At 41.2% G+C, this 42627-nt stretch carries 43 protein-coding genes, 1 tRNA gene and 1 other RNA gene; 11 read left to right on the top strand and 34 right to left on the bottom strand.

Going from position 1 to position 42627, the window contains the following annotated elements; genetic code table 11:
- On the top strand, positions 1-287 hold a 287-nt coding region (locus ODU55_RS07255; protein WP_398582203.1), incomplete at its 5' end, for a transposase.
- An 83-nt stretch (positions 288-370) separates the two neighbouring features.
- Here ODU55_RS07255 and ODU55_RS07250 read toward each other — a convergent pair.
- Together ODU55_RS07250 and ODU55_RS07245 are read right to left on the bottom strand one after the other, a co-directional pair.
- A complete protein-coding gene (locus ODU55_RS07250; protein WP_029172151.1) occupies positions 371-730 on the bottom strand; it encodes a DUF1304 domain-containing protein in 360 nt (119 codons plus the stop codon).
- Positions 731-748: 18 nt separating this feature from the next.
- Complete coding sequence (locus ODU55_RS07245; protein ID WP_253217130.1) at positions 749-1174, bottom strand: MarR family winged helix-turn-helix transcriptional regulator; 426 nt, start codon at positions 1172-1174, stop codon at positions 749-751.
- 161 nt (positions 1175-1335) lie between these two features.
- Here ODU55_RS07245 and ODU55_RS07240 point away from each other — a divergent pair, with 161 nt between their 5' ends.
- From ODU55_RS07240 to ODU55_RS07230, 3 genes are read left to right on the top strand one after another with little or no spacing between them, the layout of a single operon-like run.
- The gene (locus tag ODU55_RS07240) at positions 1336-2094 is read left to right on the top strand and encodes a threonine/serine exporter family protein (RefSeq protein WP_253212831.1); all 759 of its coding nucleotides are present in this window, start codon (positions 1336-1338) and stop codon (positions 2092-2094) included.
- A gap of 3 nt (positions 2095-2097) precedes the next feature.
- Positions 2098-2550: a threonine/serine exporter family protein gene (locus tag ODU55_RS07235; RefSeq protein ID WP_024400719.1), complete on the top strand. Its 453-nt coding sequence runs from the start codon at positions 2098-2100 to the stop codon at positions 2548-2550.
- Positions 2551-2606: 56 nt separating this feature from the next.
- On the top strand, positions 2607-3800 hold the full coding sequence (locus ODU55_RS07230) for a cation diffusion facilitator family transporter (RefSeq protein ID WP_398582396.1): 1194 nt from the start codon (positions 2607-2609) through the stop codon (positions 3798-3800).
- 64 nt (positions 3801-3864) lie between these two features.
- Here ODU55_RS07230 and ODU55_RS07225 read toward each other — a convergent pair whose 3' ends face one another.
- The 6 genes from ODU55_RS07225 to ODU55_RS07200 all read right to left on the bottom strand — a co-directional run bounded on the left by ODU55_RS07225 (position 3865) and on the right by ODU55_RS07200 (position 9478).
- Complete coding sequence (locus tag ODU55_RS07225; RefSeq protein ID WP_398582397.1) at positions 3865-4695, bottom strand: transporter substrate-binding domain-containing protein; 831 nt, start codon at positions 4693-4695, stop codon at positions 3865-3867.
- A 26-nt stretch (positions 4696-4721) separates the two neighbouring features.
- Entirely contained in the window at positions 4722-5354 is a 633-nt protein-coding gene (locus ODU55_RS07220; RefSeq protein WP_398582395.1) for an amino acid ABC transporter ATP-binding protein, read from the bottom strand.
- Between the two features lie 9 nt (positions 5355-5363).
- Positions 5364-6005, bottom strand: coding sequence for an amino acid ABC transporter permease (locus ODU55_RS07215; protein WP_105097209.1), 642 nt, complete (start codon positions 6003-6005; stop codon positions 5364-5366).
- A gap of 164 nt (positions 6006-6169) precedes the next feature.
- On the bottom strand, positions 6170-7981 hold the full coding sequence (gene glmS, locus ODU55_RS07210; RefSeq protein WP_398582394.1) for a glutamine--fructose-6-phosphate transaminase (isomerizing): 1812 nt from the start codon (positions 7979-7981) through the stop codon (positions 6170-6172).
- Positions 7982-8275: 294 nt separating this feature from the next.
- On the bottom strand, positions 8276-8818 hold the full coding sequence (gene lepB, locus ODU55_RS07205; protein ID WP_024401810.1) for a signal peptidase I: 543 nt from the start codon (positions 8816-8818) through the stop codon (positions 8276-8278).
- Positions 8819-8860: 42 nt separating this feature from the next.
- Positions 8861-9478 (bottom strand): GDSL-type esterase/lipase family protein, encoded by a 618-nt coding sequence (locus ODU55_RS07200; RefSeq protein ID WP_074391101.1) that lies wholly within the window; start codon positions 9476-9478, stop codon positions 8861-8863.
- Positions 9479-9562: 84 nt separating this feature from the next.
- Here ODU55_RS07200 and ODU55_RS07195 point away from each other — a divergent pair, with 84 nt between their 5' ends.
- Positions 9563-10672 carry an NAD(P)/FAD-dependent oxidoreductase gene (locus tag ODU55_RS07195; protein ID WP_398582393.1) on the top strand — a complete coding sequence of 370 codons (1110 nt, stop codon included), beginning with the start codon at positions 9563-9565 and terminating at the stop codon, positions 10670-10672.
- Positions 10673-10867: 195 nt separating this feature from the next.
- On the opposite strand, the gene ODU55_RS07190 is transcribed toward ODU55_RS07195, so the two are convergent.
- The 7 genes from ODU55_RS07190 to ODU55_RS07160 form a co-directional block, all read right to left on the bottom strand.
- Positions 10868-11191, bottom strand: a complete 324-nt coding sequence (locus ODU55_RS07190) for a hypothetical protein (protein WP_044674958.1) — start codon at positions 11189-11191, stop codon at positions 10868-10870.
- Positions 11192-11195: 4 nt separating this feature from the next.
- On the bottom strand, positions 11196-11459 hold the full coding sequence (locus ODU55_RS07185) for a hypothetical protein (protein ID WP_024408994.1): 264 nt from the start codon (positions 11457-11459) through the stop codon (positions 11196-11198).
- A 212-nt stretch (positions 11460-11671) separates the two neighbouring features.
- Positions 11672-11998, bottom strand: a complete 327-nt coding sequence (locus ODU55_RS07180; RefSeq protein ID WP_398582392.1) for a hypothetical protein — start codon at positions 11996-11998, stop codon at positions 11672-11674.
- A gap of 278 nt (positions 11999-12276) precedes the next feature.
- Complete coding sequence (locus tag ODU55_RS07175) at positions 12277-15042, bottom strand: IdeS/Mac family cysteine endopeptidase (RefSeq protein ID WP_398582391.1); 2766 nt, start codon at positions 15040-15042, stop codon at positions 12277-12279.
- A gap of 164 nt (positions 15043-15206) precedes the next feature.
- A complete protein-coding gene (gene pyk / locus ODU55_RS07170) occupies positions 15207-16712 on the bottom strand; it encodes a pyruvate kinase (RefSeq protein WP_398582390.1) in 1506 nt (501 codons plus the stop codon).
- A 66-nt stretch (positions 16713-16778) separates the two neighbouring features.
- The gene (gene pfkA, locus ODU55_RS07165; RefSeq protein WP_002940961.1) at positions 16779-17789 is read right to left on the bottom strand and encodes a 6-phosphofructokinase; all 1011 of its coding nucleotides are present in this window, start codon (positions 17787-17789) and stop codon (positions 16779-16781) included.
- 84 nt (positions 17790-17873) lie between these two features.
- On the bottom strand, positions 17874-20984 hold the full coding sequence (locus ODU55_RS07160; RefSeq protein ID WP_398582389.1) for a DNA polymerase III subunit alpha: 3111 nt from the start codon (positions 20982-20984) through the stop codon (positions 17874-17876).
- Between the two features lie 155 nt (positions 20985-21139).
- Here ODU55_RS07160 and ODU55_RS07155 point away from each other — a divergent pair, with 155 nt between their 5' ends.
- Genes ODU55_RS07155 through ODU55_RS07145 form a run of 3 tightly spaced genes read left to right on the top strand, consistent with a single transcriptional unit; the run spans position 21140 to position 23013 of the window.
- Positions 21140-21514: a GntR family transcriptional regulator gene (locus ODU55_RS07155; protein WP_044689247.1), complete on the top strand. Its 375-nt coding sequence runs from the start codon at positions 21140-21142 to the stop codon at positions 21512-21514.
- Complete coding sequence (locus ODU55_RS07150; RefSeq protein ID WP_318824227.1) at positions 21507-22214, top strand: ABC transporter ATP-binding protein; 708 nt, start codon at positions 21507-21509, stop codon at positions 22212-22214. The genes ODU55_RS07155 and ODU55_RS07150 overlap by 8 nt, the downstream gene beginning before the upstream one ends.
- A gap of 16 nt (positions 22215-22230) precedes the next feature.
- Positions 22231-23013 (top strand): ABC transporter permease, encoded by a 783-nt coding sequence (locus ODU55_RS07145; RefSeq protein WP_398582388.1) that lies wholly within the window; start codon positions 22231-22233, stop codon positions 23011-23013.
- A gap of 48 nt (positions 23014-23061) precedes the next feature.
- Here ODU55_RS07145 and add read toward each other — a convergent pair whose 3' ends face one another.
- The 3 genes from add to ssrA form a co-directional block, all read right to left on the bottom strand.
- On the bottom strand, positions 23062-24108 hold the full coding sequence (gene add, locus ODU55_RS07140; protein ID WP_398582387.1) for an adenosine deaminase: 1047 nt from the start codon (positions 24106-24108) through the stop codon (positions 23062-23064).
- Between the two features lie 111 nt (positions 24109-24219).
- Positions 24220-24307 (bottom strand) — tRNA-Ser (locus ODU55_RS07135).
- Between the two features lie 2 nt (positions 24308-24309).
- Positions 24310-24658: a transfer-messenger RNA gene (ssrA, locus tag ODU55_RS07130) on the bottom strand.
- Between the two features lie 111 nt (positions 24659-24769).
- Between ssrA and ODU55_RS07125 the strand changes: the two genes are divergently transcribed.
- Positions 24770-25363, top strand: coding sequence for a TVP38/TMEM64 family protein (locus tag ODU55_RS07125; RefSeq protein ID WP_398582386.1), 594 nt, complete (start codon positions 24770-24772; stop codon positions 25361-25363).
- Between the two features lie 39 nt (positions 25364-25402).
- Here the strand turns inward: ODU55_RS07125 and aguB are convergent, their stop codons facing one another.
- The 9 genes from aguB to dnaG form a co-directional block, all read right to left on the bottom strand.
- Entirely contained in the window at positions 25403-26278 is an 876-nt protein-coding gene (aguB, locus tag ODU55_RS07120) for an N-carbamoylputrescine amidase (protein ID WP_398582385.1), read from the bottom strand.
- Positions 26275-27378, bottom strand: coding sequence for an agmatine deiminase (gene aguA, locus ODU55_RS07115; protein WP_398582384.1), 1104 nt, complete (start codon positions 27376-27378; stop codon positions 26275-26277). The genes aguB and aguA overlap by 4 nt, the downstream gene beginning before the upstream one ends.
- On the bottom strand, positions 27375-28502 hold the full coding sequence (gene nspC, locus ODU55_RS07110) for a carboxynorspermidine decarboxylase (protein ID WP_398582383.1): 1128 nt from the start codon (positions 28500-28502) through the stop codon (positions 27375-27377). Before nspC ends, aguA begins: the two co-directional genes overlap by 4 nt.
- Positions 28503-29762: a saccharopine dehydrogenase family protein gene (locus ODU55_RS07105; protein ID WP_398582382.1), complete on the bottom strand. Its 1260-nt coding sequence runs from the start codon at positions 29760-29762 to the stop codon at positions 28503-28505.
- Positions 29762-30619, bottom strand: coding sequence for a polyamine aminopropyltransferase (gene speE, locus ODU55_RS07100; protein ID WP_044687998.1), 858 nt, complete (start codon positions 30617-30619; stop codon positions 29762-29764). The genes ODU55_RS07105 and speE overlap by 1 nt, the downstream gene beginning before the upstream one ends.
- Before the next feature lie 2 nt (positions 30620-30621).
- Positions 30622-32070 carry an aminotransferase class I/II-fold pyridoxal phosphate-dependent enzyme gene (locus ODU55_RS07095; protein WP_230332983.1) on the bottom strand — a complete coding sequence of 483 codons (1449 nt, stop codon included), beginning with the start codon at positions 32068-32070 and terminating at the stop codon, positions 30622-30624.
- A gap of 518 nt (positions 32071-32588) precedes the next feature.
- Complete coding sequence (locus ODU55_RS07090) at positions 32589-32912, bottom strand: metal-sulfur cluster assembly factor (protein ID WP_002935553.1); 324 nt, start codon at positions 32910-32912, stop codon at positions 32589-32591.
- 276 nt (positions 32913-33188) lie between these two features.
- A complete protein-coding gene (gene rpoD, locus ODU55_RS07085; protein WP_029186737.1) occupies positions 33189-34307 on the bottom strand; it encodes an RNA polymerase sigma factor RpoD in 1119 nt (372 codons plus the stop codon).
- A gap of 2 nt (positions 34308-34309) precedes the next feature.
- Positions 34310-36100: a DNA primase gene (gene dnaG / locus ODU55_RS07080; RefSeq protein ID WP_398582381.1), complete on the bottom strand. Its 1791-nt coding sequence runs from the start codon at positions 36098-36100 to the stop codon at positions 34310-34312.
- A gap of 181 nt (positions 36101-36281) precedes the next feature.
- Between dnaG and mscL the strand changes: the two genes are divergently transcribed.
- Complete coding sequence (gene mscL / locus ODU55_RS07075) at positions 36282-36665, top strand: large conductance mechanosensitive channel protein MscL (RefSeq protein ID WP_024378005.1); 384 nt, start codon at positions 36282-36284, stop codon at positions 36663-36665.
- An 81-nt stretch (positions 36666-36746) separates the two neighbouring features.
- Here the strand turns inward: mscL and galE are convergent, their stop codons facing one another.
- The 6 genes from galE to ODU55_RS07045 all read right to left on the bottom strand — a co-directional run bounded on the left by galE (position 36747) and on the right by ODU55_RS07045 (position 40863).
- Positions 36747-37760, bottom strand: a complete 1014-nt coding sequence (gene galE / locus ODU55_RS07070; RefSeq protein ID WP_398582380.1) for a UDP-glucose 4-epimerase GalE — start codon at positions 37758-37760, stop codon at positions 36747-36749.
- A gap of 101 nt (positions 37761-37861) precedes the next feature.
- Positions 37862-38038: a 30S ribosomal protein S21 gene (gene rpsU, locus ODU55_RS07065; RefSeq protein ID WP_000048054.1), complete on the bottom strand. Its 177-nt coding sequence runs from the start codon at positions 38036-38038 to the stop codon at positions 37862-37864.
- Positions 38039-38119: 81 nt separating this feature from the next.
- The gene (locus ODU55_RS07060) at positions 38120-38746 is read right to left on the bottom strand and encodes a TIGR01906 family membrane protein (protein ID WP_398582379.1); all 627 of its coding nucleotides are present in this window, start codon (positions 38744-38746) and stop codon (positions 38120-38122) included.
- Entirely contained in the window at positions 38736-39509 is a 774-nt protein-coding gene (locus tag ODU55_RS07055) for a TIGR01457 family HAD-type hydrolase (RefSeq protein WP_398582378.1), read from the bottom strand. The genes ODU55_RS07060 and ODU55_RS07055 overlap by 11 nt, the downstream gene beginning before the upstream one ends.
- Before the next feature lie 9 nt (positions 39510-39518).
- Positions 39519-40136 carry an NUDIX hydrolase N-terminal domain-containing protein gene (locus ODU55_RS07050; RefSeq protein ID WP_398582377.1) on the bottom strand — a complete coding sequence of 206 codons (618 nt, stop codon included), beginning with the start codon at positions 40134-40136 and terminating at the stop codon, positions 39519-39521.
- Positions 40123-40863 (bottom strand): acyl-ACP thioesterase domain-containing protein, encoded by a 741-nt coding sequence (locus ODU55_RS07045; RefSeq protein WP_398582376.1) that lies wholly within the window; start codon positions 40861-40863, stop codon positions 40123-40125. The genes ODU55_RS07050 and ODU55_RS07045 overlap by 14 nt, the downstream gene beginning before the upstream one ends.
- Positions 40864-40952: 89 nt before the next feature.
- Between ODU55_RS07045 and ODU55_RS07040 the strand changes: the two genes are divergently transcribed.
- Positions 40953-41081, top strand: a complete 129-nt coding sequence (locus tag ODU55_RS07040) for a hypothetical protein (protein ID WP_398582375.1) — start codon at positions 40953-40955, stop codon at positions 41079-41081.
- 437 nt (positions 41082-41518) lie between these two features.
- Here ODU55_RS07040 and ODU55_RS07035 read toward each other — a convergent pair.
- Positions 41519-42627, bottom strand: a 1109-nt coding sequence (locus tag ODU55_RS07035; RefSeq protein ID WP_398582374.1) for an IS110 family transposase, incomplete at its 5' end; no start/stop codon positions are given.

Below are 42627 nucleotides of genomic sequence, written 5' to 3'. Positions count from 1 at the left end.
GAACGATGACAGCGGAATTATTTATCAAGTGGTATCAGGAGCAGCTATTGCCATCCTTGACAGAACCCCATGTCATCATTATGGATAATGCAGCTTTTCATCCCAAGAAACAACTAGATGAGCTTGCAGTGGCTAAGGGACACTATTTTCTTCCGCTTCCACCTTATTCCCCTGAACTTAACCCAATTGAACGATTCTGGGCTGGCTTGAAAAGAAAAGTAGCTGAGTTATTGAGGAGATTTCAATCGGTTGAGTATTCTTTGGAATACTATTTTAAAACTAAATGACTATAAATACTTGGGAGTAGACAGTGTAGATGTACTGCCGAATGTTAACTTAATGACATTGTCCTCACGGAAGGCTTTTTAACTTATTTAAACAACAAAATAGAGATCAGGGCCAAGATGGCTGGTCCACCTTGGGTCAAGATAATTTTTGGACTAGATGTCACAGCTCCATAACCTGCTGCTCCAATAACAAACAAGACAAAAATAGTTGTAATTTCAAGGTTTCCTGTGAAAATTCCATACAAGAGAAAGACAGCCAACAAACCATTGTAAATACCTTGGTTTTTGAAAAGTGTCGTCACAGACTTACGTTGCAATTCATCCTTTGTCATATTAAAGACACGACTAGTAGAATCTGAATGGGTCGCAAAGGTTTCCAAGTACATGATATATAGGTGCTCAATAGCTACGATACTAGCTAGAATAGTGGTAAAAATAGACATAATGTCTCCTCTCAAAAATTATATAGGTAGATTTTGCAAGCCAATCAACAGTTTATCAAGAGTGGCTAGGAATTGCTCGCTCTCCTCAACAGTTAGAATCTGATTCATCGAAGCTTTGATAGCTTGGTGGTGAGCAGAAGAACTCGTGACTAGCGCTTCCCTAGCCTGCTCAGTTGGCCAGACAAGTACTTCTCTCTGATTGTCAGGATTTCGCTTGCGAATGATATAGCCGCTCTCTTCCAACAATTTGAGATGACGTGTAACCGCTGCGCGGTCTATCTGAAGCTTCTCCTGCAAAGCCAACTGATGCAGGGGTGCATCTTTTAATAATGCTTGCAATATTGAATAACGTGTCAAACTAATTCCCAACTGCTTTTCAAAAAGATTGGAAATCGTCTCATCTGCCACTTTCAGTCTGTATAACAAATCTTCCATTTCTTGCATTATCTACCTCTTTTGATTGATTAATCAATCATTGATAAGTCAATTATACTACAATCCGAACAATTTTCAACTATTTTGCCTATCTATTAAAAAAATATGTTGTCTACACCTATATTTTGTTATAATTAAGAAAATAACTAGTAGAGGGATGGGACTTACTTATGGAAAACACTCCTAGACTAAACTTGGTCATAGATGTGCTCATGCTCGCTGGTGCCATTTTGGCACAAAGCGGTGCAGAAATTCACCGAGTTGAAGATACCATGATTCGGATTGCACATTCACAAGGAATTGAACAGGCCAATGTCCTTGCCATCCCTGCTGCTATCTTTTTCTCCATCGACCATACGAATATTTCGCGTATGAAACGCATCGTAAATTCAAATTACGACATGCAGAAAGTTTGTGACGTCAACCAAATCTCCCGTTCCCTAGCCAATAAAGAAATCAGCCTAGAAGACGCTTGGAGCCAATTAAATGCAATCAAACAACAAAAGCCACCTTATAACAATATCCAAATAACCTTAGCTGCCGTAGTAGCCGCACCATTTTTTACCATTATGTTCGGAGGTTCTCTTTTAGATGCAGCAGGTGCTGTCCTCGCAACGGCTTTGGCTTTCCCTATCTCACTGATTGTCGAGCGCTACGTTGGAATTGATTTTGTTACCACCTTCGTTGGCGCCTTTGTCTTCTCACTTACCTCCTACTTATTAAGCGCAACCACTACTCTCCCCATCAATCCCAACTTAATTAACGCAGGGGCAGTCATGCCTTTTGTACCAGGGATCGCTTTTACAAATGCTGTAAGAGACCTTATGACCAATCATATCAATACAGGGATGACCAAATTTTTCCAAACTGCGCTTATTATCTTATCGCTCGGTGCAGGTACAACTGTGGCCTTTATGCTTGTGAGGTAATCTATGACACCAGTTAACTTCTTATTACAGGCACTCGCCTCTTATATCGCTATCGCAGCCTTCTTAATTGTTCTCAATGTTCAAAGAAAAATGCTGGTCCCTGGTGGACTCCTAGGCATGCTAGTCTGGCTCATCTATCTTTCATTATTAGGACCAACTAATGTACTGATTGCAACCTTCCTTGCAGCAATTATCGGATCTTGCATTAGTCAAATCATGAGTATTTTGCTTAAAACACCATCTGTTATTTTTTCACTTGCTATCCTAGCACCGCTTGTTCCAGGCTATCGAGCCTACATGACCACGACTTATTTCGTTTCTGGTGACCACGCTCAAGCCCTAACCAATATCACTACCGTCTTAACTTTAGCCTTAGTCATTCCCATCGGTATGGCCAGCGGAACAATATTATTACGCCTTTATAAGGTTCTTCGAACAGGCAAAAAAACAGCCTAACCCCTTGAAAATAAGGGGCCTTTTTGTTAAAATGAAAACTTATCAAAGGAGATGCTATGAACCAAAACGTAACCAATCTAAAACTTGCTGAACGTGGTGCCTTGCTATCTATCGGTGCCTATATTATCTTATCAGGTATCAAACTCGTTGCAGGACAGCTCTTTCATTCAGATGCCTTACGAGCAGATGCCTTCAATAATATTTCTGATATTATCGGTAATATCGCTGTACTTATTGGACTAAAAATGGCACAGAAACCAGCTGATACCGATCATAAATTTGGACACTGGAAAATGGAAGATTTAGCAAGCTTGATTACATCCTTCATCATGTTTGTCGTTGGTTTCCAAGTACTCTATGATACCCTCCAAAAACTAATCAGCAATTCTTCTATCGAAGTAGACATTATGGGGGCCATTGTCGGAATTTTTTCTGCACTAGTTATGTTAGCTGTTTATTTATATAATAACCGCTTGGCAAAAAAAGTACGTTCCAAGGCCTTAGAAGCAGCTGCCAAGGATAATCTATCCGATGCAGTCACTTCCATGGGAACTTCTATCGCAATCTTTGCTGCGGCTTTCAACTTCCCTATTGTCGATAAAATTGCAGCCATCATCATTACCTTCTTTATCCTAAAAACAGCCTACGATATTTTTATGGAAAGCTTCTTTACCTTATCTGATGGATTTGATGAAAATTTATTGAAAAAGTACGAGGAAGATATTCTCAAACTCCCAAAAATCGTTTCTGTCAAATCACAACGTGGTCGGACTTATGGAGCCAATATCTATCTTGATGTTGTTTTAGAAATGAACCCAGACTTATCCGTTTATGAAAGTCATGAAGTGACTGAGCAGGTTGAGCAACTCCTAACACTCAAACATGGAGTTTTTGATGTGGATATTCACGTAGAACCATCTGAAATTCCACACGATGAGATGTATGAGCATGTGTACGATAAACTCTTCCGTTTTGAAACAGAGATACAAGCACATGCTAATGGGTATGAAGAATTGATTGACGACCAATATCGCTTAATTGATGCCAAAGGCCGCTACCGAAATAAAACTCAGATGCTTGCCGACCACCCCATCCAAACGACGTATTTATCCAATTACCAAATGACCTCCATAAGCCAAAAATCAAAATTAGTTACGTTTGAAATTGGTGATTATGTTCATACGTCACTTTGGCGCCGTCATGAAAATTGGACTGTTATTTTCCACCAGATCTCAAAAAAACAAGCCTAGTCAGCTAGACCAGACTTTTCATTTGAACATAGAAAAAGAGCACATGGCTCTTTTTCTTATATTATTAGTTTTTTACTGCATCGGTTGCAACATCTTCACCAAACCATTTTTGGGAGATTTCTTGGAATTTACCTTCTTTATATAATTCAGCAAATGCCTTATTAATGTTTTCTACGAGTGTAGTATCTGATTTACGAGCACCGACTGCGAAGGCTTCATTTTCAAAACCTGCATCAATGATGTTGTAATCTGCGATAATTCCCTCTTGTTGCAAGTAATAATTTGCATATACACGGTCAATCAAGAGGCCATCAATACGATCGTTTTTCAAGTCAATCAAGGCTTCATTGAAGGTCGCATACTGACTTGCATCGTTATTTTGAACAATATCTTTCAAAATAGCTGGTTGTGATTCAAATACTGAATAACCAGATGAACCTGCTTGCGCACCCAAAATCTTATCCTTCATATCAGATACTTGGCTAATATTGGAAGATTTTTTAGTTACAAGAACTTGTTGGTTATCCATGTAGGGATTTGTGAAGAGAACTTTTTCCTTACGCTCATCTGTAATAGAATAACCATTCCAAATTAAATCAATATTCCCGTTATTCAATTCGGTTTCTTTCAAGTCCCAGTCAATTGGCTGCCATTTTACAGTAATCCCATATTTTTCAAAGACTGCATTAGCCAAGTCAATATCGAAACCTGTGTAAGAACCATCTGTCTGTTCAAATCCCATTGGAACAAAGGTCTTATCAAAGCCAATCGTAACGGACTTTTCAGATTCGTAAGTTGACCAATTATCTGACTTGGTCGTTGACTCACTTGATCCACATGCAGCAAGTGCAAAACTAGTTACAAGAGCCGCAGCTCCAAGCATCATTTTCTTCATATTCATCATCATATTTGTTCCTTTTCTTAGTGTTTCGGTTCAATTTTGATGATTTCATCTGCGATATTTTCAGCAAACTGCATATCGTGGGTGACCACAATTTGCGTGATTCCAGTAGCCCTATTTTCAAGAATGAGTTTTTCTACTTCTTTTCTTAATTCAGGATCTAGGGCAGAGGTTGGTTCGTCATAGCCGATAATCTCAGGATCAATCATCATAGCACGCGCCAAGGCCACACGTTGCTTTTGTCCACCCGATAGTGAAAACGGATAGGCAGTAGCGTGGTTAGCTAGGCCAAGAGTATCCAAGAGTTTAAGGGCCTTGTCTTCCGCCTCTGAACGCGTCATATTCTGCGTTTTCATAGGAGAGAGAACCAAGTTTTCCAAAACGGATAGGTGTGGGAAAAGCTGGAAGTCTTGGAAGACAAAGCCCAGCAGATGTCGTTTTCCCAACTCCTCAAGTGGCAGTTCCTGACCATTGTAAATCAGGGTACCTGAATCAATGGATTCCAAACCAGCCAACATCCGTAAAAGAGTTGTCTTACCACCACCAGATTGACCAACGATGGCAACGATTTTCCCCTCTGGAATGACCAAATCATAGTCGGAGAAAATCTGTTTATTATCAAATCGTTTGGATAGATTGCGTAGTTCTAACATGACTTCCTCCTATCTATAATAGTCAAATTTCTTTTCTACCTGCTTAGAAACAAGGGTTACAGCACCAATCATCAAGAGATAAATAGCTCCAGCGATAAACATAGGTGCTAAGCTAGCATCACGGTTGGCTGCTGTACGGCTGGCAAGCAATAGATCGCTGACACCCAAGGCATAGACCAAGGATGTATCTTTGACTAAGGTCATGACTTCATTGAAAACACTTGGTAGGACAATTTTCACGACCTGGGGCAATACGATATAGCGAATAGTCTGAACGGGGGTAAATTTCAAGACCTTTGCGGCTTCATACTGACCTTTTGGAATCGCCTCAATACCACCACGGAAAATCTCAGAGAAATAGGCCGCATAGTTGAGCGTAAAGGCCAGAATAACAGCAGGCATACGGTCAAAGGTAATACCCACACTTGGTAAAACGTAATAAACAAAAATTAATTGTAAAAGCAAGGGGGTTCCTCGCATAATTAATACATAGAAATGCAATAACCATTGTAAGGGTTTAAATTTAATCTGCATTAAAAAAGCGAAAACAGCTCCTAATGGCAAGGATAATATCAATACTAGAAAAAATACTTGCAAGGAGACTGCTGCACCATTTAGTAGACTGGGCAGAACTTCCAAAACATAATCCATAGAGCTCTCCTAAAAGAATGATTAGGTTCTAGTATATCAAAAAATATCCTTAATTTCAAAGGATTTTTCAGAATTTTTAATAAATTTAACAAAATTTTGTATATTTTTTCAATATTTTTTCAATAATACAAAAAGAAGGCTGGAAATCCATGCCTCCCTTCTTCTTATTCAACAGTAACAGACTTAGCCAAGTTACGTGGTTTATCAACATCCAAACCGCGTTGCAATGTTGCATAGTAAGCAATCAACTGTGTCGGAACGACCATAGCAATCGCTGACAAGAATGGATGAACAGTTGTAACAGTGATGTCATCTTCTTCCTTAGCTACTGCTTCATCAACAATTGTCAAGACATTGGCACCACGCGCCACTACTTCCTGAATATTGCCTCGAGTATGACTAGCTAGGTGTGGATGATTTGAAATCAGAGCCAAGACTGGAACACCATCTTCAATCAAGGAAATGGTACCGTGTTTCAATTCACCAGCCGCAAAGCCTTCACATTGGATGTATGAAATTTCTTTCAATTTCAAGCTGGCTTCCATCGAAACGTAGTAGTCACTACCACGACCGATATAGAATGCGTTGCGAGTGGTTGATAAGAGTTTTTCAACTTTTTCAGCAATCACATCTTTTTCTGACAAGCTGGCCTCGATAGATTGAGCTACGATGGACAATTCATGCACCAAGTCAAATTCTTTTGCGTAGGCATTGCCATTTGCATCACCGACAGCCTTAGCCAAGATTGCCAAAGTCGCAATCTGTGCAGTGTAGGCTTTTGTAGAAGCTACCGCAATTTCTGGTCCTGCATGGAGCAACATGGTGTAAGTTGCCTCACGTGATAGGGTAGAACCAGGAACGTTGGTTACAGTCAAACTTGGAATGCCCATTTCATTAGCTTTAACCAATACCTGACGGCTATCAGCAGTTTCACCTGACTGGCTAATCATGACAAAGAGTGGCTTCTTGCTCAAAAGCGGCATATTGTAGCCCCACTCAGATGAAATTCCCAACTCTACTTGTGTATCTGTCAATTTTTCCAAGAAGTCTTTTGCGGCAAATCCTGCGTGATAGGAAGTTCCAGCAGCCAAGATATAGATACGGTCAGCTTCTTGTACTGCCTTAATAATATCCGTATCAACTGTTACCTGACCAGCTTCATTTGTATAGGCGCTAATCAACTTACGCATAACAGTTGGTTGCTCATCAATTTCCTTGAGCATGTAGTATGGATAAGTTCCCTTACCAATATCTGACAAGTCAAGTTCTGCTGTATAGCTACCACGTTCAATCGCATTGCCATCATAGTCCATGACTTCAACACTATCTTTTTTCACGATAACCAATTCCTTATCGTGAATTTCCATGTATTCACTTGTCTCACGAATCATAGCCATGGCATCTGAGCAGACCATGTTGTAGCCATCACCCAAACCAATCAAAAGTGGAGATTTATTTTTGGCAACGTAGATAGTGTCTGCATCCCTAGCATCAATCAAGGCAAAGGCGTATGAACCTTGAATAATCTTCAATGCTTTTTTGAAGGCTTCTAGAGTTGACAAACCTTCTTCAGCAAATTGACCAATCAAGTGTACAGCAATCTCTGTATCAGTTTGTCCTTTCAAGTCATGACCTGCAAGATACTCTTCCTTGATTTCTGCATAGTTTTCAATCACACCGTTGTGAACAAGGATATGTCCAGCGGTTTGAGAAGTGTGAGGGTGAGCGTTGTTCTCAGTTGGTTTCCCGTGAGTTGCCCAACGAGTATGACCGATCCCTGTTGTCCCTTCGGTCTTATCGCCAACTTTTGCAGACAATTCTGCAATGCGACCAACAGCTTTGACAAGATGAGCTTGCTCACCACCCGTCACAAAAATACCCGCTGAATCATAACCACGGTATTCTAATTTTTCAAGTCCTTGAATCAAAATATCAGTTGCGTTTGTATTTCCTACAACACCAACGATTCCACACATACATATCACCTACGATGTTTGTTAACATCGGCTTTCATTTCTTTAAAAATTGGTCTAGTCTAATTTATATCTAAAAAGACCAGTGAAATCAGTATATAACAAGATTTCATCCTTGTCAACATTTTAATTGGTCTAGTCTAATTTCAAAATACAGATCCAGTCATCTCATACTCAATAAAAATCAAAAGTAGCCTAGGAAACGAAGCCGAAGATAGAACTGGAGTTCATCAAGGCAAGTTGACAACGGATAATTTTGATTTTCGAAGAGTATCAACACAATAAAAAAAGCTGATTCTACTGAACCAGCCCTGTCTTAATAAAACCAAATTCTGAAAGTGGACTAATCCGAAAAGTCAGTCTACCAACAATATCCTCACTAGAAATCAAACCAAAACTACGACTATCCTGTTGATTCGTTCGTACATCATTCAACACCAAATAGTGCCCCTCTGGAATGACGTTGTACTTTCCATTTGTCAAGGTTTCCAATGTAAAGTCATCTGTATAACTTTCTTGTGAATGAGGCGTTTTTAAATAGTTCTCTGTAACAATAATATCATTACGATAGAGAACATCGTCCATATAGGTAACCGTCTCATTTTCCAATGCAATCACACGACTCACATACTCTTTTCCCTCATGGTTATACAAAATAAAATCTCCATGAATCGGGCGGACATTTCGCACCGTCATGATAAAGTCGTTTTCCTTCAAATAGCTATTTGCCATCTCAGGGGTAATCGTGACTGGCTCAAGTAACCAAAATCGTAGGCCAATGATTCCAAAAATCAATAAGACCAATAAACTGATTTGTTTTATTAAATCTCTTTTTACCATAATCTCTCCATTTCACTAGTATTATACCACAATTTAGAGCTATTAGTGTCTGAGATGCTGGTAAATCTCTTCAGCAATAACTTGATTTCCTAGCGGTGTCAAATGAAGACCATCGCTATAGTATTCAAGATGTCCCTCCGTCACAGTGTAAAGGTTAATAACTGGTAAACCAAGTTCATTTCCGATAGCTGGGATAATCTTTTGTAATTCATCTTCAATAATTTGATTATTCAATCCAAAACGACTGGTTGGTACGTAAGGCGGGATAACTAAATAAACATCCGGCTGGCTTGCTAAAGCCATATACTGCTCGGCCATTTCCCTATACTCTCGAATAAATCTCTCCCTATTCCAATATGGTCCTCGGCTGTCGTTACTACCAATCATGATGATGACAATATCTGCTTCACTCTCAAGTGAAAGTTGGGCATTCTTCTCTTTAAAGTAAGGAAAATCTGCAGTTGACTGAAGTGAACGCCCACTCAATCCGTAATTTGAAACTTGATAGTGATGCCCAAGTTTCTCAGCTAGAATACAAGGATAGGCATCTTTTTCGCGATTCTCCAAGCCATATCCATAAGTCAAACTATCTCCGACTGTTGCAACTTTTACGGCCCCACTTCCAACGGTTAGGACCTCAGGATACATTATATCTGACACACGAACTCCTCAATTTTTCTTATTTTCTATTGTATCATGTTGAAAAAAATAAATAAACTTCTGAATTTGTGATATAATTAACTTATGAAAAAACAAGTTATTATTATAGGCGGAGGAATTGTCGGCTCTACTGCAGCCTTTTATCTCTCCCAAGAAGAACAAGTCAATCTTACTCTCATTGATTCAGGTATTGGAACAGCCACACGAGCTGCCGCAGGTATCATCTGCCCATGGATGGCTCAGAAAAAAAATAAAGACTGGTACAAGCTGACTTCCGATGGTGCTGTTTTCTACCGTCAATTGGTAGCCGATTTGGAAAAATCAGGTGCTACTGAAATTCCATTCAAACAGACTGGAACCATCGGCCTAAAAAGCAAGCCTGAACTACTTGATAAAATCCAAAAAATTGCCGAGGAACGTCGCATAGATACTCCGACTATTGGCGAAATTACTCCACTTATAGGCTCGGAAATTAACCAGTACCTGCCACTACTTAAACCAGACTATTTTGGTATCCATTTAGAAGGTGGCGGTCGTATTGATGGTGGGCGTTTGATTGATATTCTTCAGGAACAATTTTTGAAAAATGGTGGTACACGTATCTACGGACAAGCAAAACTGCTTGACAACCATACTGTCAAAGTAGATAATCAAGTGCTTACTGCTGACCATATTATCTTAGCCACAGGGGCCTGGTTGCCACATATTCTTGAACCTCTTGGTTATCAAGTGGATGTTCGACCACAAAAAGGACAATTGTTAGAATTAGATACAGAATTCGATACTGATAATTGGCCAGTTTGTATGCCTTACGGAGAGATTGACATCCTACCATTTGAAAATGGAAAAATCATTATTGGTGCAACTCATGAAGATGATATGGGGTACGATTTAGAACTAGACCCTGAAAAAATCCAAGCCATGCATGATAAAATAGCCGAGTTCATGCCTGATTTGGCAAATTATCCTGTAGCCAGAACTCGTATTGGAACGCGCGCCTATACTTCAACTTATTCACCATTCTACGGAAATATTGAGGATATGCCTAATGTCTGGGTAGCTAGTGGTCTAGGCTCTACCGGCCTGACAAATGGCCCAATTATCGGTTGGCAAATTGCTAAAGAAATTCTCAATCAAGAAACAAACTTTGACCGTACACCATATTCTCCAAATAGATATATTCTCAAAAAATAAGATACAATAAGTTTAGATTCTACTAACTCTTTAAATGTAGATACTAAGACTAGTTGTTATCCAACCAATAAATACAATAAGCAACGGGGGAACCTCGTTGCTTATTTCTATCTAGGACGCTACTGTCCTAGTTTCAAACAATTTAACATGCGACTATATCAATTCAAATACTATCTCTATATTAGATACATCATATCAGAACTGACTAGGGAGCTCAGAAAAGTGATTTATGAGAGCTAAAACTTCTGTGCTACTGCCAAATTCGACCAGTGATAAGTACTTGGCTTTCTGACGTGGAGACAAATCACTCTTATTGATGAGACTTGCAGCCTCCGCTTTTTGCGAAGCAAGACAGACGTCTTTTTCATCTAATAGTACTTTCCGCTGAACTTCAGTCAGATTCTGATGAAGTAAAACATCATCATACGAACAGATTGCTTGCGCCGAAGCAGAAGCCATAGGAAAAGCTAAGCCTCCAGCAAGGGCTAGACCCAAAACTGCTTTACCGAGTTTACTCATATTATTACCTCTCTTCAAATATAACATAAGATTTGATAGAATTATTACCTTTGTGGTGCGCATCACAAATTTTTTCTTTTGTAATAACTAGAATACTTCTATCTAGTATACCAGCCACTACACTATTATTATAAACAACACCCCTAAACTCACCGTCAACTTTTTCTGATTTTAATCTATTATATGATTTAGCATTATAAACTACAAATTCTCCTATCCTCGAGATTGGTTGAATATGAAAAGACTGAACCTGAGTCCAGTCTTCCACTATTTCTGACGTCGTTGCTTTCTACGATAGTTGCTCTGAAAGCATCAATTAAAAAGGGGGTATTTTCGACAAATTTTAAATCTTATCTTAACGACGGAAACTTGATTCTAGTTTGAATGATTTACTTTCTACAATATGCTTATGTGTTCCGTAAGGGATTTTGCTAATAATTTCAACATGGAAATCTTTTGAGCCCTTCAAATCCTCATCTGTCAAGTTAGCAATATAGGATCCTGACGCTGTGCGTTCAAGCGGAATACAGTTATGTTCCCCAAAACGAAGTAAACATCTGGCGCTTCGTCATAGTATTGTTTCAAGAATACTTCTACTTGCGCACCAGGAACACCAGTTTGTTGTGTCAATTTCACATCCATATATGAATTGCGAGTGTAATTAGCTGTTTCTCTTGTGTTATATTTTACGTAAGCATTTGATTCAGATGTATTGGCGCTAACAACAGGGGCAAGCGCTGTAAGACCTGTACTCATGCAGGCTACTGAAAGCATGGCAAAATTCTTTACTTTTTTTGAAAAGTTCATAACGTTGTCTCCAATTTCTATTATCTTGTATTCATATCACTTAAACTCAAACTATAAACTAGCAATATGATAAACTAATCCAACTGGAATAGTTTCTTTCGTCCGTAACAAATTTTTTGAATGCATTCTGTTGATTGTTACAAGATAATTGTAATTGAACTCCCCATTTATAGCAATGGATTTTCCCAGCTTTTTATCTATTTTTCATGAGTCTTAATATACTTCCGAAGTAAATTTTACAATAGATAATCGCTGATTATTCACTCTCTAACCCTCGATTATTGCTTTCTACTTGCTTTTTTTAATAGTCCCCAAACACTACCAAGTAAGAGAGTTAATAGGCTAACTCCAATAATCTGCCCAGAAGCATTTGTACTTGGTTTTGAAGGTTGTTCCACACTTAAAACTTGCTTTGTATCCGTTTTGGAGTGAAGAGCCGGATTCTGACCATATTCCCTCATATTATTTGAGGATTGAGAGGTACTTCCTACAATTGCCACAGATCCAACCATCTCGAATAGCTCGGTTTCTTTGCGTTCTTCATCCATTTCTCTTCTGGACATCTGAGGCTCTCTCTCTGGAACTTCTGGCAATACAATCTCCTGAGAACTCATATCCATTTTAACACTGTCCAATGATTTGGATCTAGGGCCCAAGATTTTTTCTTTACTCTCCAAATCATTCATCAATGTATTCGGTTGAATCACCTTTGTTTCTGTTAGGATTGAAGACCTATCTGCTTCAGCCAAGACGCTTTCTGTCGTTACTTCTGTCAGAAATTCAACTCGAGGAGCATTCGACTCATTAGTAACCCCCTCAGAATCCACTTTTAATGCGGAAGAAACTCCGCCATCTACAAACTTGTGTTTTTCAGAAATAGTAGATGATGTAGCTACTGATTCGACCACACGAATTGCTGAATGCCCAGGTAAAGCTGGAATATCCTCAGCAACAGGAACTAAAGTTGTTTCAGTTTGGATGACGGGTTCACTTTCTGAACTAGCCGGTTCGTCGAGAGGTTCTTGGACAGTTGTGGTTTTAGAGGTGGCTGGTTGTTCAGTAGCGGTCGTCGCAACTTGATCTTCTTCTTTTACATTTACCCCCTCCATACCTATGGGACCTGATAGAAGTTCTGACCTCTGATTCTCAACTGTTTCTGATTCAAGAAGCTCTTCCACAGGGACTACCTCATCATTTTTCACAGCTTCTTGATCAACTACTACTGGTAGATCGCTTCCCTCTACTTGAGTTTCCTCCCCTAAAGCTATAGTTGACTGGCTCTGGTTTTCATTAGCAACTAACTGTTCGTCATGTACTGGTTCACCAACGACTGCTACAGGCAATATCGCCTGGTCGTCTACTGGTAAGACGGGTTGATTGATACTATCTACAACAAGGGCAACATCCCCTTTTTCTTCTTTCCCATCTGCAGAGCGGATTTCTTGAGATAGCTGAGAATTTTCATCTGCATTGGGCGGAAGCTCGCCTGCTGGCAACTCTGCTGTCAGAGCTTCTCCAACTGCTGACATAGGGAAGTCTAAACTTTTTAAACTATCCTCTAACGCAACATTAAGTAGCTCAGAGCTGTCTGCTTTTTGAATGGCTAACACACCTTGATCATATAGCCTATCTAACTTTTCAAGATATGTTACACGTGCCGACTCTGATAATTCAGATTGTCCTTGAATAGACAGAACCATCGCCTTCTTTGTATCAGCTAGTGTCTGACTAGCTATTTCTTTGGCTTTTGCGAGCGGATTGAAATATTCTTCCCATAAGTCTTGACCAAGACGAATCGTATGAACATAATCCAAAAGCGCCCCAGCTGAATTATTTTTCACATGATTATTCAAACGTGGATTTCCAGAAGCATCACGAGTGATTCCCATACGCTTCAAACCAATTTGTTCTTGTTGATCATCAGAATCAGTGATATAGACAGCCCTAATCTTACCTTGATTATCGTACTCAGCCCCCCATACCGTCACAATATGCGTTGCATAGCCTAATGTTCTATAAGTTAGACCGAGTAATCCTTTGCTCTCCAAAACAGTTCGAACATCCTCACCAAGACGCTCATAGCTACCACTGAAAATACGATTTGTCAGTTTTTTCTCTTTGAAAACGTCGTAGAAAAAGCCACCCCTACTATCTGGTACTAACTGGCTATCTTCCAGATTGACACCACCCTGTACCTTAGGCTTATATCCATTAATAAACAAGTCAACTAAGGCATCTGACACAAAACCATTTGTACGATAACCGTAGTAAGTTTTGAACATATCAAAGACTCGACTATTTTGCTGATCCTGGAACGAATCAATATAGCGACGTAGGTCCGTTATTGCATAGTTTTCCCCAACATTTACTGTACTATTTTTTTCCTTGAGATATCTCTCAACATAGGAACTATTCTGTTCCAACCACCAATGTACCATGTTGGAAGACACGGCCGCAAAACATAGGTTAAGGTCAATAAATGAAGCATTGAGACTTTTATTGGTATCATAATAGCCTTTTCCTGCCTCAAATGGCGCTGTATAGTTTAAATAATCTCCATACTTTTCCTTTACAAAACCACCGCTTTGTTCCATTGCAGGAGGGGTAATTCCATGAGCCCATACAATTTGTCGTTGCTCGCCACTCTCCGTTTGATAACTGGTCTGATTCAAAATTTCTTTTGTCTCAGCAACCTCTATCTGATTTTGCTCACTCGTCGTAACTTCTGTATCATTTCTAGAAACTACATTCTCGGTCCCTCCGTCAACTTTCATCTCTACCGCTACTTCTCCTTCAGCGATAACAGGTGATGGGATGTTGTCTGCTATTTCCTCTACAATTTCAAGATTAGAACCATCTAGGGATTCATTTTTTTCTGATTCAATAGATGCCTCATCCTTGACTTGTGATTCTTCAATTATTTCATTCACTCCTGTAACAACTGTATCTGCAGCAACAGTGGATGTATGAATAGCACATAGCAAAGAGACTGAGACCAAGCCAACCGCTGATTTTCTCAAAGAAAATCGTTCTTGAATGTTCATCTTTCCTCCGTTTATCATCAAAAATTTGAATAAACTATTCTATTTACGACTTATTTTTATTTCCACATCCCCCAAGAAAATATTTATAAACAAGCGTTTGAAAGAAATTCAGATATAGTCTATTTCCATAATCACGACAAAAAGGTCCAAGAGGACCTTTTTGATTATTTTACTGTACGAACACGCATTGTGTTTGTAGAACCAGCAACACCTACTGGAACACCCGCAACGATGATGATATCATCACCTGATTCAACCAAACCTTGTTCTTTAGCGACTTTTTCTGCCAATTCAAACATATCGTCAGTTGATTCTGGTTTCTCAGTTACAACTGGAATCACACCCCAGTTCAACATCAATGATTTTTGAACTTTTTCAGTGAAAGTTACTGCCAAGATATCTGAATCTGGACGGTATTTAGAGATTGAACGAGCTGAGTAACCAGTTTCAGTAACTGTTACAACCAACTTGATGTTCATTGAGTGACAAGCATCTTTTACTGCAGATGCAATAACTTCTGTTTTAGATGCACGGTTAAAGTGATCAGAGTTCAAACGACCGTATTCGTTAAGAAGAGTTTGTGCGTTTTTAGCAATAGTTGCCATTGTACGAACTGATTCAACTGGATATTTACCGTTTGCAGACTCACCTGAAAGCATTGTTGCGTCAGTACCGTCGATAACTGCGTTGAATACGTCAGATACTTCAGAACGAGTTGCACGTGGTTTTTCAGTCATTGTTTCCAACATGTTTGTTGCTGTGATAACTGCTTTACCAGCTGCATTCACTTTAGTGATAATCATTTTTTGGTAAACTGGAACCATTTCAAATGGTACTTCGATACCCATGTCACCACGAGCAATCATGATACCATCTGAAGCTTCAATGATTTCATCAATATTGTCGATACCTTGTTGGTTTTCGATTTTTGAGAACAATTGAACGTGCTCATTACCAGTTTCTTTAAGAATGTTACGAACTTCTTCAACATCTTTTGCTGAACGAACGAATGAAATTGCGATGAAGTTCAAACCTTGTTCCAAACCGAAACGGATATCAGCGTTGTCGCGGTCAGCAAGAGCTGGGAAAGGAATTTTAGTATAAGGAATGTTTACACCTTTTTGTTTAGCGATAACACCGTCGTTTTCAACTTCAACAATAAATTCACGTTTTTCAGCATCTTTTTCGATGACTTTAAGACCTAGTTTACCATCGTCAACAAGAACTTGTTTACCAACTTCAACATCATCAAATACATCCAAACCACCTGCAACGTTCAATGCAATCACTTCGCGAGTTGACTTAATACCTTGTTTAGTTGCTACGCGGATTTTTTCACCAGTTGTGTATGAAAATTCTTTTGCATCGCCTTCAAACAATTCTGTACGGATTTCTGGACCTTTTGTATCCAACAAGAAACCAACTTTTTTACCAGCAATTTCTTCCGCACGGCGTACAGTTGCCATACGCTCACCTTGTTCTTGGTGGTCACCATGTGAGAAGTTGAAACGGAATACGTTTGCACCTTCGGTAATCAATTGAGCAATTTTCTGTGCTGATGCTTCTACATCAAGGCTTTCACCCCAGTAACCATCATCACCGAATTTTTTTCCACCACGGATTTCTACCGCAGGACCAAGGGTTGCAACGATTTTTACACGTTTATTCATCTTAACAAAACTCCTTTTTATTTAATGGTCTTATGACCCTTAATAACACTTTAATGAAATGTCAAATTAGATTGACAAGTTACGGTTCAATTCAGCCAGATCCAAATCTGCTTTATGTGGATTGTTCACAACAATCTTACCTTCTGCAGTCAAGCTGAATAATGCTCCTTCTTCCGCAGTACCAAGAATTGGATTTTCAACCATTTGCTCGTTACGGATACCTACTGCAAGACCTCCACGGCCTTCTTTAAGCAATTTAACGGCATGAGCACCCATGCGAGAAGCGAGTACGCGATCACGCGCTGTTGGAGAACCACCACGTTGGATATGACCAAGTTCTGTCACACGAAGATCACTTGTATCGCCTGCTGCTTTCAATTCTTCAGCAAACTGTGCAGCTGGCATAACACCTTCAGCTAAAACAATGATGCTATGTTTCTTACCATTGTCGTAGCCCGCTTTAATACGGTCAACAATATCGTTTATATTGAAGTCTTCTTCTGGAACAACGATAACATCTGCACCAGAAGCAATACCAGCCCAAAGAGCGATGTCTCCCGCATGACGTCCCATTACTTCAACAACGAAAGTGCGACGGTGACTTGATGAAGTATCGCGGATTTTATCAATCGCATCCATAGCAGTTGTTACAGCTGTATCAAAACCGATTGTAAAATCTGTACCCACGATGTCGTTATCAATTGTACCAGGTACACCAATAGCTGGGAAACCATGCTCCGTCAAGCGCATTGCTCCGTGGTAAGAACCATCACCACCGATAACAACTACACCTTCGATACCATGTTTTTTCAATTGCTCAATCCCTTTAAGTTGCCCTTCTAATTTGGCAAATTCTGGATAACGAGCTGAACCAAGGAATGTTCCGCCACGTGAAATAATATCACCTACAGAACGTGCAGACAATTCATGGATATCACCCGCAACCATACCTGCGTAACCTTCGTTGATTCCATAAACTTCCATTCCTTCTGAAATTGCTTGGCGAACAACTGCACGAATAGCAGCGTTCATACCAGGGGCATCACCACCACTGGTCAAAACAGCAATACGTTTCATTCGTTAATGCTCCTTTAACTTTTCATTTTAACTGCCCTATTATAACATACTTAACCTAAACTTGCTTGACTTTTTGCTATTTTTTTATCGAAAAATCGTTTTCATAACAAATTCACTTAACTCTTCTTCTAATTGAGGCGTTTTCATAACCATGTGGTGCTCAGCCTGAATTGTCTGATTACTATCTTGATAATGAAGTACTACTGGAATGCTTCCTCTATATTTATCCAAAATACGAGCAACGGCATAATCGTGTTCTCGATTTTCCAAAAGAATCCAAAATTTCTCCGAACTGACAGGCTCTAATTTTTCTAGAACTAATTGCAACTGTCCATCGCGTTCTTGCACTCTGCCTGTGATGTATCCCATTCCCCCTTCTTCCAAAATAGAAGCGTATTGGCGATAAGATTCTGGAAAAAGAGTTACGTCAAGCGTCCTCTTGGTATCTGTCACTCGAAGAAACGCCATCTGCTCCCCAGTCTTTTTGGTACGAATCAATCGAATAGCTTGAATCTGCACAAGAACGGTCGCTCGATTGCCAACCGCTAAATCAGCCAAATCTGTAAAACTACGCTTAGACTCTCGACAAATATTGACTAAAGGATGCGGACTAATACCAACACCTAGCAATTCTTGCTCTAGCATAAATTTTTCACTGTCGCTGTAATCTTCTACATCTATCCAACTATAACTCTCCTCTGCAAAAAATGTACCAATTGCCTCTGCAAAGACAAAGAGATTGTCTAGATTTTCAATAATCTTTTTACGATTGGCGTCAAAATCATCAAATAAACCAATCTGAATAAGGGGGATTAGTAAATCTTTTTTCTTGAAATTATCTGGCAAGCGCAAAATAAAATCTTCTACAGACTTATAGGGACGATGATCCAATATCCATAAAGCTAAATCTTTAGGCAAACCTTTTAGTGTTTTTAATCCTAGGTAGACCTTACTTTTATCAAACTTATCGTGATAAGGAATATTGTTAATCGTGAGTCGAGCTACCTCAAAGTCAAACTGCATCGCATCTTCAATATAAGCACTGCTAGAATGATTGAGCATGACATCAAAAAAGACATCCGTATAGTGACTCTTGAAATAGGCCATTTGAAAGGCTAAGGCTGAATAAGCATAGGCGTGGCTACGGTTAAAACCATAACCAGCGAACTTAGCCATCATGCCAAATATTTCCCTGGCATTCTCTTCAGCATGTCCATTTTTCAGTGCTCCCTGTAAAAATTCCGCTTCCATTGCCTGCATTTCCTGGGCATTCTTTTTAGACATCGCCCTGCGGAGTAAATCCGCCTTACCAAGCGTAAATCCTGCATAGACCTGTGCAATCTGCATGACCTGTTCCTGATAAAGCATGATACCATAAGTCGGTTGTAAAATAGGAGCAATGGTTGGGTCCAACAAATCAACTGTCTCTTGTCCATGTTTGCGTTTTACAAAGTTATCCGAATAATCACTAGCCCCCGGTCTATTCAAACTCGTTGTTGCAACTATATCTTCAAATCGACCAGGTTTGACCCTTCGAAGCAGGCTAATCGCACCAGGCTGTTCAAATTGAAAAATTCCCTTAGTCCGACCAGCAGCAAAAAGTTCCAAGGTTTTCTTGTCTTCTAAATCTATCTTGGCAATATCAATTTCCTGCTGATAACGTTCACGTACTCCTTCTGCCATTTTTTGTACGAAAGTCAGGTTTCGCAGACCAAGAAAGTCCATCTTGAGCAATCCATTGGCCTCGACTGCATGGGCATCATACTGGGTCACTAGCATATCATCCCCTATTTTCAGTGGAATGGTATCAGTCAAGTCCTCATCGCTCATAACCACACCTGCTGCGTGAATGGAAGTCTGGCGAGGCTGTCCTTCAATTTGTTGAGCAATCGCAAAAGCTTTTTGGTACTCTATCTTACTATTGATAATCTGACGAAAAGCGGCATTTCGCTGATAGGCAGAAGTAAGACTATCTCTAAATGAAATTTTCTTGGTTATATTACTTAACTCATATTCAGGTGTTCCGAAACGCTTAAATACATCACGAATGGCCTGCTTAGCTCCAAATGTCGAGTAGGTTACAATTTGCGCAGCATGGGTTGAACCATAACGATCTCGTACATAACGAATAAAATCTGCTCGATGAATATCTGGAATATCAATATCAATATCGGGCATTGAATAACGTTCAGCATTGAGAAAGCGTTCAAAGAGAAGATTATGCTTAACTGGGTCGATACCTGTGATATTTAAGGCATAGGCAACTAGGCTTCCAACAGCTGAACCGCGCCCCATTCCCATGTAGTACCCTTGGCTACGTCCAAAACGAAGTAGGTCCCATACAATCAAGAAATAATCATCAAATCCCATTTGATGAATAATGGATAATTCCTTTTCCAAGCGTTCCTTATACAGTGAATTAGTCAAGCCCTTCTCTTCTAATCCTTGATAGGAGCGCTCGTATAATTCTTCCACTGCAGGTCTGTCACGATTAAAACGCGGCAATTTTAAATCTGTATTTAATTGATAAGAAATCCCTGCAACCAAGTCACGTAAATTATCAACTGCTTGCGGAAACCGATTCGAAAATAGATTGGTTAAGCTATCAGCCGATAAAAGCTTTTGTCGATTATCTATATCTGCAACTTGATTAAGTGGAATATTATCTCGAATAGCATGGAGAACCTGTAGACTTTCCAATTGTTCCTCTTCAAAAAAACGAACCGTATGAATCGGGAGTATTGCTTGCTTAAAGTCTTGCACTGGTGTGTCAACCGTCACTCCGATATAATAGTTAGTACCTAGCTCAAGGTGCTCAATGCCAGAAAAATAAGGAACAACCACTGCTATGTCGACTAAATATTGACGAATGGTTTCAAAATCATCTTGCCCTGTCATCTTAGCAGTCGAAATTTTCAATAGATTGCGATAACCTCTGGTTGTCAGAGCAATCAATTGAGTAGTGACGTCCTGCTCCCCTCCCTGTAATTTCCAGTCCAGTTCACAACCAATAATTGGTTGAAGCCCCATTTTGTTACAGGATTCCATAAAACTATAGGCTGCATAAAGACTGTTTTTATCCATTATCCCCAATGCGTGGTAACCAAGCTCTTTAGCCCTGCCTACATAATTTTCTATCGTCACCATGCTATCCATAAAGGTATAGACGGTTTTTGTATCAAGTTGTGCTAGCATGGTCTTCTCCTTATTTATTTCTTCTATTATAACAAATAATTTTGAAAAATATTTTTAAAGAAATTGAATCAAATCACTTGCAATTAAAAATGTTTTATTGTATTATTTAGATAAGACATAGGTACGGTGAAATAAACCGGGAAAGGAAGACTATTATGGCTTGGAAATTTGATAATAATATGCCCATATATATCCAAATCAGTAATACCATCAAATTACAGATTGTGACCAATCAACTAAAATCAGGAGATAAATTGCCAACCGTTCGTGATTTGGCTGAAACAGCTGGTGTCAATCCGAACACGGTACAGCGAGCCCTATCTGATTTGGAGACAGAAGGATTTGTTTACTCGGTCCGCACAACTGGACGTTTTGTAACAGACAATCAAGAATTGATTTCACAGACCCGTCTGCATTTAGCACAGAAAGAATTAGAAAACTTTGTGACAAACATGTTGGATCTAGGTTTCAATCAAGATGAATTGACCCACCAATTAGATGATTATTTGAAAGGAGTGTCTTATGAATAACGCATATACCCTCGTTGAATTGCAACAAGTTTCAAAATCCTACGGTGGAGCTGTTGCTCTAAATAATGTGAACTTGAAATTGACAGCTGGAAAGATTATCGGACTCTTGGGACCAAATGGTTCTGGTAAGACAACTCTTATCAAACTTATCAACGGACTCTTGCAACCTGAATATGGTCAAGTCCTTATCAATGGTCGTACACCTTCTCCAGAAACCAAAGCGATTGTATCTTATTTGCCAGATACGACCTATCTTGATGAAAGTATGAAGGTCTCTGATGCTATTACCTTCTTTACAGATTTCTATGCAGACTTCGATAAAGAACGGGCTCTCCATCTTTTGCAAGACTTGGGAATTGATTTGAACAGCCGTATGAAACACCTGTCAAAAGGGAACAAGGAAAAGGTTCAGCTAATTTTAGTGATGAGCCGTCAGGCACAATTATATGTATTGGATGAACCAATCGGTGGTGTTGACCCTGCTGCCCGAGACTATATTCTAAAAACTATCGTCAATAACTATTCACCTACTGCTTCTGTCATTATTTCTACTCATTTGATTTCAGATGTTGAACAAATTTTAGACGAAGTTATTTTCTTACAATATGGTAGCGTTATTCGACACAGCAATGTTGATGACCTCCGTATTGAAAGTGGGGAGTCCATTGACGAACTCTTCCGCCAAGACTTTAAGGCTTAGTTAGAAGGAGATAGATATGTTTAAGAAATTACTCAAATATGAATTTCAATCCGTTGGAAAATGGTATTTAGGAATTTATGCAGGTGCTTTAGCATTATCGGCTATACTCGGATTTTGGTTACAAGCACTGTCTATACGGACACAAGGGGGTAGTACAGAGCCCGGTGGTGCTGAAATGGTTCTTTTTGGATCTTCATTCCTTACTTTTGGGATCCTTATTGCTGCCCTTGGCTTGTCAACCTTTTTCATGGTCATCAATCGCTTCCGAAAAAATGTTTATGGTCGTCAAGGCTACCTAACTATGACCTTACCAGTTTCAAGCCATCAAATTATCCTCAGCAAACTCTTAGCTTCTTTGGTTTGGTACCTTTTGGCAGGTATCACAATCCTTCTTTCCATCGGAATCATTTTGGCTGTTCTCATGCTTGGAACTGAGGAATTCATGATTCCTGAATTGCAAACTGTTATACAAGAATTGGACTGGTCTGTTCTTATTGCACATTTATTTTATGCCTTAATTGAGTCAACGATGGGGATTTTGCTCATCTACTTCTCTATCTCAGTTGGGCAACTCTTCAAAGACCACCGTCTACTGTTTGCTATTTTGACCTATATTGGCATTTCAATTGTAGTGGGTGTATTTGGTACTCTCATATATACCAACAACCTAGAGAATCTTTATAATTCAGCACTACCATTATACCCAAGTCCTATTTTGGCCTTGCTCAATATCATTCTAGCCTTTGCCTACTATTTTGGTACACACTTTATCATGACCAAGAAATTGAATTTGCAATAAGAAAAAGCTCTTTGCCTGTCAGTTGAGACATGGCCTAGAGCTTTCTTTTTACAGTTGATATTTATTTGCTAGAATTTCAAGTAAGGTTGTCTTTTCTTCTTCACTAGCAAAACAAGCTAGAATAGCATTTCGGTTGAACTGATAAAATTCTTCTTTGCTTGTTCCAAAATGCTTTACAAACAGGTCGTATTCTTTGTTCAAATTGGTATTGGAAACTGTTCGATTATCTGTATTTATCGTAATCTTTGCACCTGATTGGACCAGTTGGTCATAGGGAAAATCTGCTAAGGAAGAGGCTGCTTCGGTTTGGAGATTGGAAGTCAGGCACATTTCAAGCGTTGCTCCGCTATTGACAAAATCCTGAATAGCCTTAGCTTGACCACTGAGAGCCGTTCCGTGGCCAATCCGTTTGATACCAAGGGCTAGAGCTTGCACTACATTGGTCACACAACCGCACTCGCCGGCATGAAAAGTCATAGGATAGCCTAGAGATTGCGTATATACAATCAAGTCAGCCAGGTCTGCTGTTGGAAAATCTGCTTCGTTGCCTGCAAAATCAAAACCAACCAGGCCTTGAGGGGCCAAATCTGCAATGGCTGAAAAGAATTCTCTCGTCTGACTTTTAGGAGTCTGTTTTAGACCACAGACTAAAAGTTTAGCTACAAGTCCAAAGTCATTTTGCCCCTTTTCCATTCCTCGCAAGACCGCTTTCACTGCATCTAGGACACTCAAATCCTTGTCAGTCGATAATTCGGGAGCAAAGCGGATTTCGATATAAAGGATGCCATCATTTGCAGCCTGTTCTATCAGGTCATAAACAGCCAGTTCCAAGGCTGGAACGGTCTGTAAAAGAGGGCGAACAAAATCAAAAGTTTTCAAATAGGTCATCAGGCTATCCACCTTGCCCTCAATACTGACCAACTTACGTAAATCTTCATCCTTGTCTGGAATAGAAATGTCTGCCATTTGGGCAAGTTGACGAATCATTGGCAAGGACAGGGAGCCATCCAGATGACAATGCAATTCCGTTTTCGCTAATTCATGTACGTTTAACATCACTAACACCTCTTTCATGAGTATATTGTCATCTATCATACCACATTTTAGCAAAAATACAAGATATTTTTAACAAAAAGTGAACTTTATCAACATTCAACCTTTATTTTATACAAGAAAAAAAGAACGATTTTCATCGTTCTTGCCATACGGAAGACATGGGATTCGAACCCACGCACGCTGTTACACGCCTACCGCGTTTCCAACACGGCCTCTTGAGCCTCTTGAGTAATCTTCCATATATGGAGCTGGTGGGAGTCGAACCCACGTCCAAACACCTGCTAACTTATTCGTCTACAACCATAGGTTATGTCTTGCTTTAACTTGGGCTCGATACATAACTCAAACCTAGACCAAGCGAGTCAGTAAATCTCTTTTGAACTTGCCTGACTCAAGTTCAACGTAGCTTGTTATTTTTAAGACCAATCAGCAAACACAAGCAATTTGCGACTGGTCACGCAGGCAGGTTATTAAGCTGCTAATGCGTAAGTGTTTGTATTTTTTGCAGTTATATTTAACTGGCATTTTTACATCTGCCGATGAGTTGCAGAACAAGCCTCATAATGCCTGTCGAATCCGTAACAACCCCGTAGGTTTGATACGAGAATTATTATAGCAGATTTTTTCACAAATAGCAAAGCTATTTTTTACAATTTCCTTACAATTTTAAAAAATTTTTGAAATATGGTACAATATGAGTATGTATAAATTTTGGCAAAAAACAATTCAAGTATTAAGTATTATCACGCTTATCGGAACATTTATTTTTCTTTTTTGGTTATATCGTATCGGTATTTTAAATGACCAAAATGTGCTTACTGAATTCATCAAGGGACATGGAGCTTTTGGTAGTTTATCATTTTTAGCGATTCAGATTCTTCAAGTCGTCTTTCCAATCATCCCTGGCGGTGTTACTACTGTTGTCGGATTTCTTGTTTTTAATTTTTGGTGGGGGTTTTTCCTGAATTATGTCGGAATTTCCATCGGAAGTATCATTCTCTTCTGGTTAGCTCGTCGCTATGGCAAAAAGTTCTGCTTGCTATTCATGAGTGAAGAAACTTTTTATAAGTATGAAAGCAAGATTGACAATAAGCGTGGTTATGAAATTTTCTTTATACTCTGTATGCTCTCTCCGATTTCACCTGCAGATATTGTAGTCATGATTACGGGTTTAACCAGCATGAGCTATCGTAAATTTATTACCATCACACTGCTATGTCGTCCATTTTCCATCGTTGCTTACAGCTACTTTTGGATTTATGGCAGCCAATTTTTACAACAATTCCTTAAATAATAGATGAAACAGCCTTGTCATTTGACCAGGCTGTTTTGTTTATTCCGTAATTTTCTGATACATATGCGGTCTGCGGTCCCTAAAGAGACCCCAGTCTAAACGCTCACGCGCACCTTTGTCCAAATCATAAGTAGCAAGCAAGACAGTTTCCTCCTCTCGACCTGCTTTCTCAATCAATTCACCTGTTTCATCTGTCAAGAAAGAGGAGCCATAGAAACACAAGCTAGAAGACTGGCCTCCATTTTCTGCAGAAGGCTGCACTTCTTCCAAGCCGATACGGTTGGCTGCAATGACTGGCGTGATGTTGGCCGCCGCATGGCCCTGCATGGTTCGTTGCCAATGGCCTTGACTGTCTGTATCCAAAATCGGCTCCGAACCAATAGCTGTTGGATAAAAGAGCAATTCCGCCCCATTCAATGCCAAACAGCGAGCTGTTTCTGGAAACCATTGGTCCCAACAGATACCAATGCCAATTTTCGCAAATCGAGTTTCCCAGACCTTAAACCCAGTATTTCCCGGTGTGAAGTAAAACTTCTCCTGATAATAATGGTCGTCAGGGATATGGGTCTTGCGGTAAACTCCCAAAACTCTTCCATCCGCATCAATGACCGCAATGGAATTGTAGAGGCTATTGCCATCTTTTTCATAGAAGGAAATAGGCAAGACAACCTGCAATTCCTTTGCAATAGGAATAAAGTGCTGAACAGCATCATTTTCCTCTACAGACTTGGCATAGTTGTAATAGTCATACTGGCGTTCTTGACAAAAATAAGGACGCTCAAAGAGTTCAGGCAGGAGAATAATCTGCGCTCCCTGACCAGCAGCCTGTCTGACCAAACGTTCTGCGGTCGCCAGATTTTCAGCTAAAACTTGACTACACTGCATCTGGACAGCTGCTACAGTAACATTTCTCATTTATTTTCCTTTCTAAATCGGGGAATCTGCTGGGTGATGCAGTGAATATTCCCACCTCCAAGCAGGATGTCTCGGGCCGGTATGCCAACGACTTTTCTGGTTGGAAAAAGTTGCGCTAGGAGATGCAGTGCCTGCGCATCATGCTCATCTTCAAACTGGGGCACTAATACCGCACCGTTGCTGACGTAAAAATTCACATAGGAAGCTGCCAAGCGTTCGCCAGCAGTCCGTTCTTCTTCCCCTTCTTCATAGACATAGCCTGGCAAATCCTCTTCTGTTACTAGAATAGGATATTTTGGAATAGGCAGTTTATGGACGATCAACTTTCTGCCCTTAGCATCTACTTGCTCATCCAAGTAGTCCAAATCAGCCTTGGACATGGCATATTGGGGATCTGCCTCATCATCCGTCCAGGCTAAAACGATCTCAGCTGGACCAACAAAGGCCACAACATTGTCCACATGTTCGTTGGTTTCATCGTTGTAAATGCCATAAGGGAGCCAGAGAACCTTTTCTGCTCCGAGAGTATCTAGAAGCACTTGCTCAATCTGGACCTTGGTCAGAAGAGGATTGCGGCCTGGGCTCAGCAAACAGGATTCGGTCACCAAGATGGTTCCTTCACCATCGCTATGGATGGCTCCACCTTCTAGGACAAAGGGATGGGCATCATGGACTGGTAGACCGATGGCCTGACTAAATCGACTAGCCACCTGATCATCTGCTTCATAGTCCTGATAAAGACCATCATAGCTTCCGCCCCAAGCGTTAAAGCCCCAATCGACAGACAAAGCTCTGCCATTTTCATGAACCAAGACCGTCGGACCTGTGTCTCGCGCCCAAGCGTCGTTGGTGGGGATGTCCAGGTAGGCAATGCCAGCCCCCAGCATGGATTGAGCCTCCTCACGGTGTGCCACATCCACCAAGAGATAGACCTGCTCGCTTTCAGCAATGGTTTTAATGACCTGGCTAAAGGCTTTTTTTGCCCCCTGACCATCAAAGGGCCAGGATCCTGGGCGAGTCGGCCACACCATTAGGGTACCGTGATGGGGCTCATACTCAGCAGGCATACGGTAACCCGCTGCTTTTGGACTTTCTATCATGACAACCTCCCCTTGAAATCTTCATAGCCAAAACTTTTGATAATCCGACAGTCGCCTGTCTGATCCATCAAGACCAGACTTGGCAGACCAATGCCATTGAAGGTATTGTTTTTTACAAAGGAATAGATGGCCATATCTTCAAAGTAGAGCTTATCGCCAATCTCCACAGGCTTTTCAAAGGAATAATCGCCGATGATGTCGCCCGTCAGACAGGTATTGGAAGATAGTCTGTAAGTAAATTCCTTCTCTCCAGCCTCAAAGCCATTTCGTAGCGGTGGGCGATAGGGCATTTCCAAGACATCTGGCATATGGCAAGTAGCCGAAGTATCCAAAACCAGCGTCTCAATGCCATTTTCGACAATGTCTAAAATTTCTGTCACCAGATAGCCCGCATTGAGGGCGATGGCCTCGCCGGGCTCAATGTAAACTTCTAATCCATAGGTTTCCTGCATATGCTGGATAGAGGAAATCAGCAAATCTAGATTATAATCCCCCCTGCTCACATGATGGCCTCCACCCATATTGAGCCATTTGATACGGTGTAGGTATGGACCGAATTTGGCCTCGACAGCATCCAAGGTGGTTTTCAAATCATCCGAATTTTGCTCACAGAGGGTATGAAAATGCAGGCCATCCACCAAGTCCAGCAGGTCTTCTGAAAACTGGTCAATACGAACACCGAAACGAGAACCCGCTGCGCAGGGGTCATAGAGGGCATGTTCACCTTGGGTCGAACATTCTGGATTGATTCGCAGGCCGACACTGACTCCAGCTGCTCGGCATTTGTCCACATGCTTGCGGAGTTGGCGCTCTGAGTTAAAGACGATATGGTCCGCAATCTCCAAAATCTCCTCCAAATCCGCCTCCTTGAAGGCTGGAGCAAAGACATGGACTTCACCTCCAAACTCTTCACGACCTAATTTGGCTTCGTAAAGTCCTGATGCGGTTGTTCCAGCCAGATACTGACTGATTAGGGGGTAAGTGGCATACATGGAGAAGGCTTTTTGGGCTAATAACACCTTGCAGCCTGTGCGGTCTTGGACAGACTTGAGAATTTCTAGATTTTTTACCAGCTTGGCTTCATCAATGACGTAAGCTGGTGTTGGGACTTGATCAATTCTCATCTAGTCCACCAAAACAGGATTTTCTACTACTTGCCAAGGCAATCCATATTGGTTGAGCAGGTCCATAAATGGATCTGGATCCAATTCTTCCAAGTTGTAAACGCCTGGTTTTTTCCAAGTTCCGTCCATGACAAGCTTGGTTCCAATCATGGCTGGCACACCAGTTGTATAGGAAATAGCTTGTGAGCCAACTTCCTTGTAACACTCTTGGTGGTCACATACGTTGTAGATGTAGATAGTCTTCTCCACACCGTCCTTGATACCTTTGAAAATACCGCCGATGTTGGTTTTCCCAACAGTACGTGGACCAAGGCTGGCAGGGTCTGGCAATAATGCTTTGAGGAATTGGATAGGTACGACTTCTTGTCCGTTAAAGTTGATTGGGTCAGTCCGCAAGAGACCAACATTTTCCAAACATTTCATGTGAGTCAAGTAGGATTGACCAAAAGTCATAAAGAAGCGAATGCGTTTGACACCTGGAATATTTTTAGCAAGAGATTCGATTTCTTCATGGTGGAGGAGGTACATATCCTTCTGCCCCACTTCTGGGAAGTCATATTCTCGCTTGATAGACATGGCTTCAACTTCCACCCATTTGCCATTTTCCCAGTAGGAGCCTGGTGCTGAAACTTCACGCAGGTTGATTTCAGGGTTAAAGTTGGTCGCAAATGGATAGCCGTGGTCTCCACCGTTACAGTCTAGGATGTCGATATAGTGGATTTCATCGAAATAGTGTTTCAATGCGTAGGCTGAGAAAACGCTGGTCACGCCTGGATCAAATCCGGATCCCAAAAGAGCTGTCAACCCTGCTTTTTCAAAACGCTCCTTATAAGCCCACTGCCATGAGTAGTCAAAGTAAGCCGTAAAGCCCTCTTCAGCACAGCGTTTTTCGTAGATGGCCCGCCATTCAGGGTCTTCTGTATCCTCGCACTCGTAGTTGGCCGTGTCAATATAGTCCACGCCAGTCGCCAAGCAGGCATCCATGATGGTCAAATCTTGGTAAGGCAGGGCAACGTTCAAGACAGCTTTTGGCTGGTAGTTTTCGATCAAGGCAATCACTTCTTCTACCCTGTCCGCATCCACTTGGGCAGTTTCAATTTTTACGGAAGTTTTTCCTTCTAAGGCAGCCTTCAAATCATCACATTTGGACTTGGTACGGCTGGCAATCATGACTTCCTTGAAGCTATCTTCTGCCTGGCACACCTTGCTGATGGCAACTTGGGCAACTCCGCCACATCCAATAACTAACAAACGACTCATTATTTTTTCTCCTCTTCTTCTAAAATGTCTTCTACATAGCGGGGCAAGAGAAATGCTCCGATATGGAGGTTAGCAGTATAATATTCTGTAAAAAGCTGGCGCGCTTTCCATTTTTCCTTGTCAAAATCTTCAATGGGATGGTATTTTTTAGAGGCGAAGCCAAATAACCAATAACCCGCCGCAGATGTCGGAATATGGGCCTGATAAACACGGCTGATAGGAAAGGATTGGGTCGCCTTCCGATGCATGGAACGAAAAGCCGACTCATCTTCATCATAGAATGGCGAACCATGTTGGTAGACCATAATGCCATCTTCCTTCAAAGCTCGGTAGGCGTTGCCGTAAAATTCCTTGGTAAACAATCCTTCCGTATGTCCAAATGGATCTGTCGCATCATTGATGATGATGTCATACTCATTTTCACAGTTGCGCAAGAAACGCAGGCCATCCTGTAAATAAACCTCGACCCGCTCATCTTCCAAGCCAGAGGCATAGTCTGGGAAATACTGACGACACACTTCAACAAGTAGTTCATCTGGCTCTACTACGTCAATACGTTCGATTTCAGGATACATACTGAGAACTTGGGCAACGCCACCGTCACCCCCACCCAAAATCAAAATCTTCTTGGGATTGGGATGGACAGCCATGGGCACATGTACTGCCATCTCATTGTAGACAAAGTCATCTGCATCCGAGAATAAAACACGACCATTAAGGGTTAATATTTTTCCAAATGCTGGGGAATCCAAGACTGCAATATCTTGATATTCACTCTTGCCAGCATAGAGCTGCTGGCTGGTGCGAATGGATAACTTGACATCTGGCGTTTGGACTTCTGAAAACCACATTTCCATGACTAGACCTCCTTAATGACATTGATGAAGTTGACATCTGGATCTTCTGTCCCTTGGACGGAGCAACCGCGCTCCTTGGCAAAGATGATGTAGTCAACAATTTCCTGAGTCACTCGTTCTCCAGGGGCCAAAAGAGGAATACCTGGAGGATAGCACATGACAAATTCCCCACAGACCTGACCAACTGCTTCTTGCAGGGAACGGCTTTCCCGCTCTGCATAAAAGGCCTCCTGCGGTGACAAAACCAGCTGCGGCTGGATGTATTCTCCCGAAATCAAATCCGAACCATCTCGTGAGTAGAGTCGCTTGATGTCAGCCAGTGCTCCCACCAGCCGCTCGATGTCCTGCAAGCGGTCACCGATTGAAATATAGGCCAAGATATTGCCAATATCACCAAATTCAATCTGGATGTCGTACTCATCCCGCAGCAAATCATAGACTTCAATCCCTGTCAGACCAATGCCCTGCGTATAGATGGAGAGCTTGGTTACATCAAAATCATGCACCGTTTTGCCATCAATCAATTCTTTAGAATAGGCATAGTAGCCACCGATGGCATTGATTTCACGACGAGCATACTCAGACATTTCAATGACTTTTTCAAAAGACTCTTTCCCACGAAGGGCCAGATTTCTCCTTGAAATATCCAGACTAGCCAGCAAGAGATAGGAAGCGGATGTCGACTGGGTCAGGTTGATAATCTGACGGACATACTCCACATTCATATCTGGACCGACCAATAAAAGTGAGCTCTGGGTCAGACTCCCCCCTGACTTATGCATGGAAACAGCTGCCATATCAGCCCCCACATCCATAGCCGCCTCTGGCAATTTGTCTGAAAAATGCAAATGCGCACCATGAGCCTCATCTACCAAAACTTTCATACCCGCTGCGTGAGCTTTCTCAGTCAAGCTACGCAGGTCCGAGCAGATGCCATAATAGGTCGGATTGTTAATCAAGACAGCAACAGCATCAGGATGCTCTGCAATGGCCCGTTCAAAGGCAGCATTTTCCAAGGCAAGAGCAATGCCAATCCGTGGCTCCACGCTCATATCCACATAGACAGGGATGGCACCACAAAGGACAAGGGCATTGAGGGCTGACTTATGGACATTTCGGGGGAGGATAATCTTATCGCCCGCCTTACAGGTCGCCAAAATCATGGTCTGGACTGAGGAGGTGGTTCCTCCAACCATAAGAAAGGCATGGCTAGCACCAAAGGCTTCTGCCGCCAATTCCTCTGCCTCTCGGATAATGGAGACGGGATGCCCTAGATTATCCAAGGGCTTCATGGAATTGACATCAATCCCCACGCATTTTTCTCCTAACAGTTCGACCAACTCTGGATTACCCCGTCCCCGCTTATGTCCAGGCACATCAAAGGGAACAATCCTTTTTCGGCGTAACTGTACCAATCCCTGATAAATAGGGGCTTGGTGTTGATTTTTCATATTGAAAAACTCCTTTGCTTGATGGACTCCTACCCTTTTTTAAACAAGTAAAAAGAGCAGGGTTCATCCTGCTCTACAATCCAAATCGACGTTTTTTATTCTTCTCTTGAGTTTATGTGCCTACCGTTTCCTACTCTCCAGTGCAAATATATACGTACTTTATTGACCGTTTCACAAGATGACGTGTGCTTTCACCACACTAAATTTGATATACGAATTAGGGATGAACCCTAAAATCAACTTATAAAATGTAGGCTTTTAACCCTATCAATAATGTGGCTTACGCCACGCTTCGGCATTCGACCCGCCTGTCCGTAGGCTTTGGTTATGATCAATAGCAGAGCTACTCATCCCATATAGGTCTGATATTTGCTAGAATAGGTATGACTACTTTTCCTAGGCCTGTTTATTGTAACACGGAAATTTCTCTTTGACAAGTATAATTTTTAATATTTTTTACAAAAAATCCAAACATTAATAAAAAAACGGCTTCAAACGTTCGAAACCATTTTGTTTTTTTATTTAATTCCTAATGCAATTCGAGCATAACGACTCATTTTTTGAACGGTCCAAGCTGGTGACCAAACCAGTCTCACATCTACTTCTGTTACTTCAGGAACATCCTTCAGCACATCATGAATTTGATCGGTAATCAAATCAGCTAAGGGACAGCCCATGGTCGTCAAGGTCATATCAATTTCAGCCTTGCCCTCAATAAATCGGATTTCATAAATTAGCCCTAAATTGATAATATCAATACCTAGCTCAGGGTCAATCACATCTTCAAGAGCATGAAAAATACGCTCCTGAATGTCTTTAATTTGATCTTCTGTGTACGTCATTTTTCTCTCTTTCTTGTTCACAAGTTCAATACTGGAAAAGAAACAAACCAAGTTTATGTCAAAAAGTCCACTTGGCGCTCCCTTTCTCATTTCAAGGGGAGCGGTTAAAAAGGTTCCCCGAACCTTGTCCGCTTTCGGAATTTTAGGCGGACGTTGAGAAAGCCTATCCGTAGGCTTATTCCTCGCTTTCCTATTTCTAAGCTCGGGTTAAAACACCACTGGATTAGCCTGCTCTCTTATTTTCAAGCAGGCGTTAAAAACGTCCACTGGACGTTTTTAATCCTCAATAAAGTCTCTGAGTGGTTTGCTACGGGATGGGTGGCGGAGTTTACGGAGGGCTTTGGCTTCGATTTGGCGGATGCGTTCACGGGTTACGTTAAAGACTTTACCAACATCTTCAAGAGTGCGCATTTTACCATCGTCTAAACCAAAACGAAGACGCAATACGTTTTCCTCACGGTCAGTAAGAGTATCCAATACCTCATCTAACTGTTCACGAAGAACGACACGAGTTGTGTAATCAACTGGATTTTCAATGACTTCGTCTTCGATGAAATCTCCCAAATGGCTGTCATCTTCTTCCCCGATTGGTGTTTCCAAAGAAACAGGTTCTTGGGCAATCTTAAGGATTTCACGAACTTTCTCAGGCGTCATATCCATACGCTCTGCAATTTGCTCAGGAGTTGGATCTTGGCCCAATTCTTGCAAGAGATTGCGTTGCTCACGAACCAATTTGTTGATGGTTTCCACCATGTGAACAGGAATACGGATTGTACGTGCTTGGTCCGCAATGGCACGAGTGATAGCCTGACGAATCCACCAGGTTGCATAGGTTGAAAACTTGAAACCTTTAGAGTAGTCGAACTTGTCAACGGCCTTCATCAAGCCCATGTTTCCTTCTTGGATAAGATCAAGGAACTGCATACCACGACCGACATAGCGTTTTGCAATAGAAACAACCAAACGCAAGTTGGCTTCCGCCAAACGTTGTTTTGCTTCTGGATCACCTGCTTCAACTGCCAGAGCCAATTCTTGCTCTTCCTCGTTGGTCAAAAGAGGTACAACACCAATTTCTTTCAAATACATGCGGACTGGGTCGTTCACTTTTGCAGAAGTGCTTCCAAGCAATTCTTCGTCAGATAATTCTTGCTCTTCCTCTACCTGCATAGCACGCGCTGATGGATTTCCATCCTTATCAACAATTGAAATCCCTGCGTCCTGAATACGTTGGAGCAAATCATCGATTCCGTCAGCATCAAGCGTAAATGGAATAACCAGTTGGTCATTGATTTCATCGTCTGTAGCTGAACCTTGTTTTTTATGGTTTCGAATAAATTCAGCAACTTGTACATCAAAAGTTGTCACTTCTGTCTTTTTATCTTTTTTACTTGTCATACTTACTCCATCTGTTTTCTTTTCTCGAGAAGTTGAGCCAACTCATCAAGGGCAATATCGGCATTTCCCACATGGGAATGTTCACGAATTTTCCGTGTCAGGTGTTGATTTTCCTTTCGCAAGAGTTCTTTGTCTCGTCGCAACTCCAATTCCTCAATCTCGTGTTGACCTACTTCTTCTGGTAATCGTTCTTCCAAGATACGATACCAGGACTGTTGAACACTATCTTCCAATTGAGATAAGTCAAAGCTACTAATCTCACCTTGATTTTTCAACAATTCATACAATACCTGCAATTCTGGTGTAGCAAAATAAAAATCATCTCTCAGTCGAAATTCATTTAAAATATACGGATGCTCAACCATGCGATAGAGCAAGTGATTCTCCGTTCGAATGAGACTGGTAAGGCGAACCAAGGGCTGAGCTGGAATCTGGAAGGACGGCTCAACTTGTTGGGATTGGATTTGTTGGCTGCGTTGTTGACGTTGATTTAAGCGAACGGCATTGACTGCCTGCTCCACCTGACTATAATCAATGTCCGAAAGCACCTCAGCTACCTTATAAATATAGGAATTCTGAGCTGTAATGGACGAGACCTTTGCAATGATTGGGGCAATCTTATCCACAAAATCAATCTGCATTTGCAAATTATCCGGATTTTCGGGCTTCAGATAGTCGATTAAAAATTCTACATCACTTATCCTAGACTTGGTTAAGACTTGTAACAGGGCTTCTTCAGAATTTTTTTGCAAAAATTCATCCGGGTCCATATTATCAGGCAGACTAACTATTTCCACCTGAAAATCTCGCAATTCGTCTAAAGCCTTCATAGTAGCCGCTTGACCAGCTTTATCACCATCATAGGTCAAAACTAACTTCTTACAGAACTTAGCCAAATGGCCAACGTGCTCTCGAGTAAGAGCCGTTCCCATAGAAGCTACTGCATTGTCAATACCAGCCCGATGGGCCGCGATAACATCCAGAAAGCCCTCCATCAGATAAACTTCCCGCTGTTTTTTGATGACAGCCTTTGCCTTGTCCAAATGATATAATTCGTAACTCTTATTAAAAATAGCCGTGCTACGAGAATTTTTATACTTGGCTAACTGCTTATTCTGTAAGTCTTTTTCCGTCCAGATCCTTCCAGAAAAAGCAATAATCCTCCCAAACTCATCCGCCAAAGGGAACATAATTCGAGACTGAAAGGCATCAAAAATCATATTCTGTTCACTAGGATTAAACAAACCCGAGTGCAATAAACTGTCTTCATCGTATTGCTGAGAAAGTTTTTGATAAAGAATATTTTGCTCCTCTGGCGCTAGACCAATTTGGAAGCTCTTCATTACTTCGTCAGTTAATCCACGCTGGTGAAGGTAGTTCCGTGCTTCCTCCCCCATTTTTGTGGTCATTAACAAGGCATGATAAAACTTAGCCGCATCACTATGTATGTCGTATAAAAGCTGGTGAGGATTTTCTTTCTTGGGCTGGAAATGACTTGTAGATTGAATTTCTACCTGAAAACCTGCTTTCTCTGCTAAAACAGCAACTGCATCTGCAAAGGGAATTCCACGTGTTTCCTCTACGAACTTGAATACATCACCAGACTTCCCACAACCAAAACAGTGGTAGAACTGCTTATCTTCAACAACGTTAAAAGAAGGTGTCTTTTCTCCATGAAAAGGACAGAGACCAACATAATTCCGTCCCGCTTTTGTCAAAGCAACCGTTTCACCAATAACATCAACGATATTGAGAGCTTGTTTTATTTCAGTAATTTTATCCTTTGAAAGCACATTCCCTCCTCATATCATACTAGCTAATTTAAAAAGTGAACACTCTTCCCTTAGTTTAACATACTCTATTTTATACTAAAAGAAGGAAAATGTAAAATTTCTGAAACAAATTACTTGTAAAATAATTTTTAACGGTTATTATATATAGAGTAAAATATTTATGAAAGGACATATTTAGGATATGTTGAAAGATTTAAAAGCCTTTTTGTTCCGTGGAAACGTGATTGATTTGGCTGTCGGTGTGATTATTGCATCTGCATTTGGTGCAATCGTTAAATCATTGGTTGAAGATGTAATTACTCCATTGTTCTTGACGCCAGCTTTGAAAGCTGCTGGTGCAGAAAAAATCGCTGACTTGTCATGGAACGGTGTAGCATACGGTAACTTCTTGAGTGCTGTTATCAACTTCTTGATTGTTGGTACTGTTCTCTTCTTCATCGTTAAGGCTGCGGAAAAAGCTCAAAGCTTGGCTAAGAAAGAAGAAGCTGCTGTTGAAGAAGCTACACCTGCTGGTCCAACTCAAGAAGAATTGCTTGCAGAAATCCGTGACTTGTTGAAAAAATAATCAATAAGATAGTGAAACAGGCACCGTGCCTGTTTTTTGTACTATGAAAAAGAAGATGTGAGCCAACACTCACATCTTTTCTTATCCTTCATATCCATTTGGATTTTTAGACTGCCAATTCCATGTGTCACGGCACATATCTTCAATGGTTTTCTCTGTTTTCCAATTGAGTTCAGCCAGAGCCTTGTCTGCGTTAGCATAGCAAGTTGCTACATCACCTGGCCGACGGTCTACAATCTTATACGGTACTGGCACGCCATTGACTTTTTCAAAGGCTTGAACCAATTCCAGTACACTAGTTCCTTGACCAGAACCAAGGTTATAGGTGTGCACACCTGAGGTTGTCGAAATTTTTTCCAAGGCCTTGATATGACCAAGTGCCAAGTCAATCACGTGGATGTAATCACGAACACCTGTTCCATCTACTGTGTCATAGTCCGAACCAAAGACACTGAGTTCTGGACGCTTACCTACTGCTACCTGGGCTATAAAGGGCATGAGGTTGTTTGGAATACCTGCTGGATCTTCACCGATTAAGCCTGATTCATGGGCACCGATTGGGTTGAAATAACGGAGAAGGGCAACACTCCAGTCCTTGTCTGCCACTTCCACATCACGCAAGATTTGTTCCAACATGACTTTTGTATAGCCATAAGGATTGGTTGCGCTGGTTGGCATGGTTTCCACCAAAGGAGATGGGTTGTTAAGACCGTAAACCGTTGCGCTGGATGAGAAGACAATTTTCTTAACGCCAAACTCCGCCATGACTTCTACCAAAGCCAAGGTGGACATGATGTTGTTTTCATAGTACATAACTGGTTTTTCAACGGACTCACCGACTGCCTTGTAGCCTGCAAAGTGAATAGCTGACTCAATGTTTTCTTTTTCAAAAACCTGACGCAAGGCAACCTGATCTGCCACGTCTAGCTCATAGAAAGTTGGGCGTTTGCCTGTGATTGCTTCGATTCGGTCCAAGACTAAGATGCTAGAGTTGGATAGATTATCTACGATGACGACTTCTTTTCCCAACTTCAACAACTCTACAACCGTGTGACTACCAATATAACCAGCTCCACCTGTAACCAAAATACTCATGTATGCTCTCCTTTTCACTTGGACAAAATTTTATATATCTATTATATGTTACATAGGGTGAAAAGTAAACAAAAAACAGCCCTAAGGCTGCCTAAATTCAATTAGAATTTTTTACGCTTGCGAGCTGCTTCTGATTTACGTTTACGTTTTACAGATGGTTTTTCGTAGAATTCGCGTTTGCGTGTTTCTTGAAGAGTACCAGCTTTAGTAACCGCACGTTTGAAACGACGAAGAGCATCATCAAGTGATTCGTTCTTGCGTACTACTGTTTTTGACATTATTTTCACTCCCCTCAATTTCAAAGTCTTAATCATTGTACTGTAAAATAAATCGATTGTCAAGACTTTTATTGGCATTTCCTATCGAATGTCACATTTTTTAATAAGAAAAAACCAAATACCGCAAAAAACTTCATAGAGGACGAAAAAGAGGATGAAGCAATGAAGGAAAAATTCCTGGGGAAGTATATAAATGACCGGATCTTTCAACGGGTCAAAGAGCCAGGTCGAATCACCTGGGAAGAGCAGATGATGGAAGAGAACAAAAAAGCTATCAAAACCAATCAGCAAGCCCACTAACGCAATCAGTAGAGGCGCAAGAGCCATCCACCTAAAAACAGTTCGATAGAGCTTGCCATATCCTTTTCGCACCACTTCTTTCCAAAAATAGAAAACCGCAGGCAAACTAATCAGAAAAATAAACTGTGCCAGATGAAAGAGAACTTTCACATCCGCAAAATGTTTGAGTCCATTTGCTGAGGATGAAAAATTTGGCATGTCTAAAACACTTGCAAATGGATTGGTCAAATAGTTCATCAAAATATTGAAATTATAGGAAATATCTGCCGCTTTCATGTAGACTACTTTTTCCAACTCCAAAAAAGAAATCTCAAACGGATAAACTAGCCAAGCTAGGTAGATGGTTCCTAGAACTGCTGCCGATAAGACAAATAAAATCGTTCCGATAATCTGTAACTTAGTTCTCATCAAAACTCCATTCATCTAAACTATCAAGGACATGGGTTGGAGCAAGGGGTAAGCCTGCTACTTCTTCTGGCTTGGTGAAACCAGTCAGGACCAAAAGAGTTGGAAATCCATTGTCAATCCCTGCACGAATATCCGTCAGGTAGTTATCCCCCACCATAACCGTTTGACTGCGTTCTGTACCTAAAATCTCCAGAGCCTTATCCATGATAATGGCTTCAGGCTTACCAATAAAGGTCGGCTCTACACGGGTCGCAGCTTTCAAAAGCGCAATAAGCGAGCCTGCTCCTGGCAAATGACCTCTTTCAGTCGGAATATTTAAGTCAGGATTGGTACCGATAAAGGTCGCCCCTTTTTGAATAGCCAAGGTGGCAATGGTCAGTTTTTCATAGGTCAACTGAGTATCCAAACCGACAACAACATAGGCTGGATTTTCCGTGTCTTCCACATAACCTGCCTCAAAAATGGCAGACTTGAGCCCGTCTTCTCCAATGACATAGACTGTCTTTTCCTTGCCCAAATCATTCATATAATCTACTGTCGCCAGACTGGCTGTATAGATGGTCTCCAGCGGTGTTTCGATATTAAAATGCTCCGCCAACATAGCCTGCACCATTTCAGGACGACGGGTAGTGTTGTTAGTCACGAAAAGATAGGGAATCTGACGTTCCTGCAAGCGATGAATAAACCGCTCACCAGCAGGAATCCGCTTTTTCCCTTCATAAATCGTACCATCCAAATCAATCAAATAACCTGTATATGTCATTTTTCCTCCTTAATCAAATCGTGTTTCCCAATGCTCAGACCGACTAGCTTCCAAGCAAAGTGCTAACTGCTCAGCTGTATTTTTCGCAAGTGAGAGCGGTGGTAAGTCATCTAGACTGAAAAAGCCACTGGCAACTGTTTCCGAATTGGGCTGAAACTCCCCGCCAAGGAGACGACATAGAATGAAGACCTTGGTCACGCGGTGAGCTGACTTGGCAGGATTATTCTTGTGCTTATCCAAAATCGCAACGACTCGCAGAGCCTCCACATCCAGCCCCGCTTCTTCCTTTACTTCCTTGACAACATTTTCCTTGACGGACTGGTCCACATCGCACCAACCACCTGGCAAGGACCAGAGCCCATCGTTTTCCTGGACAAGCAGGATTTTATCCTCTTGGAAAATAGCTGCGCGGGTATCCAGCTTGGGTGTCTGATAGCCTGTTTCATTGCAAAACAAGTCTGTCACCACTTCAAAGGGCTGTCCAGATGGCTCTACCAACATTTCTGCCGCAATCTGTCTAATTTCTTCGAAACGCTCCATGTCATAAACATCTTTTCCATAAGCCAAGCCTGTCTGAGCCAAGGCTTGTAAACGCACTGCCCATTCCAACCACTTATCCTGCGACATGACTTTCCCTCCATTCTATGACAGCTTGCGCATGAATATGCCCATCTACCACAACCTCATGCTGGCTGACACCAGCTTCTGCCACCAAACGTGAACTCACCAAGCTAGTTGCCTCTACTTCCTTAAGATACTTGAGTTGGATTTTTTTAGGGATATGGCAGAGCAGAAAATCATAGCCCAGTGCTTCATACATCCACTCCAGATACTTGCCATTATTGACATGACCATTCATATCCAAGTCAAAATAGCGAACAGGAAATTCTTGAACAGATGGATTTTCCAAGAGCTGATACTTAGGAGCCCGAGGTAATTTCTTGACCTGCTCAGACTGATAAGGAGCAATCAAATCTTCTGGCACAGGCGCCACCTTGCGAGTCTCAAAATCAATCAGGACAAAATAGCAGAGAATGTCCAACAAAAGATTACCCGCTGCATCGTAGATATAGAACATCCGATGACAGAAAAACTTGTTGTAAGCAACCGCTTCTGTTTTTATCGTGATGGTTTCATTGTACTTGGGCAGGCTTTGAATAGTTAGTTCATAATCTGTCACCACCCAAATCAAGCCAAATTCCTGAAAAACATAGAGGTCACTGCGCCCCAGTTCTTCCGACTGCCGACCTGACACACCAAGACAGTAGGAAATAAAGTCAGGCAGTTTGATTTCTTGTTTAACATCCACCATATCAAAAGGAATGGTGAACTCTTCTTGGTAGCTTAGTCCCATAATTCTAATCTTTCTAGTCTTAAAGTATAGTCTTTCAGTTTGCTTTTAGTACTTGCTCCAACTATCTGGGAGATAGTTGGAGGTTGGAAATGAAGCGAACAAAGTTCGCGTCAACAGCTGCAGGTAGCTTCACTAGTCCAGCGGACTATGGAAGTTTGGAAATCACACTTACGATAAGTACGGCAAAGCGAGTTCAAATACTCCAGTGGAGTGTTTGAAGTTGGAAATAAGGAAACGAAGTTTCCTCGCTCGTCGAAATAATAAAACAAACTGAATGACTGATATGTAAAGCCCTTTGTCAAGTAAAAAACAATCGAACTGATAAAAAATGAAAAGTATCTAGAAAGAGCCTAGTTCTTAGCTTCGGGCATTGGCCACTCTGATATTCGTGGATTGGTTACCTACAGGTCAATGGTTCTGCCGCGAGTCCTACTCTCTATAAGCGTGGATCACAATTGTGCCACTTAGTCATTTCGTAGATGACTCAAACCTTGAAGTCCTAAACTCCTTCAAGATACTCTCCATTCAAACATGATTTCAATCCTTATTTCTGTCCAAATTCACCCAGTGATTTTGGATAGAAATAAGGATTCCTCATCGCTCTGCGATGATAAAACTTAATTGTCAAAAGTGTACATGAAAACAAGTGCTAACTTCAAACTATTCTTCCTGTCATCATTCCCCAAATAAAACCAGATAATTCCCGTGCAATAGCTGTTTTAGCAACATTTTGTTTCTTATTTTTTCCTAGAACAAGTGTGCGATAACGTCTTCTTAAGCGTTCATTAGCCTTATCCGCATAAGCAATCACCTCCACTCGGTTTCCATTTTGTCTCCTTTTCAATTCTTTGGATTTATACCCAATAGTTCCCTTAGCCAATGATTGTGCAGCTTCTATCAGAAGTCGTCTTACATGGCTATTACCAGCTTTGGTGATAGCACCTCTTCTCTCCTTGTCGCCACTAGAGTTTTCGCTAGGAGTCAGCCCAAGATAAGAAGCAAACTGTTGAGCTGTCGCAAAGCGATTAAAATCTCCGATTTCTGTCACAATGGAAAGAGCAGTTAGTGTTTTAATGCCAATGAAGCAAGAAAGCCGTGAGACCTTCTCTTGATAACTGTCGCTTTGAGCCAGTTGCTCAATTCGTGCATCATACCGTTCTATTTGATCTACTAATTTCTCATAGGTCAATAGATATTCTGTCAAAATCTCTGCGTAAAGTCCCTCAAGATGTAGGGAACGGAGCCAGCGGACATGTTTCTGTGTCCAATTACTGCTTCCCTCGGTATAGCGAAAATCATGTCGAAGACAGAAGGCAAGAATTTGTTGTTTAATCTTCTTCAGAGCCACTTTGTGGTCTGTTCTCATACGGATATATTCTTTGACTTGTTCATCCTCAGCAGTAGGAATATGAACAGGTCGATAGCTACGAAAGGCCAGAGCTTTTGCGAGCTGAGCCGCATCTTTCTTATCAGTCTTGACACGCTTAGATCCTTCCTTCATTACCGTTGTAGGTGCCATCACGATACAGGGAATCCCGTGAGCTTGTAGCTGGTGATATAGGGTAAATCCAAGACATCCAGCTTCATAGCCACATAATACTTCTGCCTCTTGACCATACAAGCGACGAAGCTCATTTACATAGTTCACAATATAGCTAACATTTGGACCAACTTTAGTGCTATGTTTGAATTGATTGGTCATCATATCATAGTAGCAGAGTGAAAAACTTTCTTTGTGAACATCCATTCCGATGAAAAGTGTGG

This window comes from Streptococcus sp. 2022WUSS037, from assembly GCF_044427225.1.
In the GTDB taxonomy this organism is placed as follows: domain Bacteria; phylum Bacillota; class Bacilli; order Lactobacillales; family Streptococcaceae; genus Streptococcus.
Note: the sequence above shows the minus strand (reverse complement) of the source record. Positions and strands in the feature narration are given on the sequence as shown.

What these genes read in the sequence shown, in the direction of transcription:
- ODU55_RS07160 (WP_398582389.1), bottom strand. Translation starts at nt 20,984, where the DNA reads ATGCTAGCACAACTTGATACAAAAACCGTCTATACCTTTATGGATAGC.
- add (WP_398582387.1), bottom strand. Translation starts at nt 24,108, where the DNA reads ATGATAGATGACAATATACTCATGAAAGAGGTGTTAGTGATGTTAAAC.
- ODU55_RS07055 (WP_398582378.1), bottom strand. Translation starts at nt 39,509, where the DNA reads ATGACATATACAGGTTATTTGATTGATTTGGATGGTACGATTTATGAA.
- galE (WP_398582380.1), bottom strand. Translation starts at nt 37,760, where the DNA reads ATGAGTATTTTGGTTACAGGTGGAGCTGGTTATATTGGTAGTCACACG.
- ODU55_RS07040 (WP_398582375.1), top strand. Translation starts at nt 40,953, where the DNA reads ATGAAGCGAACAAAGTTCGCGTCAACAGCTGCAGGTAGCTTCACTAGT.
- ODU55_RS07230 (WP_398582396.1), top strand. Translation starts at nt 2,607, where the DNA reads ATGAACCAAAACGTAACCAATCTAAAACTTGCTGAACGTGGTGCCTTG.
- rpoD (WP_029186737.1), bottom strand. Translation starts at nt 34,307, where the DNA reads ATGACAAGTAAAAAAGATAAAAAGACAGAAGTGACAACTTTTGATGTA.
- ODU55_RS07245 (WP_253217130.1), bottom strand. Translation starts at nt 1,174, where the DNA reads ATGCAAGAAATGGAAGATTTGTTATACAGACTGAAAGTGGCAGATGAG.
- ODU55_RS07090 (WP_002935553.1), bottom strand. Translation starts at nt 32,912, where the DNA reads ATGACGTACACAGAAGATCAAATTAAAGACATTCAGGAGCGTATTTTT.
- ODU55_RS07150 (WP_318824227.1), top strand. Translation starts at nt 21,507, where the DNA reads ATGAATAACGCATATACCCTCGTTGAATTGCAACAAGTTTCAAAATCC.
- nspC (WP_398582383.1), bottom strand. Translation starts at nt 28,502, where the DNA reads ATGAGAATTGATCAAGTCCCAACACCAGCTTACGTCATTGATGAAGCC.
- speE (WP_044687998.1), bottom strand. Translation starts at nt 30,619, where the DNA reads ATGGAAATGTGGTTTTCAGAAGTCCAAACGCCAGATGTCAAGTTATCC.
- ODU55_RS07045 (WP_398582376.1), bottom strand. Translation starts at nt 40,863, where the DNA reads ATGGGACTAAGCTACCAAGAAGAGTTCACCATTCCTTTTGATATGGTG.
- ODU55_RS07250 (WP_029172151.1), bottom strand. Translation starts at nt 730, where the DNA reads ATGTCTATTTTTACCACTATTCTAGCTAGTATCGTAGCTATTGAGCAC.
- aguB (WP_398582385.1), bottom strand. Translation starts at nt 26,278, where the DNA reads ATGAGAAATGTTACTGTAGCAGCTGTCCAGATGCAGTGTAGTCAAGTT.
- ODU55_RS07095 (WP_230332983.1), bottom strand. Translation starts at nt 32,070, where the DNA reads ATGAAAAATCAACACCAAGCCCCTATTTATCAGGGATTGGTACAGTTA.
- pfkA (WP_002940961.1), bottom strand. Translation starts at nt 17,789, where the DNA reads ATGAAACGTATTGCTGTTTTGACCAGTGGTGGTGATGCCCCTGGTATG.
- ODU55_RS07220 (WP_398582395.1), bottom strand. Translation starts at nt 5,354, where the DNA reads ATGTTAGAACTACGCAATCTATCCAAACGATTTGATAATAAACAGATT.
- ODU55_RS07155 (WP_044689247.1), top strand. Translation starts at nt 21,140, where the DNA reads ATGGCTTGGAAATTTGATAATAATATGCCCATATATATCCAAATCAGT.
- ODU55_RS07190 (WP_044674958.1), bottom strand. Translation starts at nt 11,191, where the DNA reads ATGAGTAAACTCGGTAAAGCAGTTTTGGGTCTAGCCCTTGCTGGAGGC.
- ODU55_RS07050 (WP_398582377.1), bottom strand. Translation starts at nt 40,136, where the DNA reads ATGTCGCAGGATAAGTGGTTGGAATGGGCAGTGCGTTTACAAGCCTTG.
- rpsU (WP_000048054.1), bottom strand. Translation starts at nt 38,038, where the DNA reads ATGTCAAAAACAGTAGTACGCAAGAACGAATCACTTGATGATGCTCTT.
- lepB (WP_024401810.1), bottom strand. Translation starts at nt 8,818, where the DNA reads ATGGTAAAAAGAGATTTAATAAAACAAATCAGTTTATTGGTCTTATTG.
- ODU55_RS07105 (WP_398582382.1), bottom strand. Translation starts at nt 29,762, where the DNA reads ATGAGTCGTTTGTTAGTTATTGGATGTGGCGGAGTTGCCCAAGTTGCC.
- ODU55_RS07225 (WP_398582397.1), bottom strand. Translation starts at nt 4,695, where the DNA reads ATGAAGAAAATGATGCTTGGAGCTGCGGCTCTTGTAACTAGTTTTGCA.
- ODU55_RS07180 (WP_398582392.1), bottom strand. Translation starts at nt 11,998, where the DNA reads ATGAACTTTTCAAAAAAAGTAAAGAATTTTGCCATGCTTTCAGTAGCC.
- glmS (WP_398582394.1), bottom strand. Translation starts at nt 7,981, where the DNA reads ATGTGTGGAATCGTTGGTGTTGTAGGAAATACAAACGCAACTGATATT.
- ODU55_RS07195 (WP_398582393.1), top strand. Translation starts at nt 9,563, where the DNA reads ATGAAAAAACAAGTTATTATTATAGGCGGAGGAATTGTCGGCTCTACT.
- aguA (WP_398582384.1), bottom strand. Translation starts at nt 27,378, where the DNA reads ATGATAGAAAGTCCAAAAGCAGCGGGTTACCGTATGCCTGCTGAGTAT.
- ODU55_RS07240 (WP_253212831.1), top strand. Translation starts at nt 1,336, where the DNA reads ATGGAAAACACTCCTAGACTAAACTTGGTCATAGATGTGCTCATGCTC.
- ODU55_RS07125 (WP_398582386.1), top strand. Translation starts at nt 24,770, where the DNA reads ATGTATAAATTTTGGCAAAAAACAATTCAAGTATTAAGTATTATCACG.
- mscL (WP_024378005.1), top strand. Translation starts at nt 36,282, where the DNA reads ATGTTGAAAGATTTAAAAGCCTTTTTGTTCCGTGGAAACGTGATTGAT.
- ODU55_RS07215 (WP_105097209.1), bottom strand. Translation starts at nt 6,005, where the DNA reads ATGGATTATGTTTTGGAAGTTCTGCCCAGTCTACTAAATGGTGCAGCA.
- ODU55_RS07145 (WP_398582388.1), top strand. Translation starts at nt 22,231, where the DNA reads ATGTTTAAGAAATTACTCAAATATGAATTTCAATCCGTTGGAAAATGG.
- ODU55_RS07175 (WP_398582391.1), bottom strand. Translation starts at nt 15,042, where the DNA reads ATGAACATTCAAGAACGATTTTCTTTGAGAAAATCAGCGGTTGGCTTG.
- pyk (WP_398582390.1), bottom strand. Translation starts at nt 16,712, where the DNA reads ATGAATAAACGTGTAAAAATCGTTGCAACCCTTGGTCCTGCGGTAGAA.
- ODU55_RS07060 (WP_398582379.1), bottom strand. Translation starts at nt 38,746, where the DNA reads ATGAGAACTAAGTTACAGATTATCGGAACGATTTTATTTGTCTTATCG.
- ODU55_RS07235 (WP_024400719.1), top strand. Translation starts at nt 2,098, where the DNA reads ATGACACCAGTTAACTTCTTATTACAGGCACTCGCCTCTTATATCGCT.